51 protein-coding genes and 1 pseudogene (2 of these 52 cut by a window edge) are annotated in these 56631 nt (G+C 71.7%); 37 read left to right on the forward strand and 15 right to left on the reverse strand.

Annotation, left to right across the window (positions count from 1 at the left end; genetic code table 11):
- On the reverse strand, positions 1–858 hold the 5' portion of the coding sequence (locus BJ969_RS11650; protein WP_184478953.1) for an MFS transporter. 519 nt of this gene lie to the left of the window's left edge; only the first 858 of its 1377 coding nucleotides appear in the window; it begins with the start codon at positions 856–858; its stop codon lies beyond the left edge, outside the window.
- A 408-nt stretch (positions 859–1266) separates the two neighbouring features.
- Between BJ969_RS11650 and BJ969_RS11655 the strand changes: the two genes are divergently transcribed.
- Together BJ969_RS11655 and BJ969_RS11660 are read left to right on the forward strand one after the other, a co-directional pair.
- Complete coding sequence (locus BJ969_RS11655; RefSeq protein WP_184478954.1) at positions 1267–2235, forward strand: GlxA family transcriptional regulator; 969 nt, start codon at positions 1267–1269, stop codon at positions 2233–2235.
- An 86-nt stretch (positions 2236–2321) separates the two neighbouring features.
- Positions 2322–2849 (forward strand): DinB family protein, encoded by a 528-nt coding sequence (locus tag BJ969_RS11660; protein ID WP_184478955.1) that lies wholly within the window; start codon positions 2322–2324, stop codon positions 2847–2849.
- 69 nt (positions 2850–2918) lie between these two features.
- On the opposite strand, the gene BJ969_RS11665 is transcribed toward BJ969_RS11660, so the two are convergent.
- A complete protein-coding gene (locus tag BJ969_RS11665) occupies positions 2919–3458 on the reverse strand; it encodes an AAA family ATPase (protein ID WP_184478956.1) in 540 nt (179 codons plus the stop codon).
- 251 nt (positions 3459–3709) lie between these two features.
- Between BJ969_RS11665 and BJ969_RS11670 the strand changes: the two genes are divergently transcribed.
- On the forward strand, positions 3710–4339 hold the full coding sequence (locus BJ969_RS11670) for a class I SAM-dependent methyltransferase (protein ID WP_184478957.1): 630 nt from the start codon (positions 3710–3712) through the stop codon (positions 4337–4339).
- 52 nt (positions 4340–4391) lie between these two features.
- Here BJ969_RS11670 and BJ969_RS11675 read toward each other — a convergent pair.
- Positions 4392–5957: pseudogene (locus BJ969_RS11675) on the reverse strand (substrate-binding domain-containing protein).
- 397 nt (positions 5958–6354) lie between these two features.
- On the opposite strand from BJ969_RS11675, the gene BJ969_RS11680 reads away from it, so the two are divergent.
- The 6 genes from BJ969_RS11680 (at position 6355) to BJ969_RS30810 (ending at position 13552) form a co-directional block, all read left to right on the forward strand.
- The gene (locus BJ969_RS11680) at positions 6355–7320 is read left to right on the forward strand and encodes a 5-dehydro-4-deoxyglucarate dehydratase (protein WP_343071350.1); all 966 of its coding nucleotides are present in this window, start codon (positions 6355–6357) and stop codon (positions 7318–7320) included.
- Between the two features lie 14 nt (positions 7321–7334).
- Complete coding sequence (locus tag BJ969_RS11685) at positions 7335–8627, forward strand: enolase C-terminal domain-like protein (RefSeq protein WP_184478959.1); 1293 nt, start codon at positions 7335–7337, stop codon at positions 8625–8627.
- A 213-nt stretch (positions 8628–8840) separates the two neighbouring features.
- Positions 8841–10157, forward strand: coding sequence for an MFS transporter (locus BJ969_RS11690; protein ID WP_184478960.1), 1317 nt, complete (start codon positions 8841–8843; stop codon positions 10155–10157).
- A gap of 147 nt (positions 10158–10304) precedes the next feature.
- Positions 10305–11108 (forward strand): IclR family transcriptional regulator, encoded by an 804-nt coding sequence (locus BJ969_RS11695; protein ID WP_246456756.1) that lies wholly within the window; start codon positions 10305–10307, stop codon positions 11106–11108.
- Between the two features lie 306 nt (positions 11109–11414).
- A complete protein-coding gene (locus BJ969_RS11700; protein ID WP_184478961.1) occupies positions 11415–12314 on the forward strand; it encodes an SAM-dependent methyltransferase in 900 nt (299 codons plus the stop codon).
- 317 nt (positions 12315–12631) lie between these two features.
- Positions 12632–13552, forward strand: coding sequence for an AEC family transporter (locus BJ969_RS30810; RefSeq protein ID WP_184478962.1), 921 nt, complete (start codon positions 12632–12634; stop codon positions 13550–13552).
- An 8-nt stretch (positions 13553–13560) separates the two neighbouring features.
- On the opposite strand, the gene BJ969_RS11710 is transcribed toward BJ969_RS30810, so the two are convergent.
- Complete coding sequence (locus BJ969_RS11710) at positions 13561–14277, reverse strand: dienelactone hydrolase family protein (RefSeq protein ID WP_184478963.1); 717 nt, start codon at positions 14275–14277, stop codon at positions 13561–13563.
- Positions 14278–14389: 112 nt separating this feature from the next.
- Here BJ969_RS11710 and BJ969_RS11715 point away from each other — a divergent pair, with 112 nt between their 5' ends.
- A complete protein-coding gene (locus BJ969_RS11715) occupies positions 14390–15175 on the forward strand; it encodes an enoyl-CoA hydratase-related protein (protein ID WP_221315785.1) in 786 nt (261 codons plus the stop codon).
- Between the two features lie 261 nt (positions 15176–15436).
- Here the strand turns inward: BJ969_RS11715 and BJ969_RS11720 are convergent, their stop codons facing one another.
- Positions 15437–15853, reverse strand: a complete 417-nt coding sequence (locus BJ969_RS11720) for a universal stress protein (RefSeq protein WP_184478965.1) — start codon at positions 15851–15853, stop codon at positions 15437–15439.
- A 180-nt stretch (positions 15854–16033) separates the two neighbouring features.
- Here BJ969_RS11720 and BJ969_RS30975 point away from each other — a divergent pair, with 180 nt between their 5' ends.
- The 3 genes from BJ969_RS30975 to BJ969_RS11730 all read left to right on the forward strand — a co-directional run bounded on the left by BJ969_RS30975 (position 16034) and on the right by BJ969_RS11730 (position 18574).
- Entirely contained in the window at positions 16034–16111 is a 78-nt protein-coding gene (locus BJ969_RS30975) for a putative leader peptide (RefSeq protein ID WP_425503603.1), read from the forward strand.
- Positions 16112–16244: 133 nt separating this feature from the next.
- A complete protein-coding gene (locus BJ969_RS11725; RefSeq protein ID WP_184478966.1) occupies positions 16245–17243 on the forward strand; it encodes an ABC transporter substrate-binding protein in 999 nt (332 codons plus the stop codon).
- Positions 17244–17257: 14 nt separating this feature from the next.
- Entirely contained in the window at positions 17258–18574 is a 1317-nt protein-coding gene (locus BJ969_RS11730; protein ID WP_221315786.1) for an LLM class flavin-dependent oxidoreductase, read from the forward strand.
- A gap of 27 nt (positions 18575–18601) precedes the next feature.
- Here the strand turns inward: BJ969_RS11730 and BJ969_RS11735 are convergent, their stop codons facing one another.
- The 3 genes from BJ969_RS11735 to BJ969_RS11745 all read right to left on the reverse strand — a co-directional run bounded on the left by BJ969_RS11735 (position 18602) and on the right by BJ969_RS11745 (position 20954).
- Positions 18602–19471 (reverse strand): SAM-dependent methyltransferase, encoded by an 870-nt coding sequence (locus tag BJ969_RS11735; RefSeq protein WP_184478967.1) that lies wholly within the window; start codon positions 19469–19471, stop codon positions 18602–18604.
- A gap of 233 nt (positions 19472–19704) precedes the next feature.
- A complete protein-coding gene (locus tag BJ969_RS11740) occupies positions 19705–20565 on the reverse strand; it encodes a Scr1 family TA system antitoxin-like transcriptional regulator (protein ID WP_184478968.1) in 861 nt (286 codons plus the stop codon).
- A 152-nt stretch (positions 20566–20717) separates the two neighbouring features.
- A complete protein-coding gene (locus tag BJ969_RS11745) occupies positions 20718–20954 on the reverse strand; it encodes a DUF397 domain-containing protein (RefSeq protein WP_184478969.1) in 237 nt (78 codons plus the stop codon).
- Positions 20955–21042: 88 nt separating this feature from the next.
- Here BJ969_RS11745 and BJ969_RS11750 point away from each other — a divergent pair, with 88 nt between their 5' ends.
- Together BJ969_RS11750 and BJ969_RS11755 are read left to right on the forward strand one after the other, a co-directional pair.
- On the forward strand, positions 21043–21324 hold the full coding sequence (locus BJ969_RS11750; RefSeq protein ID WP_184478970.1) for a hypothetical protein: 282 nt from the start codon (positions 21043–21045) through the stop codon (positions 21322–21324).
- A 375-nt stretch (positions 21325–21699) separates the two neighbouring features.
- The gene (locus BJ969_RS11755; protein WP_184478971.1) at positions 21700–23004 is read left to right on the forward strand and encodes an MCE family protein; all 1305 of its coding nucleotides are present in this window, start codon (positions 21700–21702) and stop codon (positions 23002–23004) included.
- Positions 23005–23226: 222 nt separating this feature from the next.
- Here the strand turns inward: BJ969_RS11755 and BJ969_RS11760 are convergent, their stop codons facing one another.
- Positions 23227–24312 carry an AraC family transcriptional regulator gene (locus BJ969_RS11760; protein ID WP_184478972.1) on the reverse strand — a complete coding sequence of 362 codons (1086 nt, stop codon included), beginning with the start codon at positions 24310–24312 and terminating at the stop codon, positions 23227–23229.
- 110 nt (positions 24313–24422) lie between these two features.
- On the opposite strand from BJ969_RS11760, the gene BJ969_RS11765 reads away from it, so the two are divergent.
- The 8 genes from BJ969_RS11765 to BJ969_RS11795 all read left to right on the forward strand — a co-directional run bounded on the left by BJ969_RS11765 (position 24423) and on the right by BJ969_RS11795 (position 36586).
- The gene (locus BJ969_RS11765; RefSeq protein WP_184478973.1) at positions 24423–26267 is read left to right on the forward strand and encodes an AMP-dependent synthetase/ligase; all 1845 of its coding nucleotides are present in this window, start codon (positions 24423–24425) and stop codon (positions 26265–26267) included.
- Between the two features lie 78 nt (positions 26268–26345).
- Positions 26346–26423, forward strand: coding sequence for a putative leader peptide (locus tag BJ969_RS30980; RefSeq protein ID WP_425503604.1), 78 nt, complete (start codon positions 26346–26348; stop codon positions 26421–26423).
- Between the two features lie 293 nt (positions 26424–26716).
- Positions 26717–27538 carry an ABC transporter permease subunit gene (locus BJ969_RS11770; protein ID WP_343071351.1) on the forward strand — a complete coding sequence of 274 codons (822 nt, stop codon included), beginning with the start codon at positions 26717–26719 and terminating at the stop codon, positions 27536–27538.
- A gap of 56 nt (positions 27539–27594) precedes the next feature.
- Positions 27595–28563, forward strand: coding sequence for an NrtA/SsuA/CpmA family ABC transporter substrate-binding protein (locus BJ969_RS11775; protein ID WP_221315787.1), 969 nt, complete (start codon positions 27595–27597; stop codon positions 28561–28563).
- Between the two features lie 10 nt (positions 28564–28573).
- Positions 28574–29332, forward strand: a complete 759-nt coding sequence (locus tag BJ969_RS11780) for an ABC transporter ATP-binding protein (protein WP_184478975.1) — start codon at positions 28574–28576, stop codon at positions 29330–29332.
- Positions 29333–29644: 312 nt separating this feature from the next.
- Positions 29645–31957, forward strand: coding sequence for a molybdopterin-dependent oxidoreductase (locus BJ969_RS11785; protein ID WP_184478976.1), 2313 nt, complete (start codon positions 29645–29647; stop codon positions 31955–31957).
- A complete protein-coding gene (locus tag BJ969_RS11790) occupies positions 31954–33129 on the forward strand; it encodes an acyl-CoA dehydrogenase family protein (RefSeq protein ID WP_184478977.1) in 1176 nt (391 codons plus the stop codon). Before BJ969_RS11785 ends, BJ969_RS11790 begins: the two co-directional genes overlap by 4 nt.
- Positions 33130–33295: 166 nt before the next feature.
- Positions 33296–36586, forward strand: coding sequence for an arabinosyltransferase domain-containing protein (locus BJ969_RS11795; protein WP_425503545.1), 3291 nt, complete (start codon positions 33296–33298; stop codon positions 36584–36586).
- Positions 36587–36765: 179 nt separating this feature from the next.
- Here BJ969_RS11795 and BJ969_RS29800 read toward each other — a convergent pair whose 3' ends face one another.
- Entirely contained in the window at positions 36766–37908 is a 1143-nt protein-coding gene (locus BJ969_RS29800; protein WP_343071352.1) for a glycoside hydrolase family 25 protein, read from the reverse strand.
- A gap of 180 nt (positions 37909–38088) precedes the next feature.
- On the opposite strand from BJ969_RS29800, the gene BJ969_RS11805 reads away from it, so the two are divergent.
- The gene (locus BJ969_RS11805; protein ID WP_184478978.1) at positions 38089–38838 is read left to right on the forward strand and encodes an SDR family NAD(P)-dependent oxidoreductase; all 750 of its coding nucleotides are present in this window, start codon (positions 38089–38091) and stop codon (positions 38836–38838) included.
- Between the two features lie 103 nt (positions 38839–38941).
- On the opposite strand, the gene BJ969_RS11810 is transcribed toward BJ969_RS11805, so the two are convergent.
- A complete protein-coding gene (locus BJ969_RS11810; RefSeq protein ID WP_184478979.1) occupies positions 38942–39547 on the reverse strand; it encodes a TetR/AcrR family transcriptional regulator in 606 nt (201 codons plus the stop codon).
- Positions 39547–40263: a YqeB family protein gene (locus BJ969_RS11815; RefSeq protein WP_184478980.1), complete on the reverse strand. Its 717-nt coding sequence runs from the start codon at positions 40261–40263 to the stop codon at positions 39547–39549. The genes BJ969_RS11810 and BJ969_RS11815 overlap by 1 nt, the downstream gene beginning before the upstream one ends.
- An 87-nt stretch (positions 40264–40350) precedes the next feature.
- On the opposite strand from BJ969_RS11815, the gene BJ969_RS11820 reads away from it, so the two are divergent.
- Together BJ969_RS11820 and BJ969_RS11825 are read left to right on the forward strand one after the other, a co-directional pair.
- Positions 40351–40665, forward strand: coding sequence for a hypothetical protein (locus tag BJ969_RS11820; protein WP_184478981.1), 315 nt, complete (start codon positions 40351–40353; stop codon positions 40663–40665).
- A gap of 428 nt (positions 40666–41093) precedes the next feature.
- On the forward strand, positions 41094–41534 hold the full coding sequence (locus BJ969_RS11825; RefSeq protein WP_184478982.1) for an FHA domain-containing protein: 441 nt from the start codon (positions 41094–41096) through the stop codon (positions 41532–41534).
- A 92-nt stretch (positions 41535–41626) separates the two neighbouring features.
- On the opposite strand, the gene BJ969_RS11830 is transcribed toward BJ969_RS11825, so the two are convergent.
- A complete protein-coding gene (locus BJ969_RS11830) occupies positions 41627–42223 on the reverse strand; it encodes a TetR family transcriptional regulator (RefSeq protein WP_184478983.1) in 597 nt (198 codons plus the stop codon).
- A 94-nt stretch (positions 42224–42317) separates the two neighbouring features.
- Between BJ969_RS11830 and BJ969_RS11835 the strand changes: the two genes are divergently transcribed.
- Genes BJ969_RS11835 through BJ969_RS11880 form a run of 10 tightly spaced genes read left to right on the forward strand, consistent with a single transcriptional unit; the run spans position 42318 to position 53129 of the window.
- Positions 42318–43124, forward strand: a complete 807-nt coding sequence (locus BJ969_RS11835; RefSeq protein WP_184478984.1) for an MlaE family ABC transporter permease — start codon at positions 42318–42320, stop codon at positions 43122–43124.
- Positions 43124–43984 (forward strand): ABC transporter permease, encoded by an 861-nt coding sequence (locus BJ969_RS11840; RefSeq protein ID WP_184478985.1) that lies wholly within the window; start codon positions 43124–43126, stop codon positions 43982–43984. Before BJ969_RS11835 ends, BJ969_RS11840 begins: the two co-directional genes overlap by 1 nt.
- Positions 43984–45216: an MCE family protein gene (locus BJ969_RS11845; protein ID WP_184478986.1), complete on the forward strand. Its 1233-nt coding sequence runs from the start codon at positions 43984–43986 to the stop codon at positions 45214–45216. The genes BJ969_RS11840 and BJ969_RS11845 overlap by 1 nt, the downstream gene beginning before the upstream one ends.
- Entirely contained in the window at positions 45213–46211 is a 999-nt protein-coding gene (locus BJ969_RS11850) for an MCE family protein (protein ID WP_184478987.1), read from the forward strand. The genes BJ969_RS11845 and BJ969_RS11850 overlap by 4 nt, the downstream gene beginning before the upstream one ends.
- A complete protein-coding gene (locus BJ969_RS11855; protein ID WP_184478988.1) occupies positions 46208–47194 on the forward strand; it encodes an MCE family protein in 987 nt (328 codons plus the stop codon). The genes BJ969_RS11850 and BJ969_RS11855 overlap by 4 nt, the downstream gene beginning before the upstream one ends.
- Positions 47191–48273: an MCE family protein gene (locus BJ969_RS11860; protein ID WP_184478989.1), complete on the forward strand. Its 1083-nt coding sequence runs from the start codon at positions 47191–47193 to the stop codon at positions 48271–48273. The genes BJ969_RS11855 and BJ969_RS11860 overlap by 4 nt, the downstream gene beginning before the upstream one ends.
- Entirely contained in the window at positions 48273–49376 is a 1104-nt protein-coding gene (locus BJ969_RS11865; protein WP_184478990.1) for an MCE family protein, read from the forward strand. Before BJ969_RS11860 ends, BJ969_RS11865 begins: the two co-directional genes overlap by 1 nt.
- Positions 49373–50608 (forward strand): MlaD family protein, encoded by a 1236-nt coding sequence (locus BJ969_RS11870; protein ID WP_184478991.1) that lies wholly within the window; start codon positions 49373–49375, stop codon positions 50606–50608. The genes BJ969_RS11865 and BJ969_RS11870 overlap by 4 nt, the downstream gene beginning before the upstream one ends.
- The gene (locus BJ969_RS11875; protein ID WP_184478992.1) at positions 50605–51252 is read left to right on the forward strand and encodes a VirB8/TrbF family protein; all 648 of its coding nucleotides are present in this window, start codon (positions 50605–50607) and stop codon (positions 51250–51252) included. Before BJ969_RS11870 ends, BJ969_RS11875 begins: the two co-directional genes overlap by 4 nt.
- A 59-nt stretch (positions 51253–51311) precedes the next feature.
- Positions 51312–53129, forward strand: a complete 1818-nt coding sequence (locus BJ969_RS11880; RefSeq protein WP_343071353.1) for an AMP-dependent synthetase/ligase — start codon at positions 51312–51314, stop codon at positions 53127–53129.
- Positions 53130–53338: 209 nt separating this feature from the next.
- Here BJ969_RS11880 and BJ969_RS11885 read toward each other — a convergent pair whose 3' ends face one another.
- Positions 53339–54223 (reverse strand): oxygenase MpaB family protein, encoded by an 885-nt coding sequence (locus BJ969_RS11885; RefSeq protein WP_184478993.1) that lies wholly within the window; start codon positions 54221–54223, stop codon positions 53339–53341.
- Between the two features lie 247 nt (positions 54224–54470).
- Between BJ969_RS11885 and BJ969_RS11890 the strand changes: the two genes are divergently transcribed.
- Positions 54471–55850 (forward strand): hypothetical protein, encoded by a 1380-nt coding sequence (locus tag BJ969_RS11890; protein ID WP_184478994.1) that lies wholly within the window; start codon positions 54471–54473, stop codon positions 55848–55850.
- A 36-nt stretch (positions 55851–55886) separates the two neighbouring features.
- Here BJ969_RS11890 and BJ969_RS11895 read toward each other — a convergent pair whose 3' ends face one another.
- Positions 55887–56631, reverse strand: partial view of an enoyl-CoA hydratase-related protein gene (locus BJ969_RS11895; protein WP_184478995.1) — the 3' portion only. Its footprint extends 50 nt past the window's final position; 745 of the gene's 795 nt are visible here — the last part of the coding sequence; its start codon lies beyond the right edge, outside the window; it ends in the stop codon at positions 55887–55889.

Genomic DNA, 56631 nt, shown 5'->3' on the forward strand with positions numbered 1-56631 from the left:
CTCGGCGTAGGCGACGGAGAAGGTGCCGAACACGTAGTAGCCGGTGTTCTCGGCGGCCCCCGCGCACATCACGATGACCATTTCCTTCGGGTACTTGCGCCATGCTTCGACGAACCGGCTCCGCGCGAGCCGATCGCGCCACGGCGCCCGCTCGGGGGTGTGCGGGTTCTCGGCGGTTTCGCGGGCCTGGCGCGCGAGTTCCTGCTGGAAGTCCTCGGTTTCGTCCAAGGAGCGGCGCACCCACAGGCCGAACAGCGTGAGCACCGCGCTGAACAGGAACGGGATTCGCCAGCCCCAGTCGAGGAACGCCTGCTCGGACAAGGTCGTCGATGCGAGGGCCATCGCGCCGGTGGACAGCAGCGTCCCGGCGCCGGTGCCGATCGCCGGGAGGCTGGAGAGCAGTCCGCGCCATCGGGGCGGCGCGTTCTCGAACAGCAGGATCAGCGCGCCGGTCTTCTCGCCGCCCGCGGCGAAGCCCTGGACGAAGCGCAGCACGGTCAGCAGCAGCGGAGCCGCCAGGCCGATCGTGGCGTAGCTCGGCAACAGCCCGATCCCCGTCGTGGCGATGCCCATCAGCAGCAGGGTGACGACCAGGACGTGCTTGCGCCCCTTGCGATCTCCGAGCTCGCCGAAGTAGGCGCCGCCGAGCGGGCGGCCGAGGAAGCCGATGGCGAACGTGCCGAACGCGGCGATCGTCCCCACCAGCGGATCGCCGTTCGGGAAGTACAGCTTGTTGAACACCATCGACGCGGCCGTCGCGTACAACGCGAAGTCGTACCACTCCACCGTCGTGCCCAGTACCGCAGCCGAGATCACCCGCGGTTGGAACGCCGGGCGCCGGCTGGTTGACGTGCTCATGGAGACTCCCTTGTCGCCGATGTGCCATCTAGTGGCACAGATGTCCCGCTTGGCGGTTGAGGGATGCTAAGAGTGGACGCCTCGTCTGGCAAGACCCCGCCGACCCGGCGGCCAGGCCATCGTCCCCGCGCGTTCCAGGCCTGTCGCCGAATTTCCCCCTCCCTTCGTCGGTTTCGCGAGAAATCGGCGCACACCTGGGAGAACGACGTCACGGTCGTGGAGCCGATCACGGTGTGACGCCGGAGTTCACCGGCTCGGGGCGCGCGGTGGTGGTCGTGCCGGGAACCGGCGAGGTGCTCCTGTGGCGAGAACATCAGTTGGTGCCGGATTCTGGCCATCGGTTCGCCGGCGGTGGTAGCAGTGGATTCGGCTCCTTCCCGAGCCGTCGTCGACGAACAGGTTCCCGCCATGCACACCGTTGCCGTGCTCGCCCTCGACCCGGTCGTCGCGTTCGACCTGTCCATCCCGGTCGAGGCCTTCGGTCGTGCCCGGTTGCCGGGCGGGTCCGCCGCCTACGACGTCCGGGTGTGCTCGGTGTCCGGCGAGGTCAGCGCGGGGGCGTTCACGCTGCGCACTCCGTGGGGGCTCGACGGGCTCATCGGCGCGGACACGGTGGTCGTGCCGGGTCAGGCGGACGTGACGGTCCCGGTGCCGGGGGTGGCGCTCGACGCGCTGCGGTCGGCGGCGGCGCGCGGCGTCCGCATCGCCTCGATCTGCGTGGGCGCGTTCGCGCTGGCCGAGGCGGGTCTGCTGGACGGGCGGCGGGCGACCACGCACTGGATCGGCGCGGGCGAGCTGGCCCGCAGGCACCCGCTGATCGAGGTCGACCCGGATGTGCTCTACGTCGACGAGGGGCCGATCCTCACCTCGGCGGGAGCGGCGGCGGGCCTGGACCTGTGCCTGCACATGATCCGTCTGGACCACGGTTCGGCGGTCGCCGCCGACTCGGCGCGGCTCGCGGTGATGCCGCTGGAGCGCGACGGCGGGCAGGCGCAGTTCATCGTGCACGAGCCGCCGGCACCGGACGGGGCCAGCGTGCAGCCGTTGCTGTGCTGGCTGGAGGACCACCTGCACCTGCCGCTGACCTTGGCCGACATCGCGGAGCGCGCCGCGCTGAGCAGCCGCACGCTCAACCGGCGGTTCCGGGAGCAGACGGGGACGACGCCGTTGCAGTGGCTGCACCGGGCCAGGCTGCGTCGGGCGCAGCACCTGCTGGAGACGACGGCCCACCCCGTGGAGCGCATCGCCGAGCAGGTCGGTTTCACGTCGCCGACCACGTTCCGGGACCGGTTCAAGCGGGTCGTCGGCACCAGCCCCGCCCGCTACCGCCAAGCCTTCCGGGGTGGTGCTCCGGAGCCGGAGCCGGTCGGCGTCTGAGCTCGGACGCGGTTCCTCCGCGGTCGGCCGGGAGTGTCAGGGGTGCGGTCTACCGTCGGTGCGGAATGGCGACGAGGGGGTTTGTCATGACGACGACGGGCGCGGGAGAACGGGCGGAACTGCTGGGCATGCTCGCCGAGCAGCGCGACGCGTTGCTGCTGACGGTGCGGGGGCTCAGCGACGAGAGCGCGGCGCGACGCAGCACGGTCAGCGAACTCACCCTCGGCGGGCTGGTCAAGCACGTCACGGCGGTGGAACGGGAGTGGCCCCGCACGCTCCGGGGGCAGCTGTTCCGGGAGGAGAACGCGGCCGACGAAGGCAGGGCGAGCCTGCGGATGCAGCCGGGCGAGACGCTGGTGGAGCTGATCGACGACTACCGGCACGCGGCCCGCGACACCGAACGCGCCGCGACCGAACTGTCCTCATTGGACGTTCGGCTTCGATTACCCGAGGCGCCCTGGCTCCCGCCGGGCGCCGAGTGGTCCGCCCGGCACGTGCTGGTGCACCTGATCCGGGAGACCGCGCAGCACAGCGGCCACGCCGACATCATCCGCGAGAGCATCGACGGCGCCAGCACCACGCGGCAACTCGGCGCGGAATGGGGGTTCGCCTAGGAACCCTGCCGCGCGAGTTGAATTCCGCCGCCCGGCCCGCCACACCAGGACGGACTCCGACACGGGCGCTCAGCGGTCTTCGATGGCGTCGCGGACGAAGCGGGCGCGATCGTCGACGGGCGCCTTCGGCAGTTCCACCAGGTCGTAACCGTATTCGGCGTAGGTCTCGGCCATGACCTCGCAGGTGCGGCGGGCCACTTCCGGTGACTGCGCGCGTTCCTCGTCGGTGCGGTAGATCTCCGGCCAGGGCGGGGCGAGGAAGACCCGCCGCTCGTAGCGGAGGTCCCGCGCGGCGGCGTGCACGTGCGCGGGCACGGCAAGCCCTTCGACGCGGAGGTACCCGGCGATGTCGGGCAGGCCGCGGTCGAAGAGCACGGTGCCACCGGCGGCCGACCGGTAGTTGCGCAGTTCCCAGCACAACATCAGCTCCGCGAACAGCGCCCGATCCGCCCACGGCAGCGCCGCGCCGCCCACGGCGAGCTGATCGCGGATGACACCGCGCCCCGCCTCCTCGGAACGGGCGTACCCGGCGGCGCCGAGCCGGTCGAGCAAGGTGCTCTTGCCGGAACCGGGCCCGCCCGTCACGACGATCCGCCGCACCCTCGCCACGTCGTCCTCCTCCCCGCCCGGTCCGTCCGGACGATCCGATCACCACCGGGGCCGCGCACCGGCCGGAACCCTTGCAGGGTTCTCGGGCACCGGCGGGAAATCGCGGCCCGCGGCGCTTGACTTCGAGTTCGCTGGAACTTCTAGCGTGGATCCGGATCGGGCGGCGCCGGTCGCCTCCGCGAGCTCCCACCGCCCTGCTCGCGGTGGCGCGGTTCCGCCCGATCTTCCCGCGAAACCTGGAGGACATCATCATGGACCACACCGTTCCCATCGCCACGTTCGAGGAGAGCTACGCGGCGGGCGACCCGCCGTGGGTGATCGGCGCACCACAACCCGCCGTGGTCGAACTGGAACGTTCCGGCGCGTTCGGGGGAGCGGTGCTCGACGTCGGCTGCGGCACCGGTGAGCACACGATCCACCTGGCCCGCCTGGGGTACGACGTGCTGGGCGTCGACTCCTCCGGCAACGCCGTGGACCGGGCCCGCGCGAACGCGGCGCGGCAGGGCGTCGAGGCCCGGTTCGACGTCGCGGACGCGCTGCGGTTCGGGGGAGCGCCCCGGTTCGACACGATCCTCGACAGCGCCCTGTTCCACGTCTTCGGCCCCGAGGACCGGGTCGCCTACGCGCGTTCGCTGCACCGGGCGAGCGCACCAGGTGCCGTGCTGCACGTCCTCGCGCTGGCCGACGTCGAAGACAGCATCGGGCCGACGGTGGCCAGGGGCGACTTCGACACCGCGTTCGCCGACGGCTGGGACCTGGAAGAGGTGAGCACCACGAGTTACCGGGGAATCGCCTCCGGCGACAGCGCCCGCCGTCTCGGCGTCGAGGACGGCCGGGTCGTCGATTCGGCGGCGTGGCTCGCCCGAATTCGCCGCCGCTGAGCGAGCTGGAACGTCCCGCCTCGGGGGTCGGGGCGTTCCAGCGCTGGTCGGCTCAGGACGGACGGCACTGCAGCGGTTCGTCCAGGTTCGCGCAGGGAACGTGGCTGCGCTGCTCGCGGATGATGTCGCTGCCGACCTGGGTGGTGAGGTAGCGCAGGAAGCTCGCGGTCAGCGAATGCGGTCGCGGTTCGTCGTAGGTGTAGGCGTATTCGGTCTCCCAGAACGGGTACGCGCCATCGTTGGCGCCGTCGGTCGTCGGCTCCTGGCCGTCGATGCGCACCAGGGACAACCGGCCTCCCTCTTGGGCCGTTCGCGCCGTGCCCGCCTCGGCGTAGCCGATCGCGCCGTCGACGTCGGAGACCGCGTTGATGGCCTCGGTGGTGCTGGACCGCTCGCACCGCACCACGGTCGCAGGGGCGTCGGGGAGGCGATCCTCGCAGTTGCGGGAGTTCACGGGCGAACCTCAGGCCCCGTCGAGCACTCGCTCGGTCAGGGCCGTGCGGGTCCCGGAATCAAGATCTCTCGTGACCAGGCGGACCGGGAGGTCCGCTCCGCCGACCTGCTCCCAGTTGTCGATGCGGCCCGCGTAGAGATCGCGGATCTGGTCGGCGGTGAGGTCCTGGACCTCGGCTTCCTCGTTGATCACCAGGCTGAACAGCGACAGCGCGATGGGGCGCGGTATCAGCATCGGCATGTCGTCCGGCTTCTTCCCGTCGGAGAACGAGATCATCTCCGGATGCCCGTCCTGCGCCGCGTCGCCCGCGGCGGTGAGCGTGGTCAACCCGCCACCGCTGTCGCTGAAACTCGACTTGATCTTCGCCTGCGGGCAACTGTCCACGTAGGACTTCGCGGCCGCTTCGCCGACCGCCTTGAACGCGCTCGACCCGGTGAGCGTCAGTTCGCCCTGCGCGCATTCGAGCGAACCGCGGGGCGTCAGCTGCGCGACCGCGAGCTGCCCGAGCACGATCAGCACGAGGAAGAACACCAGCGCGAGGATCCGCCGGGGCGCGCGGCCGTGGTTGCTGGTCTCCCGGATGGCGCCGGTGTCCACGCCGCCGCGGATGCCGCCGACCACCTTCGGCTCCGCTTCGGCTTCGGCGTCGGGCGCGTGGTCCAGCGCGGCGAGGACCTTGTAGTGCGCGCCCCGGTTCAGCGGCACCTTGGGCAGTTCGATCACGTCGTCGTGGACGTGCAGCCCGGAGTTCGGGCCGAAGGAGGGGCGCAGGAAGTCGCTGCTGAGCTCGGTGACGACCATGCCCGCGACGTGGCGGCCGGGGAAGTGCACCCGGATGCCGACCTTGTCGTCGTCGAGCACCGAGTAGTCCTCGGGCACGATGTTCGTCGCGCCGTCGTTCTCGATGCGCAGCAGCACGAAGGACGGCGCGACGAGCGGTTCGCCGTCCCCGTCCCGCCGCAGCTGCTGGAGCGCGCCGGTCGTCTCGTACATGGAGTGCACGGCGTCGGTGGCCGTGGTGTCCATCTGCACCCGGTAGCCGAGCCGCTTGCGGCCCACGACCGCGAACTCGTACAGCGCCAGCCCGATGGGCACCAGCACACCGAGCGCCGCCAACGCTATTTCCCAGGGAAAATCGCTCACGATCGGCTCCCTCACCACCATCAACGCGTGGAGCCGAAACTAGGGGCGACGTGTGCCCGCCGGGGCTGGGAACCCGATCGTTCAGGGATCGTTCATCGGCCCGTGGGTGATCGTCCGTGCTGAATCCGCTTCGGCTCGGCGAACGGCGTGCCTCCGCCGAGCCGTGCGCATCTCCCCGCGAGAGCAGGAATTCGGCGATCGGACCGGTTCAGCGCGTCGGCGGAGGAACCGTGCGGCAGCACCGGGGGCGCCGCCGTCGGGCCGCGGCTGAGCGCGAACGTCTCGCCGGAGGGCGTCGGCGTGGGACGGGCGGGTGGTTCGGGAGCGGAGGAGCTGGGAGGCGTTGACAGCGGAAGGCGCGGGTTCCTAATCTCGTCTACATAAGGAATCGCCGTCTACATATGAAGACGAGATGCTCATGACTTCGACTTCGTCCGGGGACGCCTCGGCGCAGGACGTCAGCCGCTTCGCCGCCCGGCTCGGCGAACGGATGGACGCCGGTGTGCTGTCCTTCCCGCTCACCTCGTTCACCGAGGCAGGCGAGCTCGACCTCGCAGGCCTGCGGACCTACCTGGAAGGTCAGGCCGAAGCCGACCCCGCCGCGTTCTTCATCGCCTGCGGCACCGGCGAGTTCTTCTCGCTGACCCCAGACGAGTACTCGTGCGTGGTGCGGACCGCCGTCGAGGTCTCCGACGGCCGGATTCCGGTGCTCGCGGGCGTCGGCTACGGCTGGGCGGTGGCGCGCCAGTTCGCCGAACGCGCCGTCGACGCCGGTGCCGCCGCCGGGCTGCTGATGCCGCACTACCTGGTCAAAGCCCCGCAGGACGGCCTGGTCGAGCAAGTGCGCAAGGTCGCCGAGCACACCTCGCTGCCGCTGATCGCCTACCAGCGCGACTACGTCCGGTTCAGCGCCGAGAGCGCGGCGCGGCTCGCCGAGATCCCCACCGTCGTCGGCATCAAGGACGGCCACAGCGACCTCGACGGACTCCAGCGCATCAAGCTGAGCACCCCGGCGGACTTCCTGTTCTTCAACGGAGCCGCCACCGCCGAGATGCAGGCCCGCGCCTACTCGGCGATCGGCATCAGCCCCTACTCCTCGGCGGTGCACGCGTTCGCCCCCGAGATCGCGAAGGCCTTCTTCGCCGCGCTGCGCGCCGACGAGCAGGAGCGCGTCGACGAACTGCTGCGCGAGTTCTACTTCCCGCTGGTCGAGCTCCGGGACCGCGAAGCCGGGTACGCGGTGTCGCTGGTCAAGGCCGGCGCGCGGCTGCGCGGCCTGCCCGTCGGCCCGGTGCGGGCGCCGCTGGTCGATCCCTCCGCCACCGACATCGCCGACCTCGACAAGCTGATCAAGACGGGCCTGGCGCTCGTCGACCAGGCCTGAGCAGGGAGAACCCCATGTCCGAGAGCACCCGCATCGCCGAGGTCCGCGTCACCCCGATCCTGATCAGCGACCCGCCGCTGCTGAACGTGCAAGGCGTGCACCAGCCCTACACCCCGCGCACGATCATCGAGGTCGTCACCGACAACGGCGTCAGCGGCATCGGCGAGACCTACGGCGACACCGACTACCTGAAGATCGCGCAGGCGTTCGGGCCGAAACTCGTCGGACAACCGCTGACCGCCCGCAACGACCTGTTCGCCCGGGTCTCCGCGGCGGCGGCCGAAGTCGACATCGCGCAGATCGACAACACCGTCGTCGCCGAAGGCCTCCGCGGCGCCCGCACCGAGGTGAAGCTGGTGCACAGCGTCGTGTCGGGATTCGAGGTGGCGCTGCTCGACGCGCTGGGGCACGAGACCGGATTACCGGTGCACGCGCTGCTCGGCGGCAAGGTCCGGGACCGGGTGGAGTACAGCGGCTACCTGTTCTACCGCTGGGCCGAGCACCCCGTCGCGGGCGAGCCCCAGGACGACTGGGGAGCGGCGCTGGACCCGGCGGGCGTCGTCGAGCAGGCGCGGCGGTTCGCCGACCGCTACGGGTTCAAGTCCTTCAAGCTCAAGGGCGGCGCCTTCGCCCCGGAGCAGGAGGTGGCGGCGATCCACGCGCTGCACGAGGCTTTCCCGGACGCCCCGCTGCGGCTGGACCCCAACGGGGCCTGGTCGGTGCAGACCAGCCTCGAGGTCGCCGCGGCGCTCGAAGGCGTCGCGGAATACCTGGAGGACCCCACCGCGGGCACCGGCCAGATGGCGCAGGTCGCCGCGAAGACGAGCCTGCCGCTGGCCACCAACATGTGCGTGACCGCGATCGACGAGGTCCCCGCCGCGTTCACCAGCGACGCCGTGCAGGTGGTGCTCTCCGATCACCACTACTGGGGCGGGCTGCGCGCGACGCAGGACCTGGCCGCGGTGTGCCGCACCTACGGCAAGCAGCTCTCCATGCACTCCAACACGCACCTGGGCATCAGCCTCGCCGCGATGACCCACGTCGCGGCCACCATCCCGGAGCTGTACTACGCGTGCGACACGCACCGGCCGTGGCAGACCGAGGACGTCATCACTGTGCCGCACACCTTCACCGACGGCGCCGTCGACGTCACCGACACGCCCGGCCTGGGCGTCGAACTCGACCGGGAGTCGCTGGCGGCGCTGCACCGGCGCTGGCTCGACAGCGACGTGCGCGACCGCGATGACGCCGCCGCGATGCGCCGCGTGCACCCGGACTGGACTGCCCCCGCCTTCCCGGTCTGGTGACGCAGACCGTCCCCGGGCGAGCCGGTCGGGCGGCGGCGCCTCGGCGTTCCTCCCACGAGGACAGCGGGAGGAACGCCGAGAACACGTGGTGCCGATCGCTCCGGTGATCGCCGCTCAGCGGCTTCCCGCTGACCGGACAACGAACGAAAAACGGTGTACATCGGCGGGCGGACGTCGCGCGCTGATGACCGAAACATCCTCGGAGAGACGTCAATGACGACGGTGCCGCCGAAGTCCGCAGCGGACGAGGCCGTGCTCAGCAGCGCGGTCGGCAAGTTCTTCCGACGCATGATCCCGCTCGTGGTGCTCATGCTGATCATCAACCAGATGGACCGCACGAACATCGGGTTCGTGCGCGGCGACCTGGAAGCCGACCTGGGCATCGGGGCCGCGGCCTACGGGCTCGGGGCCGGGCTGTTCTTCGTCGCCTACGCCCTGTTCGAAGTGCCCAGCAACATGCTCATGGAGCGCTTCGGCGCTCGGGTCTGGCTGACCCGCATCATGATCAGCTGGGGCGTGGTGGTGTTCGCGATGGCGTTCATCACCGACACCACCACGTTCTACGCGATGCGGTTCCTGCTGGGCGTCGCCGAGGCGGGATTCTTCCCCGGCGTCATGTACTACTTCACCCGCTGGCTGCCCGACCAGTACCGCGGCCGGGCCGTCGCGATCTTCCTGGGCGGCTCCGCCGGGGCCTACGTGGTGACCGGACCGGTCAGCGGCGCACTGCTGGAACTCGATGGCCTCGCCGGACTGGCGGGCTGGAAGTGGATGTTCCTGTGCCAAGGCGTGCTGTCGGTCGTGATCGGCGTCGTCGCCGGGTTCTTCCTGGTGTCCCGCATCGGCGACGCGAAGTGGCTCAGCACCGAGGAGAAAGCGGCGCTGCGGGACGCGGTCGCCGCCGACGACGCGCGGCGCGACGACGCGGGAGAGCAGGTCTCCAAGCTGCGGCTGCTGGTGAACCCGCAGGTCCTGCTGCTGTGCTTCATCTTCTTCGCCATCTCGCTGACCGGGTACACGATCACGTTCTGGCTGCCCAGCCTGGTCGACGGCATCGGCGGATTGCCGGACTTCGGCGTCGGGCTCGTGACGGCGATCCCCTGGGCGTGCGCGATCGCGGCGATGTACGCGATGGGCCGGTTCACCGACCGAACCGGTGTCCGGCGGCCGTACGTCACGGCGGCGCTGCTGGTGGCCGCGCTCGGCACGTTCCTCACCACGCTGGGCGGCCCGTGGTTCGGAGTGCTGGCGATGTGCGTGGCCGCGATCGGATTCAAGTGCTCGGCATCGATCTTCTGGCCGATCGCCCAGCAAGGGCTCGACGGCAAGATCGTGGCGCCGGGCATCGCCCTGGTGAACTCGCTGGGCAACCTCGGCGGCTTCGTCGCGCCCACGGTGATCGGGTTCCTGGAGGAATCGACCGGGTCCACCACGGTCGGCCTCTACGGGCTGTCGATCGCGTCGCTGCTCGCGGCGGGCCTGGCCACGCTGATCGGCCGCACCCGGCAGGTGGACCCCGCGCCCGGCTGAGGATTGCGCGGCGGGCCGGGACCGGTGCGTCCCGCACCCGCCGCGCGCAGTGCCCTTCGGGGGCTGCGGGCACCGCCGATGTGTACGGTGTTGCTTTGCGGAAAAGGCGTGGTGGCCGGGGGTTTTCCGGTCGCAGGGGAGTGCGTGATGAGCGGCATGGCGGACGGGCAGAAAGGGGTGCGGGACGTCAAATCGGCGGCCCGCACGGTGGAAGTCCTGGAGGTGCTGGGCGGCCTCGACGGCGAACCGGTGAACCTGCGCGAACTCGCCGAACGCACCCAGGTCCCGCGCAGCAGCCTCTACGCCCTGCTGCAGACGCTCGTCGCGCGTGGCTGGGTCCGCACCGACGCCACCGGCTCGCTGTACGGGATCGGGGTGCGGGCGCTGCTGGTCGGCACCTCCTACATCGACGGGGACCTGCGCGTCGCCGAGATCAAGCCGTACCTGGACGACCTGGTGGCCGACCTCGGGGAGACGGTGCACTTCGCCCGGCTCGACGGCGCCGACGTGGTCTACCTGCTGACCCGCGAGTCCAAGCACCACCTGCGCCCGTTCAGCCGGGTCGGCAGGCGCCTCCCGGCGAGCGCGACCTCGCTCGGCAAAGCACTGCTGGCCGAGCGGGAGGACGCCGAGATCGACGAACTGCTGCCGGATCCGCTGCCGAAGTTCACCGAGTCGACCCTCGACCGCGCTGAGCTGAAGGCGGACCTGGCCGCCACGCGGGAGCGCGGCTACGCCATCGAACGGGAGGAGAGCAACGTCGGCGTGCACTGCATCGGCGTGGCACTGCGCTACGACGGGCCGGTGCAGGACGCGATCAGCTGCTCGATGCCGACTGCGCGGGTGACCCCGGAGATCCAGCAGGACGCCGTCGAGCGGATGTTGCGGGCTCGCGACGAAATCGAACGAGCAGCCCTCCGCTGGCCGACTTCACAGGTCTCTTGGCGGTGATGTTCTTTTCTTCTTTTGCTTCGGTGGTCGGGTGGCATTGGTGGTCACTGCTCAGCGGCTTCGCCGCTGACAGGACAATGATCGAAATGCGCTTGGCGTGGGGCGTTCTTGGTTTGTCCGCAGTGGATTTTTCCTGCTGGTGTTGGTCGTCGGGTGCAATTCGATTCGTCCGGGTGGGGCTTGTCGGGGGCGGTGGGTGGCGGCAGGCTCGGAATCGGTGGGAGTCCGGTCAGGGGAACGGGCTGAGGGGAGCGTCCGATGGGGCGGGGCGAACGACGGTGTGATGCGGGTGCGGCCGGTCCGGTCGTGCCCGAGCAGGGGGTGCCGGAGTCCGCCGCGCCGCCGAGGGTGCCCGCGGTTCCCGCTGCCAGAGAGCCGGAGGCCGGGCGGAAATCCGGTTCCGAGTTCTCCCTCCACGCGATTCCGGGAGTGGACGTGCAGCACGCCAACGCCGCGCGGATGTACGACTACGCGCTCAACGGCGACCACAACTTCAAGATCGACCGCGAGGTGGCGGACCAGGTGTTCGCGGTGATGCCCAGCGGGCCCGCCGTCGCCCGGTCGAACCGCGCGTTCCTGCGCCGCGCCGTGGAGTTCTGCGTCGACGAGGGGATCGACCAGTTCCTCGACCTCGGTTCGGGCATTCCCACCCGCGGCAACACCCACGAGATCGCGCAGGTGCGGAATCCGGACGCGCGCGTGGTGTACGTCGACAACGAACCGGTGGCCGCCGCGCACACCCGCCAGCTGCTGCAGGGCAACCCGAACGCGGCGATGGTGCAGGCCGACGTCCGCGATCCGGCGGCGGTGCTCGCCGCCGAACCGACGCGGGAGCTGCTCGACTTCTCCCGTCCGGTCGGGGTGCTGATGGTGGCGGTGCTGCACTACGTCAGCGATGCGGACGGGATCGAGGACATGCTCGCCGCGTACCGCGGCCAGTGCTCGCGCGGCAGCTTCCTGGTGGTCTCGCACACGACGCAGGACCACGTGCCCGACAAGGCGCGCGCGCTGCGGGAGGTGCTGGCGAAGTCCGGCACCGAGGTGACCCATCGCGATCACGCCGGGGTGCGCGCGGTGTTCGACGGATGGCGGCTGGTGGAACCGGGCGTGGTGTGGACTCCGCAATGGCGGGGTCCGCAGCCGGAACCGGACGACCCCGCGCCGGAGGAATCGGAGACGTGGTGCGGGGTCGCCGAATTGATCTGACCACGCGAGTCCTCTGTGGACTCCGCGAGTTCCGCGCGGAATTTCCCACCATGTGAACATTTTCCTGCGCTGGGAGGGGCAGCCCGGTTCACATCATGACATATGTCATTGCCATGGCTAATTTTCGCGAGCCCCGCGGTCGGTTAGTCTCCGATTCGAATCGGTAGTGCCCGAACGAATCAGCGGGCACCGTTCCCGCGTCCCGCCCTTCCCGGTGCGGCCGGACGCGTCGTGTCGAGGATCGGAGTCGCACCGATGAGTCGCGCGCACCCCGCCGGGCGCGGGGGACCGCACCCCGCCCGCCGATCGGAGCCGGCGTGAGCGGAGTGCTCACCGGCTTCACGGTCATCGGAGCCATCATCGCCGTCGGCTACCTGGTGGCGTGGCGCGGATCCCTCGGCGAACACGGCCAAGAAGTGCTGAGCAGGCTCGCGTTCTCCGTCGGCACCCCCGCGCTGCTGTTCACGACGCTGGCCCGCGCCGACCTGTCCGTGATCGCCTCGCTGCCGCTGCTGATCACCGCGCTGAGCACGTTCGTCGTCGCGGGCCTGTTCGTGGCGGTCGGGGTGATCCGCGGCTGGGACGTCGGACGCACGACGATCGGCGCGCTGTGCTCCAGCTACGTCAACTCCGGCAACCTCGGCATCCCGATCGCGGTCTACGTGCTCGGCGACGCCTCGCTGGTCGCCCCGGTGCTGCTGCTGCAGCAACTCGTCATCACACCGGTGGCGCTGGCGGTGCTGGACCTCTCGCGGCCCGGCGCGCGCACCTCGTGGACCGCCCGGATCACCGCGCCGTTCCGGAACCCGGTGGTGCTCGGCTCGCTCGGCGGCGTGGCGGTCGCCGCGACCGGCCTGCACGTCCCGGACGCCGTGTACGACCCGATCAACCTGCTCGGCGGCATGGCGGTGCCGGGCGTGCTGCTGGCGTTCGGGATCTCGCTGCGCGGCGCGAGCCTGCCGGGGCGCAGCCCGGAGAAGCGCGTCGTGTTCCTGACCGTGGCGTTGAAGTCGGTCGTGCAGCCGCTCGTGGCCTGGGTGCTCGGGCACTTCGCGTTCGGCCTCGGGCAGGCGGAGCTGTTCGCGGTCGTCGTGACCTCCGCGCTCCCGGCCGCGCAGAACCTGTTCACCTACGCGGCCCGCTACGAGACCTCACTGGTGCTGGCGCGCGAGTCGGTGCTGCTGTCGACCATCCTCGCGGTACCGGGAATCGGCGTGATCGCCGCCTTGCTCGGGTAGCGGTCCGCTCACCGCAGGGTCGTCGTGCGCACGAAGCTCAACGACTGCGGCCAGGAGTGCAGGTAGGCCTCCGCGTTGACCGGCTTCGACTGCCGGGCGCGGGCGCTGAAACCGTGCTCGGCGCCCGGGTAGGTGTGCACGATGCTCGCCCCGTGGGAGCGGCCGGTGAGCGCCGCGTTGAGCGCGTCGAAGCTCTCCCGCGGCACCAGCTCGTCGGCACCGGGGTAGTGCATCATCACCGGCGCGTCGATGCGGGCGGCGTGCTCGGCCGCGTCGAGCGCGTGGTTCGGCGCCGCCGGGATCGGCACCGTCGGGTGGTAGGCGATCACGTTGGCGAGCCGCTTGTCCCGCGCGCCGAGCAGCAGCGCGAACCGGCCGCCGAGGCACCAGCCGATCACCCCGACCCGCGTCAGGCCGAGCTCGTTGAACATGTGCGAGAGCAGCCGTTGCTGCTCGGCCAGCGCCGCCTCGTCGTCGAGCCGGCCCATCAGCCGCACCAGCTCCTCGTGCCCGGTGTCGTCCGCGCTCGGGCCGTCCCACGGGTCCCAGGACAGCGCGGTGACCCCGGCCTCGGCGAGGTCCGCGGCGAACTCGCGGACCTGCTCGCCGATGCCGGTCAGCATCGGCAGCAGCAACATCCCGCCGCCCCCGTCCACCTCGGGCCGCGCCAGGTAAGCGCGGGAGGTGCCGACCGCGACGTACTCTCCGGTGATCTCCTCAGCCATGCGTCCACCCTAGGCATCCCCGGCGGGACGAGCGGCTCGGGCGGGTGCGGGCCGGCGCGGCCGATGATCCACGATGGGCGGTGCGCCCCGACGACCGCAGTGGAGGACACCCGTGGCACCCGAGTCCGTCCGGTACGAGTTCGACTCCGGCATCGCAGTGCTGACCTTGGACGATCCGCCGATGAACCTGGTGTCGCTGGAGACGACCCGCGCGTTGGAGGCCGCGCTGGACGCGGTCGAGCGCGACGCCGCGCGGGTCGTGATCGTGACCGGCGCGGGCGAGCGGGCGTTCTGCGCGGGCTCGGACGTCACCGAGTTCCCCGCGATGATGCGGCCCGGCGAGGTCGTGGACAAGAAGCTGCGCAGGCAGAACGCGGCGTTCAACCGGCTCGCCGAGCTGCCGGTGCCGACGATCGCCGCGCTCGGCGGGCTCACCTACGGCGGCGGGCTGGAGATCGCGGTGTGCTGCGACCTGCTCATCGCGGAGCGCCACGTCCGGTTGGCGTTGCCGGAGATCAAGCTCGGCATCTTCCCCGGCAGCGGGGGCACGTTCCGCGTGACCCGGCGGGTCGGCCAGGTCCGGGCGAAGGAGCTGATGCTGTTCGGCGAGCCCATCGACGCGGACACCGCGTTGTCCTGGGGGCTGCTGAACCAGGTCGTGGAGCGCGGCGAAGCGCTCCGCACCGCGAAGGAGTGGGCGACGACGCTGGCGCGCCGTCCGCGCACCTCGCTGCGCCTGTGCAAGGCGCTGATCAACGCCACCGACGACGAGAGCGACGAGGAGATGCTGAGCCGCTCCTTGGCAGCCAGCGATCAGGCGTTCACCTCCGCCGAGTGCGACGAGGGCGTCCGGGCCTTCCTCGCCAAGCGCACCCCCGACTTCACCACCTCCGGCTGACCGGCCTCCCGAAGGACGCGCACGCCCCGACTCCGCTCCGCACCACCCGGCTGGGCCTCACCCACCCCCACCCCGCAATTCCGCGAGAAATCGAACCCCGCCGGGCCTGGGCGCTCCGCCGCAGCAAGGGCAAAACACCAGGGCATGGCGTTGTGTTCAGGGGTGTTCGTGGGCGAACGGGATGTGATCTCGCGAGAAATTGCGGACCGGTGCGGAGGCCGGGGACACGAATGGGCGTCGGTGGGCCGGGGGAGTGCCGGGTCAGCGGGTGCCTTCGCGGACCACGACGACAGGGCAGGGGGCGTGCTGCACGCAGTGCTGGCCCACCGACCCGAGCAGGGCCCCGGTGAAGCCGCCGTGGCCCCGGCTGCCGACGACGAGCAGATCGGCGCCCGCGGCCGCGTCGAGCAGCGCCTTCGCCGGGCTGCCCTGCGCGACGACGCGCTCCACGGGAACCCGCGACTCGGCGGCGACGTCGTGCACCGCCTCCCGCAGCGTCTGCGCCGTGACGTGACCGGCGTCCTCCGGCGCCCAGCCGTAGATGGGGGAGAGGTCCCACGCCATCAGCGCGGTGATCGCGCCTCCCGTGAGGTCCGCGTGCCACAGCGCCCAGCGCAGCGCGGCGCGGGACGAGGCTGATCCGTCCACTCCGGTCACGATCTGATAGGTCTCGGTCATGTTCGCCCTCCCTGTGGCAGCTTCACCGTGCCGCACCTCCCGAGTGGTCGCATCGCGGCGCTGAGCAGCGACGATCACCTCGGGCCGGGATTCGGCTACGGCTGCGGGGTGATCCCGATCGCATTCCCAACCTGTTGGATTGGGTTTACGGCGGTGCCGCGGCCTGGCTACGTTCTCCCCATGCCGCAGCGGCCGATGCTCACCACCCGGGATCACGTGGACCTGTCCCGGGTGTCCTCGGCGCTCTGTCACCGCTGACCCGGCCCGGTCCCGCCGGCTCGTTCCGGCGCCGCTGACCCCTCTCCTTCTTCGCGGCAGTCCTCCGCGGACGAATGCCGTCCCCGCTCATCCCGCGCGGCGCCCCCGCCCGCGCGCTCCTGTTGGAGGCTCCATGTCGACCCGCTCCACGCGGCGTTCCTTCTTGACCAAGCTGGCCGTCGCCCCGATCGCCCTGAGCCCGCTCGCCGCGGCGGCCTGCGGCGGGAACTCCGCGGTACGCGAGGACGGCAGCGTCGACCTCACCAAGGTCACGTTGACCATCGGCGACCAGGCGGGCATCCAGCAATCGCTGGTGGAGGCCGCGGGCGTGCTCGACGGCAAGCAGTACGAGGTGCGCTGGTCCCAGTTCGCCGCCGCCGCTCCGCTGCTGGAGGCGCTGCGCAGCGGAGCGGTCGACATCGGGTTGGCGGGCGACGCGCCGACGCTCAACGCACTCGGCTCCGGAGCCGACATCAAGATCGTCTCGGCGACCCGGTCCGTGCGGCAGTACGGACTGGCCATCGTGGTGCCGCAGGGATCGCCGATCACCTCGGTCGCCGACCTGCGCGGCAAGACCGTCTCGCCCACGACACCCGGCAGCGTGGGGCACTACCTGCTGCTCAGCGCGCTGCGCGAGGCGGGAGTGCCCGCGAACGAGGTGCGGATCAGCTTCCTGGAACCTGTCAACGCCAGCGCCGCGCTGAGCTCCGGAGCCATCGACGCCTGGTCCACCTGGGACCCGTACACCGCGGCGGCCCAGCTCGACCAGGGCGCGACCGTGCTGCGCGACGCGAACGGCCTCGCCCACGGCCTGAGCTTCATCAACGCCTACCAGGAGGCCCTCGACGATCCGGGCCGCCGCGCGGCCGTGCGCGACTTCGTCGGCAGGTACAACAAGGCGCTCGACTGGGCGCGCGCGGAGCCGGCGGAGAACGCGCGGATCTACGGCGAGCTCAGCCACCGCCCGCCCAACGTGGCCCGGCTCGTCTCCGACCGCTCGCAGCGCACCGGCGGGCCCGTCGACGACCAGGTGATCGCCCAGCTGCAGGAGGTCGCCGACAACTACCGGGAGTTCGGCGTGCTGCGCGAGCACCTGGCCATCGCCGAGCACGTCGACCGCGGCCTGTACTGAGCGGGGACGCGACGATGACCGCAGAACTGCACCTGGCCCTCTACCTGAGCGACGCCGGGATCCACGCGGGCGGCTGGCGCCATCCCGCCGCCGACGCGCCCGGCGACCACGGCCTGGACCACTACCGGCGGCTCACCGAGGCGGCCGAGCGGGCGAAGCTGGACCTGGTGTTCATCGCGGACAAGCTCGCCGTCGACGACATCTACGGCGGAGACTTCGCCACCGTGCTGGAACACCGGCCGAACACCCACCTCGACCCGATCGTGCTGCTGTCGGCGTTGTCGTCGGTGACCGAGCGGATCGGGCTGGCCGCGACGGCGTCGACGACCTACTCGGAGCCGTTCCACGTGGCGCGGATGTTCGCCAGCATCGACCACCTCAGCGGCGGGCGAGCGGCGTGGAACGCGGTGACCTCGGTCAGCGACGGCGAGGCGCGCAACTTCAACCGCACCGAGCACCTCGACCACGGGACCCGCTACGAGCGCGCGGCGGAGTTCCTCACCGCGGTGCGCGCGCTGTGGGACACCTGGGACGACGGCGCGGTGCTCGCCGACCAGCGGGCCGGGCGGTTCGCCGATGCGGGCAAGGTCCGCTACGCCGATCACGACGGGGAGTGGTTCCAGGTCCGCGGGCCGCTGACGGTGCCGCGCCCGCCCCAAGGGCGCCCGGTGATCGTCCAAGCGGGCGCGTCCGGGGTGTTCCAGCGGCTCGCGGCCGAGAACGCCGATCTCGTGTTCGCGGTCGCGCCCACCCTGGAACGCGGCGTGGAGTTCTACCGCGGGTTCAAGCAACAGGTGCGGGAAGCGGGCCGGGCCGAGCACGAGGTCCGGGTGCTGCCGGGGATCATGCCGATCGTCGGCGAGACCGACGAGCACGCCGCGGAGATCGAGCGGGAGCTGCGGTCGCTGGTGCTGCCCATCGCGGGCCTCACCTTCATGTCCGCCAGCATGAACCACGACCTGTCGCGCTACCCGGTGGACGGGCCGGTGCCCGACGTCCGCGACGAGATCCGCGGCAGCAAGGGCCGGTTCCAGCACGTGATCGCCGATGCCGTCGAACGCGGTCTCACGCTCGGCGAGCTGGGTGCGGAGTACGCCGCGACGCTGTCGTTCCCGCTGGTCGCCGGATCACCGGTGACGATCGCGGACGAGCTGCAGCGCTGGCGAGAAGCAGGTGCCTGCGACGGTTTCGTCCTGATGCCCGCCTACGTGCCGGGCGGGGTGACGGACTTCTTCGATCACGTGGTCCCGGAGCTCCAGCGCCGAGGATTATTCCGCACGGAGTATCGCGGTCGTACCCTGCGCGATCACCTCGGTGTTGATCGTCCTTGACCAGCACCGAGGTGATCGTGGGGCTGATCAGGGTTGCTTGCGTCCGACGCCCGCCCAGATCGCGGCTTGACCGGACTCGCTGAAGTCCAGTTCCGGCGAGAAGTTCGGGCTGCGGTCCTCCGGGTGCCAGTCCGTCGTCCACGCCATGCCCGGTTCGAGCATTTCGAAGTCGCCGAACAGCTCGCGGATCTGCTGCTGGCTGCGCCAGATCACCGGGCTGGAGGAGTTGTCGTACATCTGCTTGATGCCGACGAGCTGCTCGTCGAGCTCGGCGGGCACCCCGTCATCGGTCAGGTGCGACAGCGCCAGGTAGGAGCCGGGCGGGAGCAGTTCCCGGTACCGCTTCATGACCTGCGGCGAGATGTCCTCGCCGTCCGGGCCGGGCTGCTGCACGTGCAGCACCGCGATGAGCAGGATGGCGACCGGCTGCTCCAGGTCCAGCACACCGGTCTCGATCGCGCGCTGCCACAACCGCTCCGGGTTGCGGAAGTCCGCGTTGATCGCCGCGTGGCGCCCGGGGTCGCCGTGCTTCTCCAGCAGCACCTGGGAGTGCGCCACCGCGACCGGCTCGTGGTCGACGTAGACGACCTTGGACCCGGGCTCCACCTCGTCGGCCACCGAGTGCGTGTTGCCCATCGTGGGCACCCCGGAGCCGATGTCGATGAACTGGTGCACCCCGCGGGCCACGAGGTGGCGCACCGCGCGGTGCAGGAAGAGTCGATTGCTGATCGCGATGGGGCGTAACAACGGGTATTCGTTGATCACGTGCTGACCGAATTCGCGGTCGATGGCCCAGTTCGCCTTGCCGCCGAGATACCAGTCGTATACCCGGGCGACGCTCGGTTTGGTCAGATCCGCACTCTGCGGGGGGAACGGGTCCTCGTCAACATCGCTCATACGTATGGTCCTTCAGTCACAACCGGGTGATCTTGCGACGAATCGTAACCCCTAGAACGCTGAGTGTGAGCGGGGGCCGTTCGGGTGAAATATTCGACAACGCACGTGGTCAGGGGGTTGTCCGGAACTGGACGCGCGAATGCGGCCGGTGGCCCCGCCAGGGACTCGTCCGGCTCGCGCGAGCGAGGGAGGGCCGCCGCCGCTCCCTCGGCTCGCGCCGAAAGCGAAAATGATCAGAACTTCATCTGCGAGCGGAATTCGGCCGCCAGTCCGCGCAGGAAATCCACCGATTCGTTGAGTTCGAGCGCGGCACCGCGGATTCGGTCCCACGCGTCGACGAACAGCTCGAAGTCCCCCTCGTCGTCCAGGTAAATGCCGCCCGCGGCGTGTTCGATGAACACGAAGTCCTTGGTGGCGTCCGGGAAGCGCATGATCGTGAAGTCGTTCGGCGTGAACGCGAGGCGCACGTCGAACGGCAGCACGTGGATGAAGGTGCGCGAATAGCGCTCGCCCAGGTCCAGCAGGTGCTCGACCTGGTCGAGGGCGACCGACGGGTTCGGGCCGCCGGGCATCCGCCGGAACGCCGCCTCACCGATCACGAACCGGTAGTACGGCGGGCGATCCAGGTCGAACACCTGCTTGCGGTCCTGCCGGTTGCGGACCAGCGAGGTCACGTCCGTGGCGCGGTCCTCGCTGAACTGGGTGAGCATGTAGTGCTCGGACTGCAGCGGACCTGGGATCCGCTCGCCGTGCCAGCTCAGGATCTCACCGGCGGCGGGCTCCAGGTCCGTGAAGGTCCGGAACCAGTGCGGCACCGCGGAGCGGTACCCGGACCACTGCCCGCGCTGCCCGGTGCTGGACCGGGCCAGTTCCAGCATCAGCTCCGACTGCGCGTCGCTGCACTGGAACGCCTCCAGCATCTGCTTGAGCTCGGCCTGCTTGACCGCCACCGCGCCGGACTCGATCTTGTTGACCTTGCCCTGCCGGCAGCCCAGCAGCTCGGCGACCTCTTGTTGGGTCATCCCCACCGTCATCCGCGCTCGGCGGATCTCGTTGCCGAGCTGTCTGCGCCGCGACGTCACCGTGCTCGGCACTCGGAATCTCCGCTCTACGTTCAAGGTCTCGACCAGCAGATCATGTTAACCGAGTACGCTCACCCGGGCGTGGTCCCCGGCGGGTTGCCGGCGAGATCCGCACATTCACTCTTCAGGGGAATAATCGTCGTCGCTTCCCGCGCCGATGGTGATCACGTCAGGTCGAACGCGCCTCCGCGGGTCCCGGACAGGAAAGAACGCCACTGCTCGGCGTTGAACACCAGGACCCCGTCGGCGATGTTCTTGCTGTCGCGGACTCCGACGTGGCCGCCGGCCACGGGGTGGTTGACCTCAACGCAGTTGCCGCCGTTGGGTCCGCAGCGGTTGGCGGCCGTCCAGCCGCGCCGGGGGAAGTACGAGGTCGTTGGGGCCGGGTCCGGTGCGTGCACGTGGCGCTCCCTCCGCACTGTTCAGTTCAGCTCGACAATGAGATTAATCCTTGAGTAGGATTAATCTCAAGCACAGGAGGGAGCAATGATGCCCAGCGTTGCGAACAGCTCCGCACACCTCCGGCGTGACCCGGACGCTGCCCTGGAGCAGCGCGTGTGGGTGCTGCGCAAGCACCACCGCGTGTCACTGCGGCAGGCGCACGCGATCGTCTCCGTCGACTGGGACGCGGGTTTGGCGCGGACCGCCTGCGGCATGGGACTCCGTCCGGATGCGATCGGCGACGTGCCTGCCGGCGGCTGCATGCCGTGCGTCTCCTGCGTCGCCTCGATGCCGGTCGGAGCGGCTCTGCCCGAGGATTCCGAGCTCTGATGATCCAACGCGGCGGCCCCGTTGTCCTCGGCCGCCACGCACGTCCCGAAATCTCGACACGTCCTGGTTCGGCCCGAGCGCGGCGGTGCGCCGCGAACCCGGCCGCGTCCTGCGTCGCGAGCGCGTTTCCGCCCGCGCAGGGCGACATTCCGCGCCGATCCGGGTGCGGACGACAGCGCCCGTTGATCTGTCCGGAATGGTCAATCGGCTGACCGGGGTTGTCATGACTCAGGTCACGCCGACGTCCTACTCTCTTGCCCTATCCGGCCTCCCCGGCGTGTTCCATCCGGGCGAGCGCCGTGAGTGAGGTCCCCGCGGAACCGGCGCGCACGCGCGGCTCGCGGGGTGTTCCGGGTACGAGTCGACGGCGGTCCGATGAGCAGAGACAGCACCTTCGCGACGGTGCGGCGCAGGTTGCTGGGTTTGGCACTGCTGCTGTGCGTCGCGTTGTTCTTGAGCGTGACGGTGGCGACCTACCAAGGCGTCTTCCGGCCGAGCGTGGACGTGGTCCTGCGCGCGGCGTCCACGGGAAATCAGCTGATGCCCGACTCCGAGGTGAAGGTCCGCGGCATGACCGTGGGCCGGGTCGACGAGGTGCGGCCCACCGACGAGGGCGCGGAGCTGCACTTGGCGCTGGAGCCGGACAAGGCGCGGCTGCTGCCCGCGAACGTGTCGGCGAGGCTGCTGCCGCGGACGTTGTTCGGTGAGCGCTACGTGTCGCTGGACGTGCCGGAGCAGGCGTCGTCGACGCGGCTGGCCGCGGGCGATGTGATCTCGCAGGACCGGACGCGGGCGTCGGTGGAGCTGGAGACGGTGCTGGCGGACACGATGCCGGTGCTGCAGGCGGTGCACCCGGACGACCTGGCGGTGACGCTGAATTCGCTGGACCAGGCGCTCGACGGTCGCGGTGAGGAGGTCGGCGACACGATCACGCGGCTGAACCAGTACGTCGAGGGGCTCAACCCGTCCTTGCCGCAGCTGCAGGAGAACCTGCGCCAGCTGGTGGGCGTGGCCGAGACCTACGAGCAGGCGGCTCCGGACGTGCTGCAGGCGCTGGGTGATCTGTCGGTGACCTCGCGGACCTTGGTCGCGCAGCAGCAAGACCTGCGGTCGTTGACCTCGCAGCTGACCACGGCGTCGAACGACGCGACGGGTTTCCTGGAGGCCAGCGGGGACGACCTGATCAGGTTGGGCGAGTCGTCGCGGCCCACCGCGGACGTGCTCGCGAAGTACTCCCCGCAGTACCCGTGCCTGCTGCGCAGCCTCACCGGGATCATCCCGTTGGTCGACGACGTCTTCGGCGTCGGCACCGACGAGCCCGGCGCGCACGTCACGCTGGAAGTGGTGCCCCCGCGGGGCGAGTACGTGCCGGGCGAAGAACCGTCCTTCGACGACGAGCGCGGGCCGCGCTGCTACGACTACCCGCCGGGGACCCGGCCGCAGTACCCGCCGGACGGCCCGATCCAGGACGGTTCGACCGCTCCCGCCCCGGCCGATGCGCCGGGAGCCGCCTCCTCCGGCGGGGCCGGCGGACTCGGCCTGATCAACTCGCCGCAGGAGCGCGACGCGATGTCCACCGTCCTGGCCCCGTCGATGGGGGTTCCGGCGAGCACCGTCCCGCAGTGGGGCTCGATGCTGGTGGGTCCGGTGCTGCGCGGTGCCGAGGTGAGCTACCGCTGAGCCGCCCGCCCGCGGTTCCCGCGGGCGGGCCCGAAACTCCGTCGGGCCGGGTAGGTGCGACCCGGCCCGACGGCCCCCTTCTCGTACGACTCGACCGAGGAGATTTCGCCGCCGCACGAAGAGATCTCGCGGCGGCTTCGTCGCGCTCGCCCGAACGACTCCCGCGACGCCGACCGGCCGAGGTGGGCGCGTGCCGGACCGCGGTGCGCGCCCACCTGGCGGTCACTGCTGACGTCGCCGGGCGTAGGACATCGGCGTCGTCCCGGTCCACCGCTTGAAGGCGTGGATGAAGCTGGCCGCTTCCGCGTACCCCAGGCGGATCGCGATGTCGTCCACCGACAGCGCGCCGTCGCGCAACATCCCCTCGGCGAGCGCGGCGCGGACTTCGTCGCGCACCGCCTGGAAGTTGGTGCCCTCGGCGTTGAGCCTGCGGTGCAGCGTGCGGGCCGTGGTGTGCAGCTTGCGCGCCACGTCCTCCATCCCCATCCGCACCCCGTCGGGCCCGAGCATCTGATCGCGCACCTGCTTGGCGAACCCGGTGCGCTCCCGCCTGCCCGCCAGCAGATCTCGGCACTGCGCCTCGCACATCGCCAAGGTGTGCTCGTTCGCCTGCGGCAGCGGCTGGTCCAGGAACGCCGGATCGAGGATGATCACGTCTTTCGGTGCGCCGAACGACGGCACCGTGCCGAAGAACGCGGGCGCCTCGATGCCGTCCGGCGGCGGAGGCAGGCTCAGCTCGATGCGCTGCACCGGGATCGGCGCGGGCAGCAGCTCGACCATGATGGTGTGGATCGCGGAAAGGTCGCGTTCCACCAGGAAATCCCGCACGTCCGACGGGATGGCCGACGAGTCGAGCTCCACCCGCAGCTCCTCGCCGGACCAGCGGATCCGCGGGATGCAGAACGCGAAGCTCAGCTCCAGGTAGCGCAGCGCCACCGCCATGCCGTCGCGCACCGTCGGACTGCTGATGAACGCGAACCCGAGGATGCCGTACGCGGTCAAGTGGTACTGCAACCCGGCGAGCATGCCCAGGCCTGGCGACGGGGGCAGCGCGTTGACGAGGTTCCGCACGATGCGCAGCTCCTGGTGCGCGTCGACGGAGAACGAGGGGTCCTCCAGTTCCGTTTCGGTGAGCCCGGTTCCGCACAACACCGTCGCCGCCGGAACCTGGTACTCGGCGGCGAATCGGGTGAGCAGCAGGGCGCTGATCGGGCTGCGCGGGAAGTCCCAATCCCGGACGACCGGGTCCGGGATGGCGTCGGGCGCGCGCACACCCGTGCTGTGATCCTTGTCGCGACGATGCGGCATGTCCGGAAGTATCAATCACGTGGCCGCCGACGTCATAGCCCCCACCCCTTTCCCGCTTAACGTGATCGTGACGGACGACACCGTGTAGGCCATTTGCAGGGGAGCAACGCATGACCGCGACCGAGGTCCAAGCCGAGCGGGACGAGATCGAGGCGGCGATCCGCGGCCGGACCGTGCCGAGTCTGCTCGCGGACATCGCCCGGTCCCGGCCCGACGCGCCGGCGTTCGCCACGGCCGACGAGCGCTGGACGTGGTCGCAGGTGCACGGCGAGGTGCTGAGCATCGCGGCGGCGCTGCGCTCGCTGGGCCTGGTGCCCGGTGACGTGCTGGGCGTGATGGCGAGCAACCGGCCCGAGCACATCCTCGCGGACCTGGGCGCCTCGACGGCGGGAGCGACGACCACGACGCTGTACGCGACGCTGGCGCCGGAGCAGATCCGCCACGTGGTGGTCGATTCCGGCGCGAAGATCGCCGTCGTGGAAGGCGAGGACGCGTGGCGCCGGTGGCTGCCGGTGCTGGGCGAGCCGACGGAGCTCGGCGTGGTGATCACGCTCGGCGAGATCGGGGACGCCCGCCCGGCCGGATTCACCGGGAAGATCCTGACCTGGGAGGAATTCCTCGAACTGGGCGCGGCGGTGGACGACGGCTCGTTCGCCCACGACGACCCGTCCGTGCAGGAGCAGATGTGTCCGGACCCCGAGGACATCGCGGTCCTGATCTACACCTCCGGCACCACCGGCACCTCCAAGGGCGTGGAGCTCAGCCACCGCGCGCTGCTCTACGAAGTGGAGGCGCTGGCGCGGGCCGCGGGCCTGCCCGACGAGGTGGTCAGCCTCTCGTACCTGCCGCTGGCGCACGTCGCGGAGCGAGTGCTGTCGGTGTACCTGCCGCTGCGCAGCGGCGGGGAGACCCATTTCTGCGCCAGCGTCAAGGAATTGCCGCAGCGGCTCGCCGAGGTGCGCCCGACGATCCTGTTCGGCGTCCCGCAGGTGTGGGACAAGTTGCGCACCGGCATCGAATCGCGGATCGCCGAGCAGGACGGCGTGCGCGGCAAGCTCGGCGCCTGGGCGCTGCGCGCGGCCGAGCAGGGCGCCGCCCCGGACGCCACCGACACCCAGAAGATGTTGGCGCGGCTGGCGCATCGTGCCGTGCTGCACCGCATCCCGGTGGCGCTGGGGCTGGACCGGTGCGCGGTGCGCGCGGTCGGTGCGGCGCCACTGCCGCCGGGGTTGGAGCGGTTCTTCGCCGGGTTGGGCATGGAGCTCACCGGCGTGTACGGCCTGTCGGAGACCTGCGGTGCGGCGGTGATGCACCGCGCGGGCGATCCGCGCCGGCCGGGCACGGTCGGCAAGGCGATGCCGGGCGTGGAACTGCGGCTGACCGGTGAGGGCGAAGTGCTGGTGCGCGGGCCGTTGTGCGCCTCCGGCTACCGCAACCTGCCCGAGGCGGACCGGGACCTGTTCACCATGGACGGTTACCTGCGCACCGGAGATCTGGGTTCGCTGGACGACGACGGGATGCTGCGGATCACCGGGCGGCAGAAGGAACTCATCATCACCGCGGGCGGGAAGAACATCAGTCCCGTCACCGTGGAGTCGCTGCTGGTGGAGCACCCGCTCATCGAGCAGGCGCTGGTGCACGGCGACGGGCGTCCGTACCTGGTGGCGCTGCTGCTGCCCGACGCGGACGCGCTGGCGAAGTGGGCCGAGCAGCGCGGGCTCGCCGGGGCGGCCCGGGAGGACCTGCTGGCGAATCCGCAGCTGCGCGAGGAGATCGGCCAAGCCGTGGCGCTGGCGAACTCGCGGCTGGCGCGGGTGGAGCACGTGCGCGAGTGGGACTTCGCGCCGACCCAGTGGAGCGAGGACGAAGGCGAGCTCACCCCGACCCGCAAGATCCGCCGCGCCGTGGTCGTGAAGAACAACCGGGAGCACTTGGACGCGCTCTACCCGCGGTGATGCCGCGTCCGTCCAGCAGGCGGGAAAACTGAACCTGGCACGTTGACTTTCCGGTGGCCCTGCGGCGATGCTGCGGTGGTGAAGGCGATCCAGCGGTTCGTGACGCGGCGGCACGTCGATCTGCGACGGCACGCCAGCGCGCTGTGTCGGCGCTGACGGTCGCCTCGCTCACCCGTGCCCGGCCACGCGCCGCGGCCGTCCTCCGGTGACCACGAGCTCGTCCCGCGACGAGCGGTCGTCACCCGGAACTCCGGAAAGTCCTCCCGCACGGCCGGAATGCCCGGCTCCTCCACACCGCGACGGCGATCGTCCCCACCGCGACCGGTGGCGCCGCTCGCCGCCTCGCGGCCTGGAGGGCCTCGGCCGTGCCCGCACGTCCAGGAGCCCGCCATGCGCACCGAACTCGGGCCGCGCAGGGGACCTCTCCGTCCGCAGTGGACGGACGTCTCGTGACGGCGACCGCGCACCCCGCCACCGCCGAACCCTCGACCCGGAACCGCCCGTCCTTCCCGCACCGCGCGGTGTCCTGGGCGACGCCCGCGCTGCTCCTGCTGCTCTGGGAGATCAGCGCCCGCACCGGCCTGCTCGACGTGCAGCTGCTGCCCGCGCCCAGCACGGTGCTGGGAACCGCCGCCGAGCTCACCGCCGACGGTGAGCTCCCGGCGAACCTGCTGGCCAGCCTGTACCGGGCCGGTGCCGGGTTCGCCGTCGGGGCGGTCGTCGGCCTCGGTCTGGGGCTCGCCGTGGGGCTGTCCCGCATCGCGGAGTCGTTGCTGGATCGGGGGATCCAGATGATCCGCGCGATCCCGTTCCTGGCGATGCTGCCGCTGGTGATCGTGTGGTTCGGCATCGAGGAGAGCGGCAAGATCTTCCTCATCGCGCTGGGCACCGCCGTCCCCCTGTACCTCAACGCGGTGCTGGGCATCCGCCAGATCGACCCGAAGCTGCTGGAGATGGCGCGGGTGGTCGGCTTGGGCCGCGCCGAACGCATCCGCTGGGTCGTGCTGCCCGGCGCGCTGCCCTCGATCCTGTCCGGGCTGCGGCTGGCGCTGACGCATTCGTGGCTGGCGCTGGTGATCGCCGAGACGATGGGCGCCGACGCCGGGATCGGGTTCATGGCCACCAACGCCCGCGAATTCCTGCAGACCGACGTGATCGTGCTCGTCGTGGTGATCTACGCCGTGATCGGCGTGGGGTGCGACCTGGTGACGAGGCTCCTGGAGCGCCGGCTGCTGCGCTGGAACCCGGCTTATGCCCGCCTGTCCGCGTGAATCTTCGTGCCCCTGCGGGCTTTTCCCCGCCATCAGAGTAGAACAGGAGTCTCGACGTGAGTGCGATCCGACGTCGTTCGATGTTGGCCGCGGCCGGGTTGGCGGTGCTGGCGCCGTCGTTGGCGAGCTGCGCCGCCGGAGCCGGGGGCGCGGAGGCGGGCACGGTGCGGCTCACCCACGGCCCGATCTCGGTGCCGAAGATCCGCGGCACGCTGGCGCAGGCGTTGCGGCAGCAAGGGATCACCGCCGAATGGGTGGGCCCGTTCGCCAACCACGCGCCGAGCATGCAGGCCGTCGTCGGCGGCAGCGCCGACTTCAGCTTCGGCGGTAGCACCACGCCCGCCGACCAGGCGATCCTCTCCGGCGCCGATCTGGTGTACGTGGCGTGGGCGACGGCGGAGCCGCGCACCTCCGCCGTGCTCGCCCGCGCGGGCTCCGGAATCCGCGCGGTACCGGACCTGGCAGGGCGCACGGTGGCGGTGAACAAGGCCGGGCTCGGCGAGTTCTTGCTGGTCGCCGCGCTGGAAAAGCACGGTGTGCCGCGTAAGTCGGTGAACGTGGTCTACATGAACCCGCCGGAGGCGAGTGCGGCCTTCGGCTCCGGCCAGATCGACGCCTGGTCGATCTGGCAGGGCTTCCGGGAGATCGCCGAGGTGGAGTACGGCGCCACGCCGATCTTCGTGGAGGGCGACGAGCTGGACTTCCAGATCGACTTCACGAGCTTCCTGGTCCGACGCGACTACGCCGAGCAGCACGCCGACGCCGTGCGCGCGGTGATCCGCGCCTACCAGGCCGAGTACGAGTGGCAGAACGCGCACTACGCCGAGTCGTTGCGCATCGGCAACGCGGTGTCGCACTACCCGGACGCGGTGCTGGACCGGATGGCCCGCCACGACGTGCAGACGAGGTTGTCGTTCATCGACGACGACGGCGTCGCCCAGTTGCAGCGCGGCGCGGACTGGCTGTCGGATCGGGACATCCTCAGCGGGTCGATCGACATCGCCGAGCACTCCGTGCGGCTGTGAGGAGACGAGCATGAGCACCGAGCCCGAACCCGCCGTGCGGGTGCGCGGACTGGCCCGCCGGTTCGGGGACCGCACCGTGCTGCACGCGCTGGACCTGGACGTGCGACGCGGGGAGTTCGTCGCGCTGATCGGCAAGAGCGGGTGCGGCAAGACCACGCTGCTGCGGCTGCTGGCCGGGCTCGACGACCCCGACGGCGGGAGGATCACGACTCCGCGGCAGCGCATGGTCGTGTTCCAGGAACACCGGCTGCTGCCGTGGCGGCGGGTGTGGCGCAACGTCGCGATCGGGCTTCGCGGCGCCCGAGCGCGCGACGAGGCGGCCCGCGCGCTCGCGGAGGTCGGGCTCGACCAGCACCTCGATTCCTGGCCCGCGACGCTTTCCGGCGGAGAGGCGCAGCGCGTCGCGCTGGCCCGCGCGCTGGTGCGCGAGCCGAGACTGCTGCTGCTCGACGAACCGTTCGCGGCACTGGACGCGCTGACCCGCATCCGGATGCACTCGCTGGTGCGCCGCCTGATCGCCGCGCACCGGCCCGCCGTGCTGCTGGTGACCCACGACGTGGACGAAGCGGTGCTGCTGGCCGACCGCGTCGTCGTGCTGCGCGACGGGCACCTCGCCGCCGACCACCGCGTCGAACTCGCCGCCGGCGGTGATCGCACGGACCCGGAGTTCACCCGGCTGCGGGCCCTGCTGCTGGCCGAGCTCGGCGTCACCGATGGCGGCGAGGACGCCGTCCCGGCGGCATCCACGTCACCAGGAGCGGCCTCATGATCTCGTTTCCAGCACGAGCGGCCACGGCGTGAGCACCCTTCGCGAGCACGGCGCCCGAGCGAATGCCGCCCATCGCCCGACGTGTCCCCGGCAGCCCCGAACCGACCGGGGAGAATACCCGTGCGACCCGGATCTCGGTGACCCGCCGAGGGCGTGGATCAGCGCCTCGTGGGCCACACGCCACCGGGGGTGTGCGCTGTCGCGAGAAATCGGCCGGTTCGTCCACAGCGCACTGATCCTTCCGCGGGCATCGGGCTCGGTCCCCGCACCGGGACGGCCGGAGCAACGCCGCACATGGTTGGGTCGGGCCGCATGAACGGCTGGCTGAGCACGACCTCGCACTGGGGTGCCTACCGAGCCCGGGTCGGACCTGACGGCGAACTGGACGTGGCCCCGCACCCGGCGGACCGTGCCCCATCGGAACTGCTCGGCAACGTGGCGAGCTCGGTCCGGCACGAGACGCGCGTCGCCCGCCCGGCGATCCGGCGCGGCTGGCTGGAGAACGGTCCCGGGCCGTCCGACCTGCGCGGGCGGGAGGAGTTCGTCGAAGTCGGCTGGGACACCGCGCTCGACCTCGTCGCCGCCGAACTGCGCCGCGTCCGCGAGCAGCACGGCAATCAGGCGATCTTCGGCGGTTCCTACGGTTGGGCCAGCGCGGGCCGGTTCCACCACGCGCAGAGCCAGCTGCACCGGTTCCTCAACACCATCGGCGGCTACACGTCCTCGCGGAACTCCTACAGCCTCGGCACTTCGCTGGTGCTGCTGCCGCACCTCGTCGGCGACGCCGACACCTACCTCCGCCGCGCCGACGGCTGGGACACCATCCGGCGCCACACCGACCTGGTCGTCGCGTTCGGCGGCCTGCCGCCGAAGAACGTCTCCGTCACGCCCGGTGGAGTCACCCGGCACACCAGCTCCGAAGTCCTCGCCGACTGGGACCGCTCGGGCGTGGACCTCGACGTGGTCAGCCCGCTCGCCACGGACCTGCCCGATTCCCGGCGAGCGCGGTGGACCCGGGTGCGGCCCGCGACCGACGTCGCGCTGATACTGGGGCTCGCGCACGTGGTGCTCACCGAAGGGCTGCACGACCAGGAATTCCTGGACCGGTGCACCACCGGCTTCGACGAGTTCGCCGGATACCTGCTCGGCGAGGGCGGCCCGGTGCGGGACGCGGAGTGGGCGAGCGCGGTGTGCGGCGTGCCCGCCGACGACATCCGCGACCTCGCCCGCCGGATGGCCGCCGGGCGCACGCTGATCACCGTCAGCTGGTCGCTCCAGCGCATCGAGCACGGCGAGCAGCCGGTGTGGGCGGCGCTGGCGCTGGCGGCGATGCTCGGCGGCATCGGCTTGCCCGGCGGGGGATTCGGGCACGGCTACGGGTCCATCGGCGACGTCGGGGACACCGGGCCGCTGCTGCCGCTGCCGACCCTGCCGCAAGGCGCCAACCCGGTCTCGGAGTTCATCCCCGTGGCCCGGATCTCCGACCTGCTGCTGCACCCCGGCGAGGAGTTCGACTACGACGGGCGGCGGCTCACCTACCCGGACATCCGCGCGGTGTACTGGGCGGGCGGCAACCCGTTCCACCACCACCAGGACCTCAACCGGTTGCGCCGCGCCTTCGGCAGGCCCGACACGGTGATCGTGCACGAACCGCACTGGACGGCCACCGCCCGGCACGCGGACGTGGTGCTGCCCGTGACGACCACCCTGGAACGCGAGGACATCGGCGGCGGCCGGCGCGACACGCACCTGATCGCGATGCGCCGGATCCTGGACCCCGTCGGGCAGGCCCGCGACGATCACGACGTGTTCCGCGGGCTCGCCGAACGGCTCGGGGCCGGCTCCGCGTTCACCGCCGACCGCACCCCGCGCGAGTGGCTCGCGCACCTCTACGGGCAGTGGCGCGCGGCGCTCGCGGGCGAAGGCCACGAGGTGCCCGCGTTCGAGGAGTTCTGGCGCGCCGGTGAGCTGGCACTGCCCGCGCGCCCGCAATCCACGCCGCTCGCCGAGTTCCGCGCCGACCCGCGCTCCCGCCCGCTGGCCACCCCCAGCGGGCGCATCGAACTGTTCTCCGCGCGCATCGCCGGATTCGGGTTGCCCGGCCTGCCGGGGTACCCGGTGTGGCGGGAACCCGTCGAAGGGCTCGACCACGACCGGTTCCCGCTGCGGCTGATCGCGCACCAGCCCCGCACCCGGCTGCACGGGCAGGGCGACGTCGGCGACGTCAGCCGAGCCGACAAGGTCCACGGCCGCGAACCGATCCGGCTGCACCCCGACGACGCCGCCGCCCGCGGCATCGCCGACGGAACCGTGGTGCGCGTGTTCAACGACCGCGGCGCCTGCCTCGCCGGCGCCCGGCTCACCACCGACGTGCTGCCCGGAGTGGCCGTGCTCGCCACCGGCGCCTGGTACGACCCCGTGGACGACCCGGCGCAGCCCGGCGGCTCGCTGTGCGTGCACGGCAATCCGAACGTGCTCACCGCCGACCGGCCGACCTCGCCGCTCTCGCAGGGCTGCTCCGGGCAGCAGGCCAGGGTCGAGGTCGAACCCGGGCCGAGCGAACCGCCACCGCTGAGCTGCCTGCACCCGCCGCGGCTCGTCCCCGAACAGGAAGGCATCCGATGACCAGCGCCACCGACGACGCCCCGGCGGCCCGGCTCGCCCGGTCCGCGGGAACACCCGAGTTCACGGCGGCACTGGGACGCATCGCCGAACGGGCCGCCGAGCACGACCGCGACGGCACCTTCCCGCACGAGGCGTTCGCGGACCTGCACGCCACGGGCGCGCTGAACCTCACCCTGCCCACCGGAGCCGGTGGCGGGGGAGCGGGGCTCGCCCAGGTCGTGCCGGTGGTGCGGGCGGTCGGCGCCGCCGACCCGTCGGTGGCGTTGGTGCTCGCGATGCACCTGCTCAACCACGTCGACCTTCGCGCCCCCGGCAATCCCTGGCCCGAGCACGTGCGCCGCGAGGTGCAGCGCAGCTCCGCGGACGGGGTGGCGCTGATCAACGCGCTGCGGGTCGAACCGGACCTGGGCACCCCGGCGCGCGGCGGCTTGCCCGCCACCACCGCCGAGCGCACCGCCGACGGCTGGGTGCTGCGCGGGCACAAGACCTACTCCACCGGCATCCCCGGCCTGCGCTGGCTGCTGGTGTGGGCGCGCACCGACGAACCCGAACCCCGGGTCGGCGCGTTCCTGGTGCCGCGCGAAGCCGGCAACCACCGGATCGAGCGGACCTGGAACCACCTCGGCATGCGCGCCACCCGCAGCGACGACGTGCTGTTCGAAGGAACCCCGATCCCCGCCGACCACGCCGTGGACCTGCACCGGCCGGACGCGCCGGGACGCAACGCGGGCGTGCTCGGCGCCTGGAACCCCGTGGTGCTCAGCGCTCTCTACGACGGGGTGGCGCGCGCAGCCCGCGACTGGCTCGTCGGCTACCTCAACGAGCGGACCCCGGCGAACCTGGGCAAGCCGCTGGCGAGCCTGCCGCGCTTCCAGCAGGAGGTCGGCCGGATCGAGACCCTGTTGCTGAGCAACGCTTCCCTGTTGGACTCCGCCGCGCGGGCCGTCGACGAAGGCGAACAATCCGCCGGGCAGGCCGGACTCACCAAACACGCCGTCACCACGAATGCGATTCGGGCCGTGGAACTCGGTATCGAACTCATCGGGAATCCGGGCCTTTCCCGGAACAACCCGATCGAGCGACACTACCGGAACGTGTTGTGCAGCCGGATTCACACCCCGCAGGACGACACCGCGCTCACTGCTGCCGGTACCGCCGCGCTGACCGTCTGAACTGGACGTTCGACTTCTTTTTGATAACCGCTCGATCACGGGTCGCTGAGAGGAAGCTGAGTTCTCCGGCTGATTCCCTCAGCCGTGTCGTTAACCGGTGTGGCGACCCCAACACGGAGGTTGATGCTGCGTCGTTGCGGTAAGGCCGCCCGCTATTCTCCGGGGCGTGCTCAATGCGGAGAAAGACGACACCGATCACGCGGAGGCGGAATCCGCGCCGTCCTCGGAGGCCGATCGGCCCCGGACGGACCGACGGCTCCTGCGGTTGCGGCTGATCGCGACCGTCCTCGGCGTCCTCGGCACGGTGCTGTCGCTCTCCGTCCCGTTCCTGCCGGTCCACCACGACATCACGACCTTGCGCTGGCCCACCGCCAGCGGCACCACCTCGGTGTCGGCGCCGCTGACGACGTTCTCGCCGGTGTGGCTGGAAGCGGACGTGCCGTGCGCGAGCGCCCGCAGCCTCGACGCCCGCAGCGACCGCCCGGCGAACCTGCTGAGCACGAACCCGCCGAACTCCGACAACGGCAGGCTCACCGGGATGAGCCTGACGGTCGACCGCGGGCAGCTGACGCTGCTGTCGCAGGGCCGCCAGGTCAACACCATGGCGATCCCCGAGGACGACTGCACGCTGGAGATGCGCAACGACGCGGTCGGCTTCAAAGCCGGCTTCGGCGAGGACCGCTGGCTGACCAACATCGCCGGTGACCACCGGCCGCAGGTCACCGGGATCTACTCGGACCTCAACGCCCGCGCCGACGACGTCTCCGGGCTGCGCTTCGAGGCGCGGGTCGACAACCGCTTCGAGAGCTCCCCGACGGTGCTGAAGCTGGCGGTGATCGCGCTGGCGGTGCTCGCGTTCATCGGCTCCGTGATCTGCCTGCGCCGCCTCGACAAGCGCGCCGGACGCCGCCCGCCCCGGTGGGTGCAGCCCGGCTGGTGGAAGCCGACCGCCCGGGACGTCGCGGTGCTCGGCTCGCTCGCGGTGTGGTGGCTGATCGGCGCCATGAGCTCCGACGACGGCTACACGATGGCCATCGCGCGGGCGCGGGAGTCCGCCGGGTACGTCAGCAACTACTACCGCTGGTTCGCCAACCCCGAGGCGCCGTGGGGCTGGTTCTACGAGATCTACGCGCTGTGGGTGCAGGTGTCCACGGCGGTGCCGTGGGTGCGGCTGCCGTCGCTGCTGATGGCCTGCGCGAGCTGGCTGCTGATCAGCCGCGAAGTGCTGCCGAGGCTGGGCCAGCAGGTCCGCCGCAGCAACGCCGCGGGCTGGGCCGCCGCGGCCGTGTTCCTCGCGTTCTGGCTGCCCTACAACAACGGCCTGCGCTCCGAGCCCGTCATCGTGGTGTTCTCGCTGCTCGCGCTGTGCGCGGTGGAGCGCGCCGTCGCGACCAGCCGCCTGATGCCCGCCGCGCTCGGCCTGGTGGTGGCCGCGCTCGCCGTCGGAGCGGGACCGCACGGGATCGTGGCGGTGCTGCCGTTCGTCGCGGCGCTCAAACCGCTGATCAAGCTCGTGTCGCGGCGGGCCAAGGAGTTCGGCTGGTTGCCGGTGCTGGCGCCGATCTCCGCGTCCGGCTTCGTGATCCTGACCTGGCTGATGTGGGACCAGACCTGGCAGTCGATCATGGACGCCACCGCGTTGAAGATCGACCTGGGACCGAGCGAGAAGTGGTACCAGGAGCTCAACCGCTACAACATGCTGTTCAGCCAGATCCCGGACGGCTCGCTGACGCGGCGGTTCCCGGTGCTGCTGGTGATGCTGTGCCTGGCGACCTGCGCGGTCGTCCTGCTGCGCCGCAACCGCATCCGCGGCGCCGCGCTGGGCCCGAGCCGCAGGCTGCTGGCGGTGGCGGCGATGTCGTTCGTCGCGCTCGCGCTCACCCAGACCAAGCACACCCACCACTTCGGCATCTTCGCCGCGGTGGGCGGGGCCGTCGCCGCGCTCACCGCGCTGGCCACCAGCACCACGGTGCTGCGTTCCCGGCGCAACCGGGCCGCGTTCTTCTCCGGGCTCATGGTGATCTCGGCGTTCTCCGCGACCGGGCCGAACGCCTGGTGGTACGTGTCGGGCTGGGGCGTGCCCTGGTACGACATGCCGCCCCGGATCGACGGGCGCAACGCCAGCAGCATCCTGCTCGGCATCGCCGCCATCGCCGCCATCGTCGCGCTGGTGGAACACCTGCGCGGTGACCGCAGCCTGGCTCCGCCCAACGGGGTCGAGCACCGCAGCCGGGCGCTGCGCCTCGGGACCGCTCCGCTGTCACTGATCTGCGCGCTGCTGATCCTCGGTGAGCTCGCCGCGTTCGGGAAGGCCATCCAGGAGCGCGAAGGCGGCTACAGCATGGGCGCCGACAACATCAAGCAGCTCACCGGCGGCAGCTGCGGGCTCTCCGACTACATCTACGTGGAGACGAACCCGCAGGCCGGGATGCTCAAGGTCGCCCAGGAGCAGCCCACCGAACCGGCGCCCGCGTTCTCCCCGGACGTCCCGGTGCCCTCGAAGCGCCTCGAAGGCGAGGAGACCCCCGAGGAGTACCTGAAGGCGAAGCTGACCGGCTTCAACCGCGGCGGCACCCCGCCCGGACCGAGCGGCGTCGCCGACGAGTGGCGCCCGCCCTACCAGTTCGGCGGCGACAACGCCCCCGTGTGGGGCAGCTTCACCCCGGAAGGCACCGGCGAACTGCGCACCCAGTGGTACGACGTGCCCGAGCGCGCCTCGAACGGCGAGGTCCCGATCGTGCTGGCGATGGCGGGGATCGAAGGCGGCGCGAACTCGCTGGCGGTGGAGTTCGGCAAGGACACCGACCAGGGCTTCCAGATCACCGCCCGCCGCTACCTGCTGCAGGCCGGCGGCCCGTCCTGGCGGGACCACCGCCTCGTCGTGGACGGCGATGCCAAGGACACCACCAAGATGCGCATCGTGGCCGTCGACCAGTCCGTGTCGGCGCGCGGCTGGCAGGCGGTCAGCGCCCCGCGCGCGCCGCAGCTGACGAACATGACCGACGTCGTCGGCGACAGCCCCACCTACGTGGAGTGGCCGGCCACGCTGGTGCACCCGTGCCTGCAGATCTCCGGCCTGCACCACGGCATCGCCGAGATGCCGAGGTTCCGGGTGGCGGGCGGCGAGTCGGTCCGCGCCCCCGGCCAGGGCTGGTCCTCCCCGGACGCGGGCGGGCCGTTCGGCTGGCTCAACGTGGCGACCAGCATGCGGGAGCTGCCGACGTACCTGAAGAACGACCTCTACCGGGACTGGGGCTCGCTCTACGCCGTCGACCCGTACGACCGGGGTGCGCTGCCCGCCGAGTCCGCGATGCGGGTGCACGAGGAGACGCACTGGGGCGACTGGACGCCCGGCGTGCTCCCGCGGACGGTCTCGTTGCCCGGTGACGTGCCGAGCTCCGACGACCGCAACGACATCCGGCCGTTGGAGCCCGACACCGAGGACGACGACGAGTAGCCGGGTTCTCCGAACGGAGGAGCGGCCCACCTGCCCGGAGGTTCGGGGAGGTGGGCCGCTCGTCGTTCGCGCACCGGACGATCTCGCCCGCCAGGCGCGGCGTGTCCGCACGTGCGCGGGGCCCCTCGGCCGGTGCGGCGCGTCCGCTCACCCCGGCGTCGGCCGGTGCGCTCGGGTGATCACTGCACCGGGGGCTGCTGGGCCGGGGCCTGCGGAGCGGGGGCCTGGGCCGGGATCTGCTGCCCGGCGGCGAGGCGGTTGGCGATCGCCTGCACCACGGCCTCGGTGCGGGCCGGGTCGTCGGCGCCGAACACCTCGGTGACCGACTCGCGGATCGCCGGACCGGCGGCCTCGGCGATCACCGGGCGCAGCGCCTCGGCGACCGCCTGCGGGTCGCCCGTCGCACCCGCGTTGATCATCGCGGGCAGCTGGTACACCACGCCGTTGGTGTCCCGGATCGCCTCGACCGCGGGCACCAGCACGTGTCCGGCGCCCGGCACCCGCGATGGTCGCGGTCCGAGCAGGGCGTTGAACATGTGCACCAGCAGGCCGATCGCGGTGTGGTTGCCCGCTTCGGTGCCCCAGCCCACGATCTGGCCCTGCGGTCCGCGCGGGCCGAACAGCTCGTGGTGGATCTCGTTGAGCTTCTGCGCCTGATCGGGAGTCAAGTCGTCCTCCGGAGTAGATGAGCCGAGCAGCCCCGCGAGCTCCTCGCGGGTGCCGCGGAACGCGTTCGCGTCGACCGGGGCGTGCCCGGCGACGGTGGCGGAACTGGTGAACTGCAGGATCGCGACGCCGAGACCGCCGTAGCCGCCCCACTGGGCGTCGTAGAAGTCCCGGTAGCGCTCGTAGATCTCGCTGGCGTAGCCGCCTTCGTTGCTGGCGTAACGCGAGTACCACAACGGTGGTAGTCCGGCCAGCGAGGGCGAGCCGATCTGCTCCCAGTACCAGCGCGGCAGGTACAGCAGCGGCGACCGGTACCCGGCCGCCAGCAGGCGTCCGATGATGTCGCGGGACAGGTCGGGGCCGCCGCCGTTGGCCTCCACGTCGAGGATCACCGGTACGTCGGCGGGCACGGTGTTGATGATGTGCCCGGCCTGCGCCGCGGCGCTCGAATCGCCGCGTTGGTAGTGGTAAGCGGCGACGAGCAGTCCGGCGGCGCGGGCGTTGCCGAGGTTCGCGCCGAACCTGCTGTCGACGAAGGAGCTTCCTTCGGTCGCCTTGAGGAAGGCGTACTCGAACCCCTCGGCCCGAGTGCGGCCGAGGTCGAACGCGCCTTGGTGGTGGGAGATGTCGATGCCGTAGAGCACGACCGGCCTCACCTCGCGATGGTCGGACGGCGGTGGCTGCGCCGTGGATGATCAGGGCACTACCGACGGTAGCCAACATCGCGGGCGGAGTTGTGCGTTTGGGAGAAATCGGACCGGAAAAGCCCCATGTTGAGACCGTTCGGCCCGTTTTCTAGGGTTGCCGTGGAGATCGGCTTGAGCAGGGGAGTTCTTGTGACGCAGACCGCCGTGGTGACCGGAGCGAGCAGTGGGATCGGCGCGGCCACCGCCCGTCGACTGGCCGGGGACGGCTTCCGCGTGGTCGTGGCCGCGCGCAGGCAGGACCGGCTCGCCGAGCTCGCCGAGGAGATCGGCGGGCGGGCGTTGCCGCTCGACGTGACCGATCAGGACTCCGTCGCCGCGTTCGCCGCCGAGCTCGACGCCTGCGACGTGCTGGTGAACAACGCGGGCGGCGCGTGGGGATCGGACCCGGTCTCGGCCGGCAAGCCCGAGGAGTGGCAGCGCATGTTCTCGGTGAACGTGCTCGGCACCCTGCACGTCACCCAGGCGCTGCTGCCGCTGCTGCGCGCCGGGGGCGGCGGCACGATCGTCAACATGACCTCGACGGCCGCGTTCGTCAACTACGAGGGCGGCGGGGGCTACAGCGCGTCGAAGCACGGCGCCCACGCGCTGACCGAGACGCTGCGCCTGGAGCTGGCCGGGCAGCCGGTCCGGGTCATCGAGATCCAGCCGGGCATGGTGCACACCGACGAGTTCTCCCGGAACCGCTTCCACGGCGACCAGGCCAAGGCCGACGCCGTCTACGCGGACGTCGACCGGCCGCTGACCGCCGACGACGTGGCCGGGGTCGTGGCGATGGCGGTGGCCCAGCCGCTGCACGTCAACATCGACAGCCTCGTCCTGCGCCCCCTGGCCCAGGCCGCCCAGCACAAGGTCCACCGCGGACCGCTGTTCGACGGCTGACGCGTTCCCGGCGGTGCTGCCGGGGGAGCCGCAGCCGTCCCGATGTGGCCGTCATCACTGGTGAGGCACTGTGCGGTCGACGTGATCACCACGGGTGGGGTGCTCAGCGCCCGGGTGCCGCTCCGAGGTAGCGGCAGAGGATGAGCCGGAGCGTCGGGACCTGGTCGAGGGCATCGAAGTCCGGGTCCACGCCGCTGCGGGAGAACAGTGCGTCGGTCAGGCCCAGGACCCAGTGCGCGGCCCGTTCGGCGTCGACGCCGGGGTCGATCCTGCCCTGCGCGGCGGCTTTGCCGAGCAGGGCCGCGATGCCCTCGCGCAGGTCGCCGTCGTTGCGCGCGACCAGCGCGGCGAGTTCCTCGTCCCGCCCCGCCTGCGCGATCAGCTCGACGACCAGGCCGGAGTTGCGGCGGTCGGTGAGCGGCCGGACCAGGTGGTCGATCAGCTCCAGCAGCGCGTCCCACGGGTCCGCCGCGCTCGCCGCACGGGTGAGCCGTTCGGCGTTGTCGCGGCCGTCCTGCTCGAAGATCGCGGTGAACACGGCGCGCTTGTTCGGGAAGTAGTGGAACAGGCTGCCGGAGCTGATCCCCGCGGTGGAGCAGATGTCGGCGGTGGTCGTGCGGTCGAACCCCTTGCGCGCGAAGCACCCGGCGGCGGCGTCGAGGATGTTCCGGCGCCGCGCGGCGTAGCGGTCGGGGTCGACGGTGCGCATCAGTCCTCGTTCCGCTGCGGACGGGGCCGGAAGTACTGCTGCTTCTTCTCGTCGCGGACCAGGAATCCGGCGCGCTTGATCGCCTCGCGCAGCTGCGCGGCGTCGGTGTCGTTGCGCTTCTTCAGCGCGTGCGCGCGGGTCCGCAGCAGCGAGTCGACTCGCACACCGACCGCCGGGGTTTCCGGGACCCACAGCTCGAACTCGCCGCCGTACGGATCGGACTTCAACCAGCGGTAGCCGTGCTCGTGGAACGCCGCGCGCAGGGTTGCGGCGGGGATGCCGGTCCGCTCCCTGGCGAGCTCGTCGCCCGCCGAGTCCTGCAGCACCAGCGCCCCCCGGTCGAGGAACACCACGTCCACGTCGGTGCCCGCCACCTCGGCGGGGGCGCGTCGCCCGCGGCGGAACTCGACGCGCTCCGGGGCCACGGCAACGCTCAGGCGTTCGGCGGCCATCAGCGAGGAGAAGCCGATGCCGGCGAGCACGCCGAACCCGGCGATGCCGAGCGTGCCCGCGGGCTGCGGCAACGAGGCGATCAGCTCGAACGGCCCTTGGAACGGGGCCCAGCGCAGCCCGGCCACCCACCCCGCGGCGAGCGCGACCAGCCAGCCGATCAGCCCGCCCAGCACGGGTAAGCCGAGCACGGAGCCGTAGCGGAGCCAGCCGGGTTCGACCGCGAGCGTGGCGTTCCCGGTGACCGGGGAGGAGTCCTGCGTCATGGGTCCATTATTAGAGCGCGTGCTCGGTTTAATTTCATCGGGGTCTTCGAGTGGCGATCGCCGGGAGTTCCTTGTGCAATGGGCGCCATGACGAGGTCGCGGTGGGTGACGGTGGGAGCGCTGCTCGTGTCGGTGCTGGGCACGGCAGGCGCGACCACCCCTGCGCTCGCCGCTCCGGCGGAGCGGGAGATCACGGTGGTCGGCACGGTCCAGGCGGGGGTGGAGCCGCGGTGCTCCCTGCTGCCCGGCCAGGGCCGGACGCCGTACCTGCTGGTCGGCGGCGACCCGTCCGTGGTGAAACCCGGCGCGCACCTGGTGGTGCGTGGCCGGCCGGACCCCGGCGCGCTCACCACGTGCATGCAGGGAACCCCGCTGCACGTGAGCGAGGCGCACCCCGCTTAGGGCCGGACGAGGCGGTACTTCAGCGGGGAACGCCGGCGGGGCCGGTCTGCCGTGGTCGGGGCGGCAGACCGGCCCCTTTTCCCGTCCGGACCCGGCAGCGCTTGCGGCGAGCGCGGTTCCGAGCGCCAGGGCGAACGGCTCACTTCCGGCCATGGCTTGTGGTGGTGCCGTCCGGGACGGGTTGGAGAGGGTGCTTGCCGAGGCGGGCGTGCGGGTGTGAGCCGGGTGCTCACGTCGGGTTGTTGCGGTGGCCGCGAGTGGTGGGAGTGGTGCGCGGTGTCACCTGTCCGGATGCGCTGCGGACCCGGGCCATCACCCGGTGTGCGGGAGGCCACGGCCGGTTAGGGACGAAGGGCCCGGTCGTACGGCCCCGAACCGGGGTCACAGTGGGAAACGCACGAACTGACCGGTCCGCGCAAGGGAGAACCATGATGATCCGATCCCCGTTCGGAACGTTCCGCCCCGGGTCCCAGGACGCGGCCGGGTCGCGGGAGGAGAGCACCGTCGGAGTTCCCGCCCCGCGGGCCGACGAAGCCGCCACCGCGCCACCGCACTCGATGGTGCAGCCGCGCACGGGCACGGCGGCGCTGGTGGTGTCCCGCGGCCCGGAGCAGGGCGCGGTGTTCCCGCTGGAGCAGAACTGCACGGTGCTCGGCAGGCACCGCGACTGCGACATCGTGCTCGGTGACGTGACCGTGTCGCGCTACCACACCGAGATCCGGCGGGAAGGCGACGGTTTCGTCATCCAGGACGCCGGTTCGCTCAACGGCACCTACCTGAACCGGCAGGTGGTGGACCGGGCCGCCCTCGCCGAAGGCGACGAGATCTGGGTCGGGAAGGTCCGCTTCACGTTCTACGCGGGGAGCTGAGACCGCGGCACGAACGAACGCATCGGGGCCCGGCGCGGTGGTGATCGCAGGATCACCCGGCCGGAGCCCCGTTTTCGTGCGCCCGGTCCGGTTCAGGCCGCCGAGCGCTGCCCGGCCAGCCGGGCGAAGTGCTCGTTGAAGGTGCGGCGGGCCCGCCTGCGCAGCTGATCGCGGGTGGACATGTCGGAGCCCGCGAGCAGCCCGGTGCCGACCACGAGCGTGGCCAGCACGCCGATCTCGTGCGGCAGGTCGAGCCCGTCGGGCAGCTCGCCGTCCGCCACGGCCTCGTTGAGGTGCTTGCGCAGCACTGAGCGCCACACCTGGTAGCCCTCGGCGAAGCCGCCCGAGGAGTCGGCCGACCACGACGCCAGCCACACCCGCCAGCAGGTGAGCCGTTCCTCGTCGACCGGCAGCAGTCCCTGCGTGGCGCGCTGCGCCGCGTCGAGCCCGCGGCGTTCGCCCACGGCCTCCGCGACGCGCTGGGCGGCGACCTTCCCGTTGTGCAGCAGCACCGCGTTGATCAGTTCGGCCTTGTCCTCGAAGTAGTGCGTGACCGACCCGGTGGACACCCCGGCTTCGGCCGCGACGGCGCGCATGGTGGTGGCGCCGAGCCCCCGGTCGGCGAGCAGCCGCCACGCCGCCTCCACGATGTGCTGGCGCGAGCGCGGGTCGCGGATCTTCTTGACCACGTCGTTCCCCCCGAAAAGTCAAAACGATTGTTCCGTAACGCATGCTACGTAACACTCGTTCTAGAGGTGCGCCGCACTTCGGAGGGAGCCGACGATGGCCCTGGAGACACCGCCCGCCCGCGGCCCGTTCGCGGATGCGGCGGCGCAGGCGGGGCTGCTGCTGGTGTTCTCCTTGCGGACCGTGCGCGCCGGGGGACGGGCGCTGCTCGGGCGGCGGTTGTCGTGGCGGGAATGCCTGGAGCAGTCCTGGTTCCTGGCGTCGGTGAGCACGGTGCCCGCGGTGCTGATGACGATCCCGCTGGGCGTGCTGGTCGCGGTGAACATCGGTTCGCTCGCCGGGCAGCTCGGCGCGGAGAGCTACGCCGGGGCGGTGGTGGCGTTCGTGGTGGTGGGCCAGGCCGCGCCGCTGGTGTGCGCGCTGATGATCTCCGGGGTGGGCGGTTCGGCGATCTGCGCGGACCTCGGCGCGCGCAAGCTGCGCGAGGAGACCGACGCCATGGAGGTCATGGGGCTCTCCACGATGGAGCGCCTGGTGGTGCCCAGGGTGCTGGCGGCGGTCGTGGTCACGGTGCTGCTCAACGGCGTGGTGATGGCCCTCGGCATCACCGCCACGCTGCTCGTGCACGTGCTGCTGGGAGGGTCTTCCGGCGGGTTCCTCGCGACGCTGACCGCGTACTCGGATCCCGGCGGGTTCCTGATGGCCGAGGTCAAGGCGGGCACGTTCGCGGTCCTGGCGGCGCTGGTGTCGGCGTTCAAAGGCCTCACCGCCAAGGGCGGCCCGAGCGGGCTGGGCGACGCGGTCAACGAGGCCGTGGTGATGGCGTTCGTGCTGGTGTTCGTGGCGAACACCGTGCTCACCGAACTGCACCCGCTGCTGCTGCCGCCGAAGGGGGAGTTCTGATGGCGGACCTCCTCGTCCGGGCGGCGCGGCGTGGTGCGGTGCGGCGCACCCGAGGGCTGATCGACCTGCTGGTGTCGTTCGGGGTGCAGGCCACCTTCTACTTCCGGTCGATCGCGTCGGTGCCGTTCGCGCTGGTGCACTACGGCAGGCACGTGGCGCGGCTCGTCGCGGAGATCAGCTTCGGCGCGGCCTCGTTGTTCGCCGGGGGCGGCACCATCGGCGTCATCTTCGCGATGTCGTTCGTGGCCAGCACCCAGGTCGGGCTGGAGGGGTACCGGGGGCTGGACCTGATCGGGCTGACCCCGATGTCCGGGTTGATGTCGGCGATGGTCAACACCCGCGAGCTGGCGCCGCTGGTGGCGAGCATCGCGCTGGCGGCGAAGGTCGGCACCGGTTTCACCGCGCAGCTGGGCGCGATGCGGATCTCCGACGAGATCGACGCGCTGGAGTCGATGGCGGTGCGCTCGTTGCCGTTCCTGGTCAGCACCCGGATGGCGGCGGCGTTCATCTCGGTGGTGCCGCTGTACCTGGTGGGCCTGTTCGCGTCCTACATCGCGACGCGGGTCGCGGTCGTGACCCTGCAAGGCCAGTCCGGCGGCACCTACGACTTCTACTTCCAGCTGCTGCTGACCCCGTCGGACATCGGGTTCTCGCTGCTGAAGGCCGTGGTGTTCGCGATGGTGGTGACGCTGGTGCACTGCTTCTACGGCTACTACGCCACCGGCGGTCCCGAAGGGGTGGGGCGTGCCGCGGGGCGGGCGCTGCGCACCAGCATCGTCGCGATCACGTTCACGGACATGGTGCTGACGCTGCTGTTCTGGGGCTTGAGCCCCAGCCTGCCCGCGTTGGGGGTGCAGTGATGGTGGACCTGACGCGCGGCGGCGTGAGCCGGACTTCGCTGGCGCTGCGCGGGATCGGCGGTGTCGTGGTGGTCCTGGGCGCGGCGGTGTTCGCGGTGCTGGGCGGCGGCGAGGCGTTCGAGTCCGATCCGACGGTGAGCGCGGAGGTGCCCGCGGCGGCGGGACCGGTGCGGGTGAACTCGGCCGTGCGGTACCGGGGCGTGGTGGTCGGTGAGCTCGCCGAGGTGGACGAGGGAACGGCGGGTTCCCGGCTGACGCTGCGAATGGATCGGTCCACGTTGGACTCGATCCCGGCGGGGGTGCGGCTGCGGATCCTGCCGAAGACGTTGTTCGGGGACCAGTACGTCGAGCTCGCCGGGTCCGCGGCCGGTGGCCGGTTGGAACCGGGGGCCGAGATCGCGGCGGACACCGATGCGGCCACGGTGCGGATCTACCACGCCTACACCCGGATGTTCGCCCTGCTGCAGAGCTTGCGGCCCGCGGAGTTGCAGGTGGCGCTGGGCACGATGGCCGACGTGCTGCGCGGGCGCGGCGCCGAGCTCGGCGAGACCGTCGACGTGCTGCACGACCTGTCGGGCCGGTTCGACCCGGCGGAGACGGTGGGCGAGCTCGGGGAGGTCGCCGGGCTCACCGAGCAGCTGGCCACCGCGGCCCCGGACCTGCTGGCGACCCTGGACGACGCGGTGGTGCTCTCGCGCGCGGTGGTCGAGGAACGGGAGAACCTCGCGGACCTGCTGGGCGCCGGGACCGAGCTCACCGAGCGGTCCCAGCGGTTCCTGGACGAGAACGCGGCCCGCGCCATCGAGGTCGTGCACGTCGCGCGACCCGCCTCGGAGGTGCTCGGCGGCGGCGCGGACCGGATTCCGGAGACGCTGCGCAACCTGCGCGAGTTCACCTCGAACGCGAGCCGCACCTTCGTCGACGACCGCTTCCGGATCCGGGCGCCGGTGACGCTGGAGGACCCGCACCCGTACACGCCCGCCGATTGCCCGCGCTACCCGGGCTTGGACGGGCCGCACTGCTCGGACGCGACGACGTACGGCGGCGCCGTCGGCAGCGTCGGGACGGATCGCGAGAAGGGGGAGTTGGAGCGCATGTTCGCCGACCCGGTCCGCGCGCCCGCGGCGGACGAGAGCGCAGCGGCGCCGTCCGCAGGGTCCGCGCCGGACGCCGACCTGCTGGGCCTGCTGTTCGGCCCGGTGGTGCGCGGAACGCAGGTGGTGGCGCCATGAGCCTCACCGCGACCGCCGCCAAGTTCACCGCGTTCGTCACCGTTTCGGTGCTCTCCGCCGTGCTCGTGGTGAACACGCTCGACCACCCGCTCGACGGTGGCACGCGCACTTACCGCGCGGAGTTCACCGACGCGCAAGGCGTCAAGCAGGGCAGCGAAGTGCGCATCGCGGGAGTGCGCGTCGGGGCCGTCGAGGACGTGCGGCTGCGCGACGGCACCGCCGTGGTGAGCTTCGAGGTGCTCGACGACCAGCCGCTGCCCGGCGGTACTCGCGCCGCGGTCCGCTACGCCGACCTGCTCGGCAGCAGGTTCATCGCGCTCGACGCCGGCGACGGCGGTGCGACGCTGCCCGCGGGCGCGACGATCCCGCTGGAGCGCACGCGGCCGGCGTTGGAGCTCACCGCGCTGATGAACGGCTTCAAGCCGCTGTTCGACTCGCTGGATCCGCAGGCGGCCAACCGGCTCGCCCACGAGCTGATCGCCGTGTTCCAAGGGGAGTCGGGCACGTTGACGAGCCTGCTGGAGCGCGTGGTGTCGGTGACCTCCGGGCTCGCCGAACGCGACCAGGTCATCGGCGAGGTCCTGGTGAACCTCAACGCCGTGCTGGCCACCACGAGCGAGCATCGCGAGGAGGTGCGCGCGCTGATCGGCGGGCTGGGCGACCTGACCTCCGCGGTCGCCGAGGACCGGGGACGCATCGCCGAAGCGCTCGACGCGGGCGGCACGCTGGCGAACTCGGTGCGGGGGTCGATGGAGCGGATCACCCCGAACCTGACCCGCGCCGTGGACGCGCTCGGCGCGATGTCGCAGGGCTGGGTGGACAACCAGCAGCGCTTCGACACCGCGGTGCAGGGACTTCCGGAGCTGGTCACGAAGCTGAACCGGACGCTGGACTACGGCAGCTGGGTCAACATCTACGTCTGCAACCTGCGGGTGTCGGTCGGCGGGGCGCAGGTCGACCTCGGTGGCGGCCCGCACTCGGAGGTGTGCCGATGAGCCGCCGTCGCGAGCGCGACCCCATCGTCGTCGGCGCCGTGGGCCTGGTGGTGGCGCTGCTGGTGCTCGGCGCCGTCGTGGCCGTGCCGCAGCTGTCGTTCCTGTGGCGAACCCGGGAGTACACCGCGGAATTCGCCAACGCGGGCGGCTTGACCGCCGACGCGCAGGTGCACGTCGCCGGAGTCCCCGCCGGGCGCGTCACCGGCATGGACATCGCGGGGGACCGGGTGCGGGTGACGTTCCGGCTGGACCGCGAGCAGCGCCTCGGCACCGCCACTTCCGCCTCGGTGCGCCTGGCGACCATCATGGGTTCCCGCTACCTCGCGGTGGAACCGGCCGGTCTCGGCGAACTCGACTCGGTGATCCCGCGCGAGCGCACCCGCATCCCCTACAGCCTCGACGAGCTCGGCGCCGACGCCACGGGCACCGCCGAGCAGCTCGACCTCGAAGCGATGCGCCGGATGATGTCCACCGCCCGCGAAGCGGCCCCGCAGGACCCGGAGCTGCTGGGGCGGGCGCTGACCGGGATCGCCGGGGCCGCCGAGCTGATCGACCGCCACGACGCGCAGCTCGACGAGCTGCTCGACGGCGCGCGCTCGACGACGGCGACGCTGGTGGAGCAGCAGGACGCGCTGGTGGAACTGCTCGGCGACGCGGACCTGATTTTGCGCACCCTCACCGAACGCCGGGAGGCGGTGCTGCGGCTCATCGACGACGTGGACGCGCTAAGCGCGCAGCTCGACGGCTTCCTCGCGGAGAACTCCGCGAAGCTCGGGCCGCTGCTGAGCGACCTGCGCGAGATCACCGCCGCGCTGCGCCGCGACGAGCAGGCCATCGCGCAGACCATCGCCACCCTCGGTCCGGCGGGGCGCTCGCTGGCCAACGCCACCGGCAACGGCAGCTGGGGCGACGTGTCCGGCCCGGCGGGCCCGCTGCCGGACAACCTGCTGTGCCTCGCGGGGCTCGTCGAGGGGTGCCGATGAACCGACGACCCTCCAGGCTGATCGCCCTCGGCTGCGCGGCGGCGCTGCTCATCGCGGGCGGCTGGTACGTGCTGCTGCGGCCCGCGCCCGCGCACGTGGTCTCGGCGGACTTCGCCACCGTCGACGGGATCTACCCCGGCAACAAGGTGCACGTGCTGGGCGTTCCGGTCGGCGTCGTTGAGCAGGTGAACCCGCGCGGACCGGTGGTGCGGGTGGTGATGCGGATCCGTCCGGACATCGCGCTGCCCGCCGACGCGCACGCCTACATCATGAGCCCGCAGCTGATCAGCGACCGGTTCGTGGAACTCGGCCCGGCCTACGCGGGCGGTCCCGCGCTGGCCGACGGCGGGGTGATCCCGGCGGAGCGCGCGCACTCGCCGATCCGCTGGGACGAGCTGATGTCGTCGCTGGACACGGTGGTCTCCGCGCTCGGTCCGGACGGGGCGGGCGGGGGCGACGACCTCGGCGCGCTGCTGCACTCGGCGGCGAGCTCCGCGGACGGCACCGGGCCGCGGCTGCGCACCGCGATCACCCGGCTCGCGGGCGCCACCGACGTGCTGGCGGGCGACCGGGAACAGCTCGGCGCGCTGATCGGGAACCTCGACGTGCTGGTCCGCGCGCTGGCCGAACACCGCTCCACTGTGGACTCGTTGGCGGCGGGGGTGCGGCGGGCGAGCGAGGACTACGGCGGGCAGCGGCTGCACCTCGACCAGACCATCGGACGGCTCTCCCGGACGCTCGCGCAGGCGGACATGTTGATCCGGGAGCACGGTGGCGAGCTCACCGGCAGCGTGCACGACCTCGCGGGCACCACGGCGCAGGTCGCGGCGCAGCGCGAGCAGCTCTCCGAAGTGCTGACCACGTTGCCGCTGGTGTTCGGCAACTTCAGCCGGGCCGTCACCGAGGACGAACGGCTGCGGATCCGGCTGAACATCTCCTCGAACCTCGCCCAGTTCCCGGCGACCGCGCGGCTGTGCGAGCGGTTCCCGGTGCCGCTGTGCTCCGGGCCGGGGCTGGTGAACCCGATCCCGTTCCCGCCGAACCTCGATCCGCTGCACACCATGGCGGGAGGCGGATGATGCGCGACGACGAGCCCGTTCCGGTCACCGGCGCGGCACCGGCCGGACGCCGCCGCGCGCTGGTCCCGCTGGTCTTGGCCACCGCGCTGCTGACGAGCTCCTGCGGGCTGAGCCTGCACGAGCTGCCGCTGGGCGGGGAGGGCGACGGCCCGCGGGTCACCGCCGTGTTCAGCGACGTCTCCAACCTGCCCGTCGGCGGGGTGGTGCGCATCGGGCAGGCCACCGTCGGCCGGGTGCACGACCTGTCAACGAAGGACTTCAAGGCCTTCGTCCGACTCGACCTGGCCCCCGGCCTGCGGCTGCCGGAGGACACCGCCGCGCGGCTGGAACTGACCGCGGCGCTCGGCGAGCAGTTCGTGGTGCTGGAGCCGCCCGTCGCCCCTGCCTCGCCGGACCTGCTCGCCGACGGCGACACGATTCCGCTGGCGCGCACCGCGCGCGGACCGGACCTGGAGAACACCCTCGCCGCGCTCGGGACCGTGCTCGGCGGCAGCGGCCTCGACCAGGCGCGCACCGTCGTCACCGAGCTCAACACCGCGCTGGGCGGGCGGGAGCAGAAGGTGCGCGACCTGTTGCACCGGCTCGACGCGCTGCTGTCCGAAGTGGACTCGAACCGGGCGGAGTTCGACGCCGCCATCGACTCGCTGCACCGGTTGTCGGCCGCGACCGCCGCGGACACGCCGCTGCTGGAGCGGTCGCTGCGCGAGATCACCCCGGCGATCGACGTGCTGCTGAGCCAGCGCGAGCAGTTCGAGCGGCTGCTGACCGGCGTGACCGCGCTCGGGCGCTCCGCCGACGGCGTCGTGCGGGAGGCGGGGCCCGCGTTCACCGCGCAGCTCGACGAGCTGCGCCCGGTGCTGGACTCGCTGGCCGGCTTCAACGGCGACCTCGCGAGCACGTTGACGGAGCTGCGCACGTTCCAGGTGAAGCTCGGCGGGGCCATTCCGGGCGATTACCTGAACCTGGACGGCACGCTCGACGTGTCCGGAACGCTGCTGCCGCTGCTGACCGGGCAGAACCCGCCGCTGCCGACCGGGGCGCCCGAGCAGCCCGTCACGCCGCCCGGGTCCGCCGCCGAGCTGCTGACCGGAGGAACCCGATGAGCCGCGCCGTGCTGATCCAACTGGCCCTGTTCCTGGTGATCGCCCTCGGATGCGGGGCGTTCGTGGTCGACACCGTGATGGGCGCCGAACCCGCGCGTGCGCCGATCCGCGTGGCGGTGCGGCTGCCCGACGCCGCCGGGCTCGCCGAGACCTCCCAGGTCACCTACCGCGGCGTGCGGACCGGCACCGTCGGTGCCGTCGACCTGGACCCGAGCGGCGAAGGCGTGACGCTGCGGCTGCGGCTCGATCCCGGCAGCCGGGTTCCGGCCGACGCGGTCGCCAGGATCAGCATGGACACCCCGATGGCCGTGCAGCACCTGGACCTGCAGCCCGCCACCGACGCGCCGCCGTACCTGCGCGACGGCGACGTGATCCGGGCCGAGGACACCAGCGCGCCCATGCCGCTGGACACCTTGCTGGTGCACGTCACCGACCTGGCCGAGAGCATCGATCCGCACGACGTCCGGGTGCTGTCGGAAGCCGCCGCCACCGGGCTCAACGGGGCGGGTCCCGAGCTGCGCCGGATCATGGACAACACCCGCGACCTCACCCGGCTCGCGGCCGAGCGGGAGCCGCAGCTCACCAACCTGATCGAGCAGGGTCCGCAGGTGCTGGGCTCCGTCGACGAGGCGGGCGGGCTGCCGCGGCTCGCGTCCTCGATGCGAGAACTCGCCGACGAGGCGCGGACGCAGGAACCGGCGATCCGCGACCTCGCCGGGAGGGTGCCGGGCACCACGCGAGCGGTGTCGGACCTGCTCGCGCGCAACGAGGGCGCCGCATCCGCACTGCTGGGCAACCTGCTGATCACCGGCGAGGTGCTCGGCGATCACGTCCCCGCGCTGCGGGAGACGATGACGGCGCTGCCGCAGGGGCTCTCCGACCTCGCGAGCATCGTGCACGGCGACGTCGCCGACTTCTACCTGGTCGCCGCCCAAGGGCCCGCCTGCTACTACGGCACCGAGCGGCGCACCCCGACCGAGACGGCCCCGCGCGAGCCGCAGCTCGGCTGGAGCTGCGCGCCGGGGCCGGGCCTCTCGCAGCGGGGAGCCGACAGCGCCCCGCGCCCCGGCTCGCCGGTGTCCGCCGCATCGGAGGCGGCCGGTCCGGCGCGGTACCCGGCGGCGCCGCCGGGTGCGCAGTCCGCCTCCCCGGACGCCGGCGCGGCGAGCGGGGTCGGCGGGGTCCTGGGGCCACGGCCGTGGTCCTCGATCATGTTCCAAGGAGTGCGATGACCAGCGACCGAGCCGAAGCCGACCGCGATGCCGGGACGACCACCACCCACCGCCCGGAGGCGGACGGTCCCGCCGCGGGGCCGGAGGATTCCCCGGCCGTCGGAGGCGAACCCGTCGAACCGCCGAGCACATTCGAGTCCACAGTGGATGGACGGGGGCGGCTGCGCGCACTGCGCAGGCCGTCCGTCCTCGCCGCCGCGCTGGTGATCCTGCTGCTGCTCGGCGGCCTCACCTACACCGGCGTGCGGCTGCGGGAGGCCGCGGCGAACGAGGCCGCCCGCACGGAGGCGCTCGCGGCGGGCGAGCGGTACGCGTTGGCCCTCACCACCTACGACCACCAGAACCTCCCGGACAACTTCGGGTCGGTGTCGGAGAACGCCTCACCCGCGTTCGCCGGCCAGTACAGGGAGGTCAGCGACGGGCTGACTCAGCTCATCCAGCAGTACCGGGCGACCTCGAAGGGCGAGGTGCGGGGCGCGGGGGCGGTCCAGGTCGACCAAGACCGGGCCGTGCTCGTCCTGTTCGTCGACCAGACCATCACCAACACCAACAGTCCGGAACCGAGGGTGGACCGGACCCGGATGCAGCTCACCCTCGTGCGTCCCGACGGCCGGTGGCTCATCGACGACGTGAAGCTGATCTGAGCGCCCGCGGCCCGATTCCCCTTGACCCGGCAGGTTTTTCGCAGTGAGGAGCGAGTGACGTGACCATCGCAGCAGAGTGCGCCGCGGCCGCCGACGGACTGACCATCCCCGGCCTGCTCGCCCGCAACGCGCGCGAGCAGCCGCAGCGCCCGGCGCTGAGCGGCAACGACACCACGTTGACCTGGTCGCGGCTGCGCGACGAGGTGGCGGCCGTGGCGCGCGGCCTGGCCGGGCGCGGGCTCGGCGCCGGAGACCGCATGATGATCATGATGTCCAGTCGCCCGGAGCACTGGATCGTCGACCTCGCCGCCACCCACCTGGCGGCGCTGCCCTGCACCGCTTACGCGACGCTGAGCACCGAGCAGATCGGGTTCGTCGCCGCGCACAGCAAGGCCGCCGTGGTCGTCCTGGAAGGCGCCGCCGAACTGGACCGGTGGACTCCCGTGCTGGCCGGGAACACCGAGGTCCGCGCCGTGGTGGTCCTCGACCCGGAGGTCGCCACCCCGCCGGGCGACGACCGGTTCGTGCGCTGGCACGAACTGCACGCCGAAGGCACCGCGCTGCACCGGGCCGATCCGGCGGTGTTCGAGCGGTGCTGGGCGCACATCACCTCCGACGACCCGCTGGCGATGATGTACACCTCCGGCACCACCGGCGACCCCAAGGGCGTCGTGCTCAGCCACCGCAACGCCGTCTACGAAGCCGTTGCCGTGGACCGCATCGCGCCCACCCCGGACGGTGCGCCCTCGGTGTCGTACCTGCCGCTGGCGCACGTCGCCGAACGGGAGCTGGGCATCTACCGCGCGCTCTACAAGGCGCTGCACGTCTCGGTGTGCCCCGACGCGGCGCAGGTGGTGCAGACGCTGGCGTTCGTCCGCCCGCCCGCGTTCTTCGGCGTCCCCCGGGTGTGGGAGAAGATCACCACAGGATTGCAGGCCGTTCTCGCCCGCCAGGCCGAGCCGCAGCGCGAACTGCTCGCCCGCGCCCAAGAACTCGCCCTGCACGCGTTCCGGCTGCGCGGCCGGGGCGAGCCCGTGCCCGCCGAGCACGCGGACCGGCTCGCCGAAGCCGATGCCCAGGTGCTGCGCCCCGTGCGGGCGATGCTCGGCCTCGACGAACTGCGCTGGGCCAGCAGCGGCGCCGCCCCGCTGCCGCCGCACGTGCTCGAATTCCTCGCGAGCCTCGGCATCGAGGTGCTGGAGGTGTGGGGGATGACCGAGACCACCGGCTGCGCCACCGCCAACACCGCCGACGCCTACCGGCCCGGTTCGGTCGGCAGACCGGTGCCGGGCGTGGAGCTGCGCCTCGGCGAGGACGGCGAGGTCTTCGTGCGCGGGCCGGTCGTCTTCCTCGGTTACCTCGACGAGTCCGGCGAGATCGCCCGCGCCACCGATGACGAGGGCTGGCTGGCCACCGGCGACATCGGGTGGATCGACGACGACGGCTACCTGACCATCACCGACCGCAAGAAGGAACTCATCATCACCGCCAGCGGCAAGAACATCGCCCCGGCGAAGGTGGAGGGCCTGCTGCGGGCGCACCAGCTGGTCGGGCACGCGGTGGTGATCGGGGACCGCAAGCCCTACCTGACGGCGCTGATCGTGCTCGACGAGGAGACCGCGCCCGGCTGGGCGGCGGCGCACGGCATCACCGGCGATCTCGGGGAGCTGGCGGCGCATCCGAAGGTGCGCGCGGAGCTCGACGTGCTGCTGACCGAGGTGAACGGCCGGCTCGCCCGCGCCGAGCAGATCAAGCGCTACGAAGTGCTGGCGCAGCCATGGAGCGCGGAGAGCGGCGAGCTCACCCCGACCCTGAAGCTCAAGCGCAAGGCCGTCCAGGAGCGCTACGCCACCGACATCGACTCCCTCTACACCTGACGCCGCCGCACTGGCGAAGCGAGTGAACGGACCGTTCGTCCAAGGGGATTGGGCGAACGGTCCGTTCACTCCGAAAGTCGTGCGAGCCATGCCGACGGTTGCTGCGCGGTGCGCTTCGCGCTGCATCGTTGCGGCATGTGGAGCGGGTGAACGGACCGTCTGCCCAAGGGGATTGGGCGAACGGTCCGTTCACCGCGAAAAGCTCCGGGTCAGCTGGAGCGGCGGAGCCACTTGGGGTCGATGTCGGCGGGGGCCGGGGCGCCCAGGTCCTCGGGGGTGTAGCCGCGCGGGTAGTTCGGGTAGGTGCGGTTGCCCGGGTCCTGCGCCAGCTTCGATTCGGTGCGCTCCGGCATCCAGCGCACCACGGCCGCCCGCAGCTTCAGCGCGCCGCGCGCGCCCTTGCCCACCCACGCCGGCGCCGCGCGGAAGCCGAAGGCGGTGAGCATCGGCTCGTCCAGTAGTCCGCGCACGGCCAGCGATACCGGCGGGTGCAGCGGCTTGGGGAACCAGGAGCAGAACAGGTCCAGCGTGTAGCGGCCGATCAGGTGGTTGGTCTCGCTGTACTGGAAGTGCTCGCGCTCGTAGTCCGCCTTGAACCGGCGGAAGTCCGCGAACGTCGGCGGGATGTCCTTGATGCCCATCCGCTTGCCGACGGCCTGGAAGTAGTAGAACGCCGCATCGCGTTCGTGGGAGTGCAGGGGCCGCCAGCCGAACTCGTCGATCCAGTCGATCGGGTCGTAGACGAAGGTCGACAGCACGTACAGCATGTCGTCGTTGGAGATGGTGTAGCGGCCGTGCGCCCGGTTGACCACGCGCAGCGCCTGCTTGCCGCGTTCGGAGTCGTAGCCGTGCTCGGCGATCTCGGCCATCAGCAGCGCGGTGTCGTCGTAGCGCTGCTGCGGACGTTTCTCGAACTCGCCGGTCGCGGCCAGCAGCGCCGAGATGCTCGGCACGCAGTAGGTCCGGAACAGGGCGAATTCCAGCGCGCGCTGGTAGTCGAACGGGAACTCGTACCCGATGGAGATCTTGTAGATCTCGTGGTGATCGGTGACCGGGTCCAGTTCCGCGATGCGCCGCAACCAGGTGCGTGCCATGTCCAACCTCCCTTGCGGCCCGGTGGGTCGAGCCCTCGAAGTGCAACGAAACACGAACGCCGAGCGTGACGCGAGCGGCTCGCGCGGGACGGCGGGGCGCGGGGTGCGTCGAACCTCCTGCGATGAGCACGGCAGGGCAGGTCCCCTTGCGCTTCCGGGCAGCGGAGTGGGGCCGGGGCGACCTTGTGGCGGTATGCGCGGGCTGCCGAGACTGGGCAGAGAGGTCCGGGCGGTGGGGAGAGGTGCTGTGCGACACCACGAATCCGGGCGATCGCCGGAGCGCGAACGAGGTTCGATCTCCCGCAGGCCGGTCGCTCCGGCGCCGGGCGACCGTCCGGCGCCGGACGGCCTGATCGCGCTCCAACGCACGCTCGGCAACGCCGCGACGGCCGAGTGGGTGCGACGTTCCCGCGAGCGCAGACGGGTCGAGGGGGAGAGCGGCGGCGGGTCGTGGGCACCGGGCGGGCACGAGCGGGCGGCCGTGCAGCGAGTCGAAACCGGCGCCGAACCGGGAGCGGACGGGAAGCCGGTCAGGCGGGGCGACGTCCACGAGCGGGAACGGGCGCTGAGCGAGAAGTACGGCATCAGGATCGGGCCGCCGGAGGGCGCCGACGGGCACTTCGGCCCCGCGGTGCTGGACAGGATCGACGCGGCGCTGGCAAGCCTGCCGCAGGGGGACCTGGGGCCGAACGAGCAGCTGATCGCCATCGAACCGGACCCGAGCGGCAACTACACCAGCTCCTACGACACCGAAGATCAGACGATCAGCATCGTGCACCCGATCATCGCCGGTGGCGTCCGGGCACCGGACTGGCTGTACGCGAGGCTCAACCGAGGCTCCAGGTGGCAGCGCAAGCTGATGGACCGCGCGGCGATGAGCGGCATGGAGGGCATCGGTTCGAAGAGCGACCGCGCACTCGGCATCGGCAGGGGCGAGCGGCACGTCATGGCGGGCGTCTCGGACGAACTGGCCCACGGGAACCTGGTGGAGTGGACCGTCCGCCACGAGGTCGGCCACGCGGTCGACGAGATGGTCGAGTGGAACCTGGGCTTGGCCGAACAGGAGCGCTTCGGGGGATGGCGGGTCCACCTCGATGCGGACATGGAGGACGTGGCGAGGGCGGTCTTCCGGCAGGCGGGGCTTCTCGCGGTGCTCCCCGCGACGAACGAGAGGATCGCCATCGGCACCCTCGCCCTGCGACTGGGTGCGGAGAGCGTGCGCGAGGACGCGGTAGGGAAGGCGGGGTGGTTGCACAAGTACTTCGACCGCTTCGCGCGCTACCTGGAGCCACCGGAGCTCGACAGGCGCCGTGACCTGGCGCTGCGGTTCATCCGGTTCGCCCTCGCACAACCCTGGTCCCTCGACGACGGTGGCGCGTCCGTCCTGGACGTGGGCGGGCGCACCTACCACGTGGACCAGCACGGGAAGTGGGTCAGCTACTCGACGGAGCAACGCAGCAGCCACGCGCTGTCCAACTACCAGTTCTCGAACCCCCAGGAATGGTTCGCGGAGGCCTATGCGGCCTACTACGACCCGAAATCCGGGGTCGGCGATCGGCTCTCGCCCGAGGTGCGCGCCTGGTTCGCGGCTCGCGGCGCAGCCGCCGGAGGGGCGCGATCCGGGTGATCCGCGGTGGCCGCCTGCAGCCACCGCTCACGCCGATCAGTTCGGGGGCAGCGGGGGGAACTCCACCGGGCCGCGCTGCCCGAGCGCGCGCACGGCTGCTCGGAAGTCCGGCGCTGCGAGGGATTCGCCCATCAGCCGCACCGATTCGGCGACGGCCTGCGGACCGTCGAGGTCCATGCCGCGCCACACCTGCTGCTTGATCACGGCCATCGAGCGCGGGGAGCAGTTCTGCGCCAGCAGCCGGGCGTACTCCTGGGCCGCGGGCAGCACTTCGCGCCGGGGCAGCACGTGCTGGACGAGGCCGAGTTCCTTCGCTTCGGCCGCCTCCACCTTGCGGGCGGACAGCAGCAGGTCCATCGCCGAGGCGACGCCGATGAGCCTGGGCAGCAGCCACGCGGTGCCGTACTCGCCGATGAGGCCGAGCTTGCTGAACGCGGTGGACAGCCGCGCTCCTTCGGCGAGGAACCGCACGTCGGCGAACAGCGCCTGCGCCAGCCCGAGCCCGGCGGCGCCGCCGTTGATCGCGGCGATCAGTGGTGTGCGCAGGGTCATCGGCAGGTGCGGCGGGTGGCCGAGCGAGTCCTCCAGGTCGGGGGCGTCGTCCCCGGCGAGCTGGTGCAGCGCGTCGGGGGACGCTCCGCTGCAGAACCAGTCGCCGTCGCCGGTGACGACGACGGCCCGGACCTCCGGGTCGGCGTCGGCTTCGGCGAGCGCGTCGTAGTAGGCGGCGAACATCGCGCCGTCCATGGCGTTGCGCTGTTCGGGCCGGGCGAGGTGGACG

Origin of the sequence: Saccharopolyspora gloriosae (assembly GCF_014203325.1) — a bacterium.
GTDB classification, from domain to species: domain Bacteria; phylum Actinomycetota; class Actinomycetes; order Mycobacteriales; family Pseudonocardiaceae; genus Saccharopolyspora_C; species Saccharopolyspora_C gloriosae.

What these genes read in the sequence shown, in the direction of transcription:
- BJ969_RS11835 (WP_184478984.1), top strand. Translation starts at nt 42,318, where the DNA reads ATGGCCCTGGAGACACCGCCCGCCCGCGGCCCGTTCGCGGATGCGGCG.
- BJ969_RS11670 (WP_184478957.1), top strand. Translation starts at nt 3,710, where the DNA reads ATGGACCACACCGTTCCCATCGCCACGTTCGAGGAGAGCTACGCGGCG.
- BJ969_RS11825 (WP_184478982.1), top strand. Translation starts at nt 41,094, where the DNA reads ATGATGATCCGATCCCCGTTCGGAACGTTCCGCCCCGGGTCCCAGGAC.
- BJ969_RS11855 (WP_184478988.1), top strand. Translation starts at nt 46,208, where the DNA reads ATGAGCCGCCGTCGCGAGCGCGACCCCATCGTCGTCGGCGCCGTGGGC.
- BJ969_RS11710 (WP_184478963.1), bottom strand. Translation starts at nt 14,277, where the DNA reads ATGGCTGAGGAGATCACCGGAGAGTACGTCGCGGTCGGCACCTCCCGC.
- BJ969_RS11755 (WP_184478971.1), top strand. Translation starts at nt 21,700, where the DNA reads ATGAGCAGAGACAGCACCTTCGCGACGGTGCGGCGCAGGTTGCTGGGT.
- BJ969_RS11785 (WP_184478976.1), top strand. Translation starts at nt 29,645, where the DNA reads ATGAACGGCTGGCTGAGCACGACCTCGCACTGGGGTGCCTACCGAGCC.
- BJ969_RS11790 (WP_184478977.1), top strand. Translation starts at nt 31,954, where the DNA reads ATGACCAGCGCCACCGACGACGCCCCGGCGGCCCGGCTCGCCCGGTCC.
- BJ969_RS11690 (WP_184478960.1), top strand. Translation starts at nt 8,841, where the DNA reads ATGACGACGGTGCCGCCGAAGTCCGCAGCGGACGAGGCCGTGCTCAGC.
- BJ969_RS11875 (WP_184478992.1), top strand. Translation starts at nt 50,605, where the DNA reads ATGACCAGCGACCGAGCCGAAGCCGACCGCGATGCCGGGACGACCACC.
- BJ969_RS11760 (WP_184478972.1), bottom strand. Translation starts at nt 24,312, where the DNA reads ATGCCGCATCGTCGCGACAAGGATCACAGCACGGGTGTGCGCGCGCCC.
- BJ969_RS11685 (WP_184478959.1), top strand. Translation starts at nt 7,335, where the DNA reads ATGTCCGAGAGCACCCGCATCGCCGAGGTCCGCGTCACCCCGATCCTG.
- BJ969_RS11820 (WP_184478981.1), top strand. Translation starts at nt 40,351, where the DNA reads ATGACGAGGTCGCGGTGGGTGACGGTGGGAGCGCTGCTCGTGTCGGTG.
- BJ969_RS11720 (WP_184478965.1), bottom strand. Translation starts at nt 15,853, where the DNA reads ATGACCGAGACCTATCAGATCGTGACCGGAGTGGACGGATCAGCCTCG.
- BJ969_RS11660 (WP_184478955.1), top strand. Translation starts at nt 2,322, where the DNA reads ATGACGACGACGGGCGCGGGAGAACGGGCGGAACTGCTGGGCATGCTC.
- BJ969_RS11695 (WP_246456756.1), top strand. Translation starts at nt 10,305, where the DNA reads ATGAGCGGCATGGCGGACGGGCAGAAAGGGGTGCGGGACGTCAAATCG.
- BJ969_RS11735 (WP_184478967.1), bottom strand. Translation starts at nt 19,471, where the DNA reads ATGAGCGATGTTGACGAGGACCCGTTCCCCCCGCAGAGTGCGGATCTG.
- BJ969_RS11750 (WP_184478970.1), top strand. Translation starts at nt 21,043, where the DNA reads ATGCCCAGCGTTGCGAACAGCTCCGCACACCTCCGGCGTGACCCGGAC.
- BJ969_RS11850 (WP_184478987.1), top strand. Translation starts at nt 45,213, where the DNA reads ATGAGCCTCACCGCGACCGCCGCCAAGTTCACCGCGTTCGTCACCGTT.
- BJ969_RS11725 (WP_184478966.1), top strand. Translation starts at nt 16,245, where the DNA reads ATGTCGACCCGCTCCACGCGGCGTTCCTTCTTGACCAAGCTGGCCGTC.
- BJ969_RS11815 (WP_184478980.1), bottom strand. Translation starts at nt 40,263, where the DNA reads ATGACGCAGGACTCCTCCCCGGTCACCGGGAACGCCACGCTCGCGGTC.
- BJ969_RS11845 (WP_184478986.1), top strand. Translation starts at nt 43,984, where the DNA reads ATGGTGGACCTGACGCGCGGCGGCGTGAGCCGGACTTCGCTGGCGCTG.
- BJ969_RS11680 (WP_343071350.1), top strand. Translation starts at nt 6,355, where the DNA reads ATGACTTCGACTTCGTCCGGGGACGCCTCGGCGCAGGACGTCAGCCGC.
- BJ969_RS11730 (WP_221315786.1), top strand. Translation starts at nt 17,258, where the DNA reads ATGACCGCAGAACTGCACCTGGCCCTCTACCTGAGCGACGCCGGGATC.
- BJ969_RS11870 (WP_184478991.1), top strand. Translation starts at nt 49,373, where the DNA reads ATGAGCCGCGCCGTGCTGATCCAACTGGCCCTGTTCCTGGTGATCGCC.
- BJ969_RS11810 (WP_184478979.1), bottom strand. Translation starts at nt 39,547, where the DNA reads ATGCGCACCGTCGACCCCGACCGCTACGCCGCGCGGCGCCGGAACATC.
- BJ969_RS30975 (WP_425503603.1), top strand. Translation starts at nt 16,034, where the DNA reads ATGCCGCAGCGGCCGATGCTCACCACCCGGGATCACGTGGACCTGTCC.
- BJ969_RS11780 (WP_184478975.1), top strand. Translation starts at nt 28,574, where the DNA reads ATGAGCACCGAGCCCGAACCCGCCGTGCGGGTGCGCGGACTGGCCCGC.
- BJ969_RS11860 (WP_184478989.1), top strand. Translation starts at nt 47,191, where the DNA reads ATGAACCGACGACCCTCCAGGCTGATCGCCCTCGGCTGCGCGGCGGCG.
- BJ969_RS11885 (WP_184478993.1), bottom strand. Translation starts at nt 54,223, where the DNA reads ATGGCACGCACCTGGTTGCGGCGCATCGCGGAACTGGACCCGGTCACC.
- BJ969_RS11865 (WP_184478990.1), top strand. Translation starts at nt 48,273, where the DNA reads ATGCGCGACGACGAGCCCGTTCCGGTCACCGGCGCGGCACCGGCCGGA.
- BJ969_RS11765 (WP_184478973.1), top strand. Translation starts at nt 24,423, where the DNA reads ATGACCGCGACCGAGGTCCAAGCCGAGCGGGACGAGATCGAGGCGGCG.
- BJ969_RS11655 (WP_184478954.1), top strand. Translation starts at nt 1,267, where the DNA reads ATGCACACCGTTGCCGTGCTCGCCCTCGACCCGGTCGTCGCGTTCGAC.
- BJ969_RS11840 (WP_184478985.1), top strand. Translation starts at nt 43,124, where the DNA reads ATGGCGGACCTCCTCGTCCGGGCGGCGCGGCGTGGTGCGGTGCGGCGC.